The organism is Pandoraea sp. B-6, from assembly GCF_000282835.1.
Taxonomy (GTDB): domain Bacteria; phylum Pseudomonadota; class Gammaproteobacteria; order Burkholderiales; family Burkholderiaceae; genus Pandoraea; species Pandoraea cepalis.
In genome coordinates, this window is record NZ_KB290519.1 from 1 (window position 1) to 44806 (window position 44806).

Below are 44806 nucleotides of genomic sequence, written 5' to 3' on the forward strand. Positions count from 1 at the left end.
GCGGGAGGGTTCAGTCATGTATCGGTCGATCCTTCAGCCGGCACGACGTCACCTACGGGACGCCGCTCCCATGGCCTGTGGGCGAGTCAGAGCCTGTCAGGGCGATAGCTTACACCGCGATGCGTTACAGGTCTCGTCGGCGACGGCTCGGGAGCCGCCCCGGCCGCCCGACGTTGCCACCGTGCGATTGCGCGCCACTATGGGTGTTTGATCTCCATAAACGCAATTTAATGTAGAATTCAGCGTTTTTACTGGTTATTTGAACGAAGTTTTTCCTAAACTTCGATATCGAAGAGCGCCGCAAAGCGACACGTGCGCACCCCGAACCTTTCCGTCTCCGAAGAGAGTCGATTTGTGGTTCGAAGCATCGTGCGCGGGGGGAATAGAAAATGTACGTCGAACGGCACAGCCGTCCGGCAGGGGCACGTCTGACAATGCCGCGGGTATCGCGGCGCAACGAGCATGTCGTCGCTCTCGCGACGGGGCGACGGAGTGCCTCCGTGCGCCGCGCTGTCGTCGGTGTCCTGAGTGCCTTGCTGGGCACTGCCATGTTAATGACCGCGGGCCATGCGCTCGCCCAAACCGCGTCGACGGCCACGTCCACGTCGGCAGCGGCGTCGTCGCCCGTTGCCGCGAATACGAATCCGGTGGTCGTGGCGCTGCCGTCATCCGGCGCGCCCAAACCGATCCAACCGGCGGTGCCCATCGGTCAGGCGACGCTCACGCAGGGCGTGGCGCAGCTCAAGGAGCGCTACAACCTGTCGCATGTCTGGCTGCGCACGGAATCCGATGCTGGCGTGGGGCTCGAAGCGGCCACGTCGGGCGACAACGTCCGACAGTTGCTGCCCGTCGCCAGCCTGTCGAAGTCGGTGACGGCCATCGGCATCGCGCTGCTCGTGCAGGCGGGCAAACTCTCGCTCGACGCAACACTCGGCGATCTGCTCGACACTTATTCGAAACAGCACGGCAAGCCGCTCGACCCGTCGTTGCGCGAGCTGACCGTGCGACGCCTGCTCGCGCATCGCGCGGGGCTTGCCACGAACGGCTACAACGATCCCGTGAACGGCCTGTTCAGCGGACTGGCGATCCGGCGTGTGGGCGGCAGCGCGGACTTCTTCAACTATCTCGACGCCGGCGACGCCGGGCACTCGACTGGCAAGTCCGATTTCGTCTACTCGAACGTGTCGTACCTGTTGCTCGGCATGGTGATCGAAGCGGTTTCCGGCGACGATTACAAGCACTTCTGCGAAACGCACATCTTCGCGCCGCTTGGCATCTCCGGCGCCACCCTGCCCGACAACTGGCGTCTGCTGGCTCCGTTCGCCGGGTGGCAGATGTCGACGAGCGCGCTGCTCAAGGTGTGGCGCGTGTTCGACATTCGCCGGCCGAGCCTGCTCACGGAGAAGACGCTGCGCACATTGTTGCTTGACAAGCGGTCCGGCCCGGTCAGCGCGGATCGCGACGTTTACTACACGCTTGGCGTATTCATGGTGCCCGGCGCGGGCGAGCGAAACTATCGCATCAGCCACGACGGCATCGCCGACTTCTTCCGCACCCAGTCGACCTATTACACCGTGGTGGAGAAGACCGTACCCGGCGACAGTTGGGCGCTCGTGGTGTCGCCAATTCCGTCGCGCGGCCAGTTCGGCGCGATCCAGCGCGACGTGCGCCGGATCATTCGTCAGGCACGCCTGGTGCCTTGAGATCGCCGGCGGCGCGGACATCGCCGAGATCGCAAGGGAACGTACCGGCAATGAGCGCGCGCTTCTGCGACGCGCTCAGTTGCTTGACGCGGTACTCGGCCCGCGAGGCGGCCGAGCGATCGGCAAAGGTGAGCGAGAGCAGGATGCGCAATGGCGGATAGGCGCGCGTGAAGCGTGCGCCCTTGCCCGCGACGTGCGCCGCATATCGCGCCTCGACGTCGACGGCGATGCCCGTGTAGATGCGACCGCCCGCGCACTCCAGCAGGTAGAGGAACCAGGGCTTCGGTGGGACAGCCGTCATCGCGTCGCCCACGATTCGTGGCGGAAGTCGTGCGATCTGCGCGGTATGGCAAAGACGTTGGGGCAATGGGCAGGCACGAGTGCAGAGCGTGGCATGTTCGCGACGGAATTTGTCCTGATCGGGTGACGCTGTCGAAGTCGCTAGCATACGATATGCCCACGGCGATGCAAGCGCGCCCCCATCGCTGCCGGACCGCGTAACACGCCTGCCTGGCCCAACACCACAACGACAAGCGCCATGACCGAATCCGCCTCGCCGGACACCCCTGATCCCCGCCATCACCGCCCCTCGGCGGCCGACGCATTACGCCGCGAACGCCTGCGCTCACGGGTGCGCACCCTTGGCGGTTACGTCATTTACGCGATGTTCGCTGCCGCCTTGTGGGCCGCCAGCCATGGCAGTTCCGCCCTTGGCCTGTCGCCCACCGCCGCGCAGGCCGCCGTGCTCGTGCTGTTCACCATTGGGGCGTGGGCGTTCGGCCTGTTCCCGGAGCCGATCACCACGCTGACGTTCTTCCTGCTCGCCGTCCTGCTCCATGTCGCGAAGCCGGAAGTGATCTTCGCCGGGTTTCATTCGGCTGCGTGGTGGCTCGTCTTTGGGGGTGCGGTGACGGGTATCGCGGTGCGCACGACAGGACTCGGCGCGCGGCTGGCCGCGACGTTGTTCGCACTCAAGCGCCCAACGTATGCGCGTTATGTGGCGTCGGTGATGGTCGCCTGCGTGGGTCTGGCTTTCGTCATGCCCTCGACGACGGGACGTATTCTGCTGCTGATCCCCATCGTGCTCGCGCTCGCCGATCGCATCGGCCTCACCGAGGGTCGGCGCGGACGCACCGGTCTCGTGATGATGGTCGCCGCCGCGAGCTACATGCCGCCCACGACGATCCTGCCCGCCAACATTCCGAATAGTGTGCTCATGGGCGCGGCGGACTCGTTCTACGGCGTAAAGCTGCACTACGCGCCCTACCTGCTGCTGCACTTCCCTGTCCTCGGTGCGCTCAAGGCCGCCATTCTGGTGTGGGTGATCTGCCGCCTGTTCCCCGACGACGGCCCCCTCACCCAGGTGACCAACGGTGCCCCGCCACCGCTGTCAAACGATGCCCGACGCCTGTCGGTATTGCTGGCGTTGGCGCTCGCCGGATTCGCGACCGATGCCTGGCACGGCATCTCGCCCGCGTGGATTTCCGTTGCCGCGGCAATCCTCTGCCTGCTCCCCGCGATTCACATCATCACGCCCAAGACCTTCACCGAGCAGATGCACATCACGCCGCTTATTTACGTCGCGGGCTTTCTCGGTGTGGGCGCGGTCGTCGCGGATTCGGGGCTGGGCGAGAAGCTCGCACGGCTATGCCTGGATGCGGTGAGCATGACGCCGGGCACCCCCGCGATCAATGCCGCATGGCTCATCGCCATCGGCGCGGCCATCGGACTGGTCGCCACGCTTCCCGGTCTGCCGGCGGTGCTCACTCCGCTCGCGGGACAGCTCGCGAGCGCGAGCGGCCTGCCGCTCTACACCGTGCTGATGTTGCAAGTGCCGGTGTTCTCCACCGTCCTCCTGCCCTATCAGAGCCCGCCGATGATGATTGCGATGCATCTGGGCGGCGTCGGCATGCGCGATGGCACGCGGCTGACCGTCGTCATGACGCTCATCACCCTCGTCCTGCTCTTCCCGCTCGACTATCTCTGGTGGCACCTGCTCGGCATGTTGCCCTGAATGCCCCTATCGGCGGCTGGGTTCCCGACAGAAGACCAGCCATCGATCGCCGTCTTCCTCACGCCAGAACGCCCCCTCGCGTTCGAGAATCGCACCGAGGCGAAGACGTGTCGCACGAACGCGCGTGTCGCTCACGCCGGGCAGGATCATGCCGCGCACGTAGCCGACATGGGGCACCGTGCGCAACAGTGTCCGGATCAGTTGGCAGAAGCGCCTCACGGCATGCTCGCTTGCCTTCGCTTCGGCGTCGAGGCGGAAGTCGGTGATCGTCAGCACGACACCGGCAGGCACACGGTCGAGACGATGACAAAGGGACAGTTCGCCGTTCTCGACGCGCTGTCCCAGTTCGACGTGCGTGCGCTCGCAGATTTCAACGCGCGCCGTGAAACGGTGGGCTCTGAAGAATGCCGCAACGGCGCGCTCGCAAACGGTCATGGGCTTATCGGATGGTGTCGTACATCTTCGTGACTTGCTGGCCGATCATGCCGTACATCGCGCGCGACACTTCACGGATGTCCGCACTGGTCGCGTCAATGCGCTGACGCAGCCGATCGTTCGTGCGACGCGTCTCCTCGGTGAGCGACATCTCGAACTCGCCAAGCACATCGTTATCGCGTCCGGCAAGCGAATCGTCGTTGGACACGACATCGAACGGCGACTTCACGAACTGGCTGACGCCCTTGGTCGTTTCGCCGACCGCCGTGCCGACCACTCGCAACTTGCCCAACTCGCCCCCAAACCCTGCCGCGCCCGATCCCACACCGCCGGCCAATGAGAAGGTGCCGGAGACGATACCGCCAATGGCCGAATACAGCCCGGCGCGGTAATGCAAGTTGTTGGCGTTGTACTTCTCGCTGCGCGCGGTCTGGCCGCGCTCGAAGACCATTGCATCGTGACGCGTGCGATACGCCTGGTCGGTGTTGCGCTCTGCCACCCGCATGGCGAGAAACAGGGCGATGAGCGCCTGCGCGGATTGAAGGCCGTCGACCTGCTCGCGAATGCGCGGCAATACGCGCGCGCCCTCGTCGTCGGTCGCGGCGCGTTGCTGGGCGTCGGAGGCGGCAATACCGGCCTGACGCGGATTCGCCGACGTCGAACTCAATGCATAAGTCATGTCATCACTCCGTAGGTAGACGACGCGGCGGAAAACCGCGTCCGAAAGATCCGCGCGGGCTCACGCCCGGGACAACGAGGCCGCGATACGAATGCGCATCTCGCCCGTTTTCTGCACTTGCTCGCCCGTGGACACTGCGATGTCGCTCTGCTGACCCACGAGCGTTTCCATCCGCTTGGCGGCACGTTTCTTGTCGTCGCCATTCATTTGCATGAGCATCTGCAGCCACATCATGTCGACGCCGAGATCGCGCGCTTCGAGTTGCAGCTTCGCGCGCTGTGCGCCGACGATCCCCTGCCCAAGGGCGTTGGCGCCGGTGAACGTGCCGCGCAGTGCGCCCGAGAGCGACCATGAGCCACGCGCCACGGCAAAATAGCCCTGAATATTCATGCTCGACGTGAAGGACTTGGTCAGTTCCTTCGATGTCACCGCCTTGCTCTTGGCGACTTGCTTCGCGGCGTTCTTTGCGACTTTGTCGAAAGCGCGCGAGGCCATCTGTTCGACCATCTGCTGCGTGAACTGCTCGGCCATGCGATTGAAGCCCGCTTTCGCCAGTCGGCGACCGCTCTGCGTGCCGCTTTGCAACAGCGACTTGCCCACGCGCTTTCCGACCTCGTTGCCGACGACGAAACCGATCTCGGAGACCACGCGAGACTTGATCGCCGCGACGGCAGCCTTGTCGCCCGACTTGACCGCCTGCTCCAGCGCCTCGCCCGCGCCCGCCTTGAACACACGGCTCGCGGCTTTGGTCGTCGCGCGCTTGGCAATGAAGCCCCTGATCGACGTGCCGAAGCCGATGACCATGCCGAGCATCTGGAACGCCAGTTGGGCGTGTCCCCACTTGGTCGCTTCTTTCTCGTGATAGGCCGCGTTCTTCGGGTCGACGAGCGCCATCGTCTTGTGGAACGCCACGCCGAGCCCGGCAATGCCTGCGCCAACATCGGCCACACCGCCCGCGATCATCAGCGGATTCATGCTGAGGACGCCCGTCACGACCTTGACCGCGCCGACCACCACGTCGACCGCCGCGATGAGCCAGTCGAACACCACGCCAAAGATGCCGCCTTTGCGGGCCTTGTTGGCATCCTCTGTCTTCGCGTCCATCTGCTCGCGATACTTCTTGATGTCCTCCTGACGCAGCTTTTCCTGACGCTCGCCCATCAACGTCAGCGCCCGCTGCGTGGACTTCGCGGTGTCGCCCAGCGCGTCCATCGCGATCATCGACGCCATCATCGCCAGCGTGGACGGATCGACGTTCTCGAGCGCAGAGAGCGTTGAGGCGTTCGCAGCGTTCGAAGTGCCGTCGGCGCTGGACGCCCCCAGCGCGTTCGCCGCCAGTCCGCTGCCGACGGCAAAGAGGCGATTCAGCAGGCGGGCGAACGCGTCGTCGGCGTCTTGCCAGTCGACGCCGGTCGACGGGTCTGGCGCAAAGTCCTCGGTGCGCAGCCAGTCCAAGCGTTCGCGTCGTTGACGAGCGGCATCCGGCGACTCGATGACGTCGTTCGCAACGGCGACGGCAGCTGCGGGCGCGTTGCCGACGTTGCCGGTCCAGGCAGGCGCGTACGCGGCTCGTGGGGAATAAATGGCGGTCATGTTGATTTAGGATCCGAAGTGGCATTCAGCGCGTCGCGCCGCGCCCGTGCCGAGCGGGCGAGCTTGTCGTGCTGAGGCAGTTGTCCGCAGATGCGCAGCGTTGCGTCAAACGATTTGCGAGCGAATTCCCGGTTGCCTGCGTGCTCGTAGCTCATCCCGGCGAGATACGGCGGGCGCGGGTCCGACGCGTGAATCAGGCCGGCTTTCGCGAAGCACGGCAGCGCCTGTTCGTGCTGCCCGAGTCGCTGGTAGCACAGGCCGAGCCCGAACCAATCGTCAAACGACCATTGGTCGAGCGTGGCGAGTACGAAGTACACCCGTTGCGCCGCCGCGATCTGGCCTTGGGCGAACCGCTGGCAGGCATGGGCGCGCACACGCGCGAGGTCCGCCTCGTCCAGATCGGCCAGCATGCGCAGCGCGCCCCCGCGTTCGAAGAATCGCGAAAGGATCGCTGGCGCGTCGTCCGCGCCCGGGGCCGGCGGCGCGGTGTCCAGGGACGTTGCCGCCATCATGTGCGCATCGACCCGTTGATCTGGTTGAGCTGCGAGCCCTGCGAACTGTAGATCGTGTTCACCAGCGTGGAGGCGCCGTTGTACTCCTGCAGCTTCTTGTTGATCTTGATCTGGTCAACCGTGCGGCTGTCAGAGGCCTGCTCGGTGAAGCCCTCGGCGGCAGCCTTCAGTGTGCGCAGATCGGACGCGTTGTATTGCGCGTTGCCTCCCGTCGGTGTGGTGTAGCCTGGCTCGCCGACCCGCTTGGTGCGCGACTCCCACTCCATCATGGTCTTCTTCGTCCCGTCGCCGTACACGGTGATCTGGATGTTGTGCTTGTCGAAGAACGCCCGGATGCCGTCACCGACGGTTTTCTTCTTCGACGTGTCCGAGCCGATGTCGTTGATCAGCGATTCGATCAGGTTCCCGACCTCGCGCGCCTCTTGTCCCTCTTTCTGACGTCGCTGCATTTCCTGGATCATGTGCTGCGCCTCGCCGTTGTTCATCTCCATCATCAACATGGCGTATTGCGCGAGCGTTCCGTGAAAATCTAGCGACTTCGTGACGCCACCGACATTGATGTCGCGCGTGAGTCCGGTTTGCGAGGGTACGAGGCGGGAAGAGGCGTACTGGATAGGCGTCATGACACTTGATTCCTGAAGTCGGTGAAATCGGGGCGGGCAAACGCGCGTCAATATCGACGCGCGACGGCAGACCTGCGCGGCCCTTTGGATCTTTGGATGCGGGTTAGATGCTGGTCACGATCTTCTTCATGATTTCGCCAAGTTTGGCGATCACCGCGTTGTAGAGCGTGAGGGTGTTGTCGTAGCGGGTAACGAAACGTTTGAGCTGGATCTGCTCGCTAGTGCTTGACGCCCCGTCGGTCAGGGCCAGCGACTGAAGCCGGGATTCCAGCGCCTTCAGAGCGTCCGCATCTAACGGCGTGTCGGCGACCTGAGTCGACAGCAACTCGTGCCGAATCGCGAAGTCTCGCAGCGCTGGCGGCAACCCTTCGGGAGTCGTGCCCAGGGAAGCCCGCTGCGCCATGTCCCCCACTACCGTTGCAAAATCGCGGGCGTCGCGAGCGACGTTGATGCGCGTTTGCGCCTGCGCCAGCCACGCGTCGGCCATCGATTGCAGGGTAGTCAACTGATCGCTGGCGACGGCGATCGTCGAGAGCAGCGGATTTTGGGAATCGGTGGGCTTGGCGCGAAGCTGGCCAGCGACATCGGTGTACGCGCGCGATGGGGATGGGGTGCCGGAGATTCGATCGATCATGCCGAATCTCGTCTCAGGCGCAGACGCGGCGCACGGCGGGCGCACGCTTCGCGGGAACGGTTGACGCCGCGGCGAGCGGCACGGGCGCATCGGCGCGCATCCGGTCGAGCGTGTGCGCAAGGGCCGCCGTCATGCGACGAATTTCACGTTCGTCACGTTGAAATGCCTCGCTCCGCACGAGTGCCTCAAGACGCTTGAGCTTCTCGCGGGCGTCGGGGGTGCCGGCCGCTTCGAGACGCGCCACTTCGTCGAGCACCGCGTGGTAGTCCTGCATCTGGCGGTGCAACTTGCGCCCGGCCAGCTGCATGTCGGCGCATGCGCGTTCGTACTGAACGAGAAGATCGTCCGCCGCGTCCTGCACTGGAGCGACGGACGCGGGGGGCGTGAGGGTGGGATGTTGCAACGGGTCAGACATGGAAGCGCCTCCGTATGTTGCGGTCAGTCGAAAGACATAACGCATCGTACAAAGACACTCGACGCTCGCCTTTGCAAAGGCAGCATTCCCTTCCGGTATCACGCCGCGCTTCAGTGATTTCCCATTCGCGCGGCGTGTTTATCGCTCACGATTCACTCACGCGACGCCGAACCCGCCCCCTCCCGGCGTCTCGACGACAAAGATGTCGCCCGGCTGCATTTGCGTGCGTCCGATGTGCGCCAGTGTCTCGCGCGTGCCATCCACGCGCTCCACGTAGTTCGCCCCGAGCGCCCCCACCGCCCCGCCTTGCGCCCCGAACGGCGCATGCACGCGGTTGTTGGAGAGAATCGACGCGGTCATCGGGGTAAGGAAGCGAATACGTCGCACGGCCCCGTTACCGCCATGCCAGCGCCCCGCGCCGCCCGACCCGACGCGAATCCGGTGGCTCTCCAGGCGCACCGGATAGCGCCACTCCAGTACTTCGGGATCGGTCAGTCGCGAGTTGGTCATGTGCGTCTGTACCGCGTCGGCGCCATGGAATCCCTCACCCGCACCGCTACCGCCCGCGATGGTCTCGTAGTACTGATACGTCTCGTTGCCGAATGTGAAGTTGTTCATCGTGCCCTGGCTCGACGCCACGCGTCCGAGCGCACCATAGAGCGCGTTGGTGATGGCGGACGACGTCTCCACATTGCCGGACACCACCGCCGCCGGGTACACCGGATTGAGCATCGAGCCCTGCGGCACGATCACCGTCAACGGCTTCAGGCAGCCCGCGTTGAGCGGAATATCGTCGTCGACCAACGTGCGGAAGACGTACAGCACGGCGGCCATGCACACGGCCCGCGGCGCATTGAAGTTGTTCGGCAACTGCGCCGACGTGCCGGTGAAGTCGATGGTCGCGCCTTGCGTGGCGTGATCGACGCGAATTGCCACCTCGATCACCGCACCGTTATCCAGCGCGTAGCGATAGTGCCCGTCGGCCAACGCGCCGATCACGCGGCGCACGGCGGCTTCGGCGTTGTCCTGCACGTGCCCCATATAGGCGAGCACCACGTCGCGCCCGAACTCGCTCACCATGCGACGCAGTTCATCGACCCCCTTCTGGTTCGCCGCGACCTGCGCCCGCAGATCGGCCATGTTCTGGTCGATGTTGCGTGCCGGGTAGCGCGCACCGGCCAGCAGCCCGCGCGTCTCGCGATCGCGCAGTTCGCCCGCCGCGACCAGTTGCCAGTTATCGATGAGCACCCCCTCCTCCTCGACGTGCGTCGAATCCGGCGGCATCGATCCCGGCGTGATCCCGCCGATATCCGCGTGATGGCCGCGCGAGCCGACGTAGAAGAGCGGCTCGGCGTTCGCGGCACCGTCCGCGCCCACGAACACCGGCGTGATGACCGTGACGTCCGGCAAATGCGTACCCCCGTGATACGGGTCGTTGAGCATGAAGACGTCGCCGTCGCGCATCTCGCCGCGATTGCGCTCGATCACCGTCTTGATGCTCTCGCCCATCGAGCCCAGATGCACCGGCATATGCGGCGCGTTGGCGATGAGGTTGCCGTCACGGTCGAACAGTGCGCACGAGAAATCCAGACGCTCCTTGATGTTCACCGAATACGCCGTGTTCTGCAGACGCAGCCCCATCTGTTCGGCAATCGACATGAAGAGATTGTTGAAGATCTCCAGACGCACCGGATCGGCTTGCGTGTCCCGGTCAGCGGCATCGCGTTGCGTGGCGCGCGGCACCACGCGCGCCAGCACGAGGTTGCCCTGCGCGCTCATCTGCGCCTGCCAGCCGGGCTCGATTACCGTCGTGCCGCTCTTCTCGGCAACGATGGCGGGCCCATCGATGGTGTCACCCGCGAGCAGCGTATCGCGGGCAAACAGCGCTGCCTCGTGCCAAGCGCCACCGGCGTAGAGCTTCACGCGATCGCCCGCCTGCGGTGCGCCCGACGTGCGGGCATCGAGCGAAGCGATGTCGACGGGGGCGTCCGAGCGGCCGATGGCTTCGACCGACGCCACCTCGACGATCAGCGCCGCGCCGTCCATTAGGAACGAATAGCGCTGACGATAGGCCGCCTCGAAGGCAGCGCGCATTTGTGCGACGTTACCGAACGGCACCGCCAGCGCCGAATCGGTGCCCGCGTAACGCACATGAACCCGACGCACCGTGTCGATGCGCGACGGCGGCACGCCCTGCGAGAGCAGGACATTCACTGCGTCGTCGGCGAGCGCGCCAAGCGCGTCGTCCAGCGCCGCCAGACCGTCGTCTGACAGCGGCGCTTCGATCATGCGCTCGCGCATCGCCGTCTGATCCGCGAGGCCCATGCCGTAGGCCGACAGTACGCCGGCGAGCGGATGCGCGAAGACCTTCGTCATGCCGAGCGCATCGGCAACGCCGCAGGCGTGCTGACCGCCCGCCCCGCCGAACGTCGTCAGCACGTAGCGGCTCACGTCGTGACCGCGCTGCACCGAGATCTTCTTGATGGCGTTGGCCATGCTGCCGATTGCGATTTCGAGGAAGCCTTCGGCGAGCGCTTCGGGCGTCTGATGGCGGCCGGTCGCCTGTTCGATCTCCGCGGCCAATGCGGTGAACTTCGCCACCACGACATCGCGGTCGAGCGGCTCGTTGGCGTGCGGGCCGAACACCTTCGGGAAATGCGCGGGCTGAATCTTGCCGAGCATGACGTTGCAGTCGGTGACCGTGAGCGGGCCGCCGCGTCGATACGCCGCCGGGCCCGGATTGGCGCCGGCCGAATCCGGCCCCACGCGCAGACGCGTGCCGTCGAACGACAACACCGACCCGCCACCCGCGGCCACCGTGTGGATGCTCATCATCGGCGCGCGCATGCGCACCCCGGCGACTTGCGTTTCGAACACACGCTCGAACTCGCCGTGGTAATGCGAGACGTCGGTCGACGTGCCGCCCATGTCGAAACCGATCACCCGCTCGAAGCCTGCCGCGCTCGACGCGCGCACCATCCCGACGATGCCACCGGCCGGGCCGGACAGAATGGCGTCCTTGCCCTGGAAGTTGTCGGCACGGGTGAGGCCGCCGCTACTCTGCATGAACTGCAGATTGACGCCCGGCATTTCCTGCGCGACTTGCTCGACGTAGCGTCGCAGGATCGGCGACAGATACGCGTCGACGACGGTCGTGTCGCCGCGCGAGACGAGCTTCATGAGCGGCGAGACTTCGTGCGACACGGACACTTGCGAGAAGCCCAGCTCGCGCGCCATCGTCGCCAGCGCCTTTTCGTGGGCCTGATAACGATAGCCATGCATCAGCACGATGGCGAGTGCGCGGATCCCCTTGGCGTAGACCGCTTCCAGTGCGCGGCGCGTCGCCTCGGCATCGAGTTCGCGCACGATTTCACCATGCGCACCGACACGTTCGTCGATCTCGACGACCTCCGCATACAGCGCCTCCGGCAATGCGATATCGAGATCGAACAGGCGCGGGCGGTTCTGATAGGCGATGCGCAGCGCGTCGCGAAACCCTTGCGTCGTCACGAGCGCGAGCGGCTCGCCCTTGCGTTCGAGCAGCGCGTTGGTGGCCACGGTGGTTCCCATTTTCACCATCTCGACCCGCTCGGGCGTGATCGGCTCGCCCGGCGCGAGGTCCAGCAGGTGACGAATGCCGGCCACGGCGGCGTCGCGATATTGCTCGGGGTTCTCGGAGAGCAGCTTGTGCGTGACGAGCGTGCCGTCCGGGCGGCGCGCCACGATGTCGGTGAAGGTGCCGCCGCGGTCGATCCAGAACTGCCAGCGTGAAGCGGTCTGGTGCGCAGGCGCGCGGTTTTGAGCGGAGGGCGTGAGGGCGTTCGTCATGGGGTCACTCGCAAAGCAATGGTCAAACGTGAATCGACGGGGTGACGGTGCCGGGGCACCGTCGTCATGCTGTGTTGGCGCGGGGCGCGCGTGTCCCGGCGTGTGGCGCGGCCGATGTCGTCCGCCGCGCCACACACTCGCAAATCTCGCTACCGGGAGAATTAAAGAGAAGTCATCGGACGCGGCAGCGACGGCTGCCGCGGTATTTCATTGGCACAGGGTGTCGCGTGTCACTGCGTGTGCGCCTCGAGCGAATCGAGATCACGGCCACGCGTCTCGGGCAGCGTGAGCGCCGCGAGAATCAGCACGCCGTAGGCCACGCCGGCGAAGATCCCGATGGTCGTGCCCAGGCCGTATTGCTTCGAGAGCATGCCGATCAGGAACGGGAACAGGGCGCCCACGGCACGGCCGACGTTGTAGCAGAAGCCCTGGCCGGAACCGCGCACGCGGGTCGGGAACAACTCGGTCAGGAATGCGCCCATGCCGCTGAAGATGCCCGAGGCGAAGAAACCGAGGGGGAAGCCGAGCCAGAACATGGCGCTATCGGTCAGCGGCAGCGACGTGTACGAGAACGCGATCACCATCGAGCCCACGGCGAACAGAATGAAGTTCGGCTTGCGGCCGAGTCGGTCCGTCAGATACGAGCTGACCAGATAGCCGACCCACGAGCCGAAGATGATCATGGCGAGGTAGCCGCCGGTGCCCATCACCGTGAGATGGCGCTCCGTCTTCAGGTACGTGGGCAGCCACGTCGTGATGGCGTAGTAGCCGCCTTGTGCGCCGGTGGTCAACAGGGCGGCGCGAATCGTCGTCGAGAGCAATGCCGGGCTGAAGATGGCCGCCAGGCCGGGCGCGTCGTCCGACGTCTGCTTGGCCTTCTCCTTCTGATAGACCTCCGGCTCCTGCACGTAGCGACGAATGAAAAGCACGAGCAGCGCGGGCAGCAGGCCGATCAGGAACAGTCCGCGCCAGGCCATTTCGGCGGGGAACAGCGAGAACAGCACCGAGTAGAGAATGGCCGTCAGGCCCCAGCCGATGGCCCAGCCGGACTGCACGAGCCCCACGGCCTTGCCACGGTCGCGGGCGCGCATCACTTCACCGATGAGCACGGCGCCGGCCGTCCATTCGCCGCCGAAACCGAAGCCCATGAGCGCACGCGCGGCGAGCAGTTGATGGTAGTTCTGCGCGAGTCCGCACAGCCCGGTGAAGACGGCGAACCACAGCACGGTGAGCTGCAGTGTGCGCACACGACCGATGCGATCCGACAGAATGCCGGCCGCCCAGCCGCCAAGCGCCGAGGCGAGCAGCGTGAGCGTGCCGATGAAGCCCGCGTCGGCAAGGCTGATGCCCCACGTCGCGACCAGCGTCGGAATGACGAAGCTCAGCATCTGGGTGTCCATGCCGTCGAGCATGTAACCGACCTTGCAGCTCCAGAAGGCACGCTTTTGGCGCGGGGTGGCGTCGCCGTACCAGCCGAACAGGCTGCCGCCTTTGTCAGACGTATCGGCCGTGCCGGCGGAGACTGCTGCCGCCGGGGGCGCGAGAGGGGTTTTGCTTTCCATGAGAAAAAAAGGCTCCGGTGATGTCGTGACTTGCCGTGTGATGTGCCCTCGGGCCGCGCTCTCCGATGGGCGTGTGCGGTCACCGGCAGGCGATCCTTCCCCTGCCGCCTCCCGTCATGGCGCGGTGTTTCTGTCGTGCTTGGTGCTCGGGTAAAGCTTCAGTGATGCGTGCTGCTTGCGTGAAATTTGCGGGGTGCTTCAGGTCATGCGTCGCTGGCCGGTATTGCCGTGATGCCAGGGTGCCGTGCAACGCACGTCGCGCGCGATCAGAAAACGGCGAGCGACGCGTTCGGGATATCCGTCATCAGCATGTAGCCCGGCCGGTGTGCGATGGCGATCGGCAGCCTGGCCTCCATGATTGCGGTCTGCGGCGTCACGCCACAGGCCCAGTAGACAGGCAGCTCGCCGTCGCGAATGGTGACGGCGTCGCCAAACTCCGGCTTATTCAAATCCGCGATGCCGAGCGCCGCCGGGTCACCGATATGGATCGGCGCGCCGTGCACGCCGGGGAACCGGCTCGTGATCTGCACAGCGCGAATGGCATCGCCCCCCTTCATCGGGCGCATCGACACGACCAGCTCGCCACCGAACTTTCCGGCGCGCTGATTGGCGATATTGGTTCGATACATCGGCACGTTGCGTCCCTCTTCCACGTGACGCAACCCAATGCCCGCCTGCGCCAGCATGCCCTCAAAGGAGAACGAGCAGCCGATGGCGAAGACGACGAAGTCGTCCTGCCAGACTTCGGCCAGGTGATCGACCTGTTCGGCGAGCTTGCCGTCGCGGTAAACGTTGTAACCCGGCACGTCGGTGCGGATATCCACCTCGCGACCCAGCGCCGGCACGTGCCATTGCCCTGGCTCGCCCACGCCGAGCAGCGGGCACGCCTTCGGATTGCTTTGGCAGAAGCGCAGGAAGTCGTGTGCGTAAGCCTCCGGCAGAATCGCGAGGTTGGCTTGTGCGAAGTCGCCGCAGTACCCGGCGGTCGGCTTGCGGAACTGACCGCTGCGCACGGCCTGACGGAAGGCGAAGGGCGTGATGGCGTCGCGTTGCGAGGCGAGGTCGTCGAGCACGGCGGGATGGTTCATGACAGCTCCGGCATTGAGGGGGATGCATCGGTGGCATCGGATGGCTGAAGCATAGAAAGAAAAAAAAGTTGTCGCTAACGAGTTTTTCTACGCGCTGCCGTATAGAATTTCTTAACAACGTCACGGGTTTTCCCGAGGTTCGTTGTTTTTTTCTTCTCCGATCCGAGGTCAAATTTTGGGCACGCTCCCGACCCGCCGAGTCCCATGAACACGCGATTTCTCGAAACGTTCGTCACGCTGGCCAAGCTGCGCAACTTCCGTGCGACGGCCGCGGCACTGCACGCCACGCCGGCGGCGATCTCACAGCGGCTCAAGGCGCTCGAGGAGGAGCTGAAAACCGTGCTGGTCGATCGCGACAGTCGCGAATTTCGTCTCACACCCAACGGCGAATACCTGCTGGGCTATGCCAAGGCGGTGGTGGAGGCGGCGCGCCGTCTGCAGACGGCGGCATCGGGCGAAAGCACCTTGCGCGGACGGTTGCGTCTCGGCGTGATCGAGACCGTCGTGCATAGCTGGCTGCCGCACTATCTGCGACGCCTGGCGGCCGACTATCCCTCGCTGGAAGTCGAGTTGACGGTGGACGTCTCGGTGCAGTTGCAGCGCCGCCTGATCGCGGACGAGCTCGATCTCATCATCCGCGTGGAGGGCAGCGACGACAGCAGCGTGGTGTGCGATGCGCTCGCCAACTATCCGGTGCACTGGATCGCGCGCACGGGCATGTTTCCGAACACGCGCAGCGGGCTCGCGAAGCAGGTGCTGCAGCATCCGATCCTGACCTACGGGCGCGGCACGGCGCCGCACCGGGCGCTGGAGGACATCGTGGCGAAACTGGCGGGCGTGCACGGCGTGCCGCTCTCGGAGACGCGCATCACCGGGTCGCCGTCGATTGCCGTGATCGTGCAGCTGGTGAGAGACGGCTTTGGTGTCGCGGCGATTCCGCGGCTGTTCGTCGACGATCTGATTGCGAGCGGTGAAGTCGCGGAGCTGCCGTTGCAGCCGGCGCCGCCGTCCATCGTGGTGTCGATGTCGCGACGTGCCGACGCCCCGCTCTTCGTGCATGGGGCGGCCACGGCCGCGCGCACGGCGTGCTCGGAATACTGCCGCAAGAGCGACCGGCGGCTGGTGGAATTGTTGTGAGGCGTCGCGGCGGGCGCTCGGTGCGATCTACCGAAAATGCGCCAGCCGCGTGAGGAACGTGTAGTCGGCTTCCGCGGCCATGAGGGCCATCAGCACAAGCAACGCGAGCGGCGGAATCAGGATCGCGTAGACGAGTGCGAGCCGCTCCCAGCGCATGTGCATGAACACCGCCACGATCAGGCCGGCCTTGGCCACCATCAGCGCGAGAATCAGCCCCCATCGCAAGTAGCCCTGCAGATCGGCGTAGTCGACGAGGTACGACAGCGTCGAGAGCACGAACAACAGCCCCCACACCTTGAGATAGAGGCTGACCGAATGCTGTTGGCCCGAGTGTTCGCCGCTGGCGCCAGACGCTTGCGTTGCGGATGTCGCAGAGGATTCCATCGCTCCTCCTACCAGAGATAAAACAGCGCAAAGATGAACACCCAGACGAGATCGACGAAGTGCCAGTAAAGGCCCGCGATCTCGACGAGCTGGTAGTTGCCGCGCCGTTCGAGTGTGCCGTTGAGCACCTTGCGCATCACCGTGAGCAGATAGATGACGCCCGCACTCACGTGCAGCCCGTGAAAGCCCGTGATCATGAAGAAGCACGCACCGAACTGCGCTGCGCCCATCGCATTGCCCCAGGGCCGGATGCCTTCGTGCACGATCAGGTTGGTCCACTCGAATGCTTGCATGCCGACGAACGCCATGCCGAAATAGGCCGTGGCGAGAATGCAGGCGGCCGTCTTGTCGCGATCGCGCCGGTAGGCGTAGTTCACCGCCATCGCCATGGTGCCGCTGCTGGTGATGAGCGTGAACGTCATGATGGCGATGAGCAGCAGCGGCACCGGATGGCCGTTCACATTGAGCGCGAATATCTCCGCCGGATTTGGCCAGGGGGCGGTCGTCGAGATGCGCACCGTCATGTAGCCGATGAGGAAGCTGCTGAACACGAACGTGTCCGAGAGCAGGAAGATCCACATCATCGCCTTGCCCCATGGCACGTGGAACGCGGCGCGATCTCCCGACCAATCGGTGACGACGCCGCGCCAGCCGGCGGGTAATTCGGTCGACGGGGACGATGCAGACGAAGGCGTATTCACGATGTCGCTCCTCGACGCGTTACGAACCGACGGCGGCAGTGCCGCACAGTCGCTGCGCGATCTCCGGCGTGAGATTGACGATGGCCGCGAACAGCACGATCCAGAGCACGAAAAGGAAGTGCCAGTACTGCGCGGTCAACGACAGGCGTCGTGCGCGCGCGGCATGGGTAAGCCGACGCGACGCGAGGCACGCCCACGCCACGCCGCCCCCGAGCAGATGCAGCGCGTGTAACCCCGTGAGCAGGTAGAAGAAGCTATTGGCGGGATTGCCGGCCACGCCGAAGTGGCGCAGGGTCAGGTCATGCCACACCCAAAGTTGCCCGATGACGAACGCGAGCGCGAACCCACCCGCCAGCGCCCAGTCCCGACGTGAGCGTCGCAACTCTCCGTGTCGAGCTTGCCAGACCGACGACTGCATTACGAGGCATGCGGCGGCCAGCATCCCCGTGTTGATCCACAGTGCGTTGATCGACGGTAGCGGACGCCAGTCTCCGAGACTCATGCGCATCACATACGCCACGAGCATCAGCGCGAACAGCATGCCGATCACACCCATGAGCCACCAGAGCGCGACCTGCGACGCCGCGCGACGCTGCGGCTGAGCGATGGGCACGCCCCCCGATGGCGGGGACGGCCATGACGGAGCGGGCTTCATGGTGCGGCTCCCTTGGGTGACTTGGGTGACTTGGTCGGTGGGGGCGGCGGCGTGTCGCGACGGTGCAGCGCCGCCGAGTCGCCCTGTACGAGCGTGGCGGGGCGTCGTGGATCTGGGGCGAGGTTCTGCGGCACGACGTCGTCGATGTCGCCCGGTACGCTGTATTCATAAGGCCAGCGATAGACCACGGGCGCAATCGGCCCCCAGTTACCATGCTCAGGCGGCACGTCGGGCGTTTGCCATTCGAGCGACGCCGCACGCCACGGGTTCGCGCCGGCCGGCTTGCCGTGCCGCACGCTCCAGGCGAGGTTGAACAGGAACAGCAATTGCCCGGCGGCCACGATGAACGCCGCTATCGAGATGTAGGCGTTCATCGTGTGCGCCGACTCGGGGATGAAACTGTAGCCCTTGAACTCGTAGTAGCGGCGCGGCATGCCGAGAATGCCGAGGTAGTGCATCGGGAAGAAGATCGCATAGGTGCCGAGGAACGTGATCCAGAAATGCCATTGGCCGAGGCGGTCGTTCATCCGTCTGCCGGTGATGAGCGGATACCAGTGGTAGATGCCGCCGAAGATCACGAGCAGCGGCGACACGCCCATCACCATGTGGAAGTGCGCGACCACGAAGTAGGTATTCGACAGCGGCATGTCGACGCTGACGTTGCCGAGGAAGAGTCCGGTGAGGCCGCCGATCACGAAGGTGCTGATGAAGCCGATGGCGAACAGCATCGGCACGGTCAGATGGATGTCACCGCGCCACAGCGTGAGCACCCAGTTGTAGACCTTGATCGCGGTAGGGATGGCGATGATGAGGGTGGTCGTGGCGAAGAAGAATCCGAAGTACGGATTCATGCCGCTGATGAACATGTGGTGCGCCCAGACGACGACCGAGAGCGCGCCGATGGCGAGGATCGCCCAGACCATCATGCGGTAGCCGAAGATGTTCTTGCGTGCGTGCACGCTGATGAGATCCGAGACGATGCCGAAGGCGGGCAGCGCGACGATGTACACCTCGGGGTGACCGAAGAACCAGAACAGGTGCTGAAACAGGAGGGGGCTGCCGCCGCGATAGTCGAGCGGTTGGCCCATCGACACGATGGCCGGCATGAAGAAGCTCGTGTGCAGGGTCTTGTCGAGCAGCATCATGACGGCGGAGACAAACAATGCCGGGAAGGCCAGCAACGCGAGCACCGTGGCCATCACGATGCCCCAGACCGTGAGCGGCATGCGCAGCAATGTCATGCCTTCGGCGCGGGCTTGCAGCACGGTGGTGACGTAATTGAGGCCGCCCATCGTGGCGGCCACGATGAAGATGGCCAGCGAGACGAGCATCAGCACGATGCCCCACTCGGTGCCCGGCGTGCCGGGGAGAATCGCTTGCGGAGGGTAGAGTGTCCAGCCCGCGCCGGTCGGGCCGCCGGGCACGAAGAAGCTCACCATCAGCACGATGACGGCGAGCAGGTAGACCCAGTAACTGAGCATGTTCAGGAACGGGAAGACCATGTCGCGCGCCCCGACCATCAGCGGGATGAGGTAGTTACCGAAGCCGCCGAGGAACAGTGCCGTGAGCAGGTAGATCACCATGATCATGCCGTGCATGGTGACGTACTGGTAGTAGTGGTTGGCGTCGATGAAGGAGAACTTGCCCGGGAACCCCAGTTGCATGCGCATGAGGTTCGAGAGGACGAGCCCGACGAGTCCCACGGCGATGGCCGTGCACGCGTATTGCACTGCAATGACCTTGTGGTCCTGGCTCCAGACATATTTCGTCCAGAAGCTGTGCGGAGCGCCGTGGTACCCACCGGCGTGGGCTGCACTGTCGGAACTGTCGGAGTCGCCGGTCATGACTTGTCTCCCTGTGGGATCTGTCGCTGATTCGAGTTGTGTTGTCTCGTGTTGTGTTGTCTTGTGGCGTCTCGCGCTATGTCGTTCTGCGTGGTGCTATGTCGCACGGTGCCGCACCATGTCTAGGTATGTCGTGTCGTCTCGTGCTGTCTCGTGCGATCTCGTGCTGTCTCGTGTCGTGTTGTCCCCTGCTGTCCCGTCTTGCGTCGCGGCGCTGACCTTGCGGTGCATTCTTCCGATGTTTCCGTGGTGATGCGTCTGCGAGGATGCGTCTACAAAATCCGAGGTCGCGCTAAGGCGCGGGGCGAATCATCGGCACGCGCGGCTGCGCGGGCCCCGACGGCGGATTGACGGGCTGTGCCGGCGGGATAGCCAGTGGCGGCAACGTCGTGTTCGGGTCGTTCTGCAACGGTAGCCCCGGCGCTTGCCCCGGCCGGCGTGCCGGCTGAGACGGCGGCTGCGAGCTTGAGCTTGACGGACCGGATGGCGTCAGCGGCGCGTACTGTGCGGGCGGACGCGGTGTCAGCAGTGAGTTTTGGGCGAGTTGTACGGCGGGCTGAGCGCGAGCCGATTGGGTCGTCAGGCCCAACGCTACCGGTTGGAGAGGCGCGTACATGGCAGCGGCGGGCGCAGGCGTTGCCGGCTGTGAAGGGGCGGCCTCCGGGGGCGGCGCGGAACCCAGCGTCCGGATGTACGTGATGAGCGCCTTTAGCTCGTCGTCAGTGAGATCGAGCTTGGGCATGATTGGCGCGAAACCCTTGGGCACTCGTGCGGTCGGATTGCGGATGAAGGTCGCCAGGTACGCGTCGTCGACGTGCGCCGAACTGCCATCCTGAAACGTCTGCGTCGTGCCGTACAGACCTTTCCAGGTCGGCCCGACGCCGGGCGAGCCGTCGACCGTGTGGCACGCGGCACAGCCCTTCGCCTGCGCCAGCAATTTGCCTTTCGCCGCGAGCGGGTCAGACGTCGCCGCCCCGGCATGTTGCGCTTGCAGTGCAGCAAAGGTGGGGAGTGTGGCCACCCAGGCGTCGTAGGCGGGCTTGTCGTCGACCACAACAACGCCGCGCATGTTGGCGTGGCCGACGCCACAAAGCTGTGCGCAGAGGATGTCGAAGCGCCCGATTCGCGTGGGAGTGAGCCACATCTGCGTGACCATGCCCGGCACCATGTTCATGCGCGTGCGGAAGGGCGGGACGTAGAAGTCATGAAGGACATCTTTGGCGCGCAGCAGCAATTTCACTGGCTGGCCGACGAGCAAATGCAGTTCGGGGGCGTCGACGATACGGTTGTCCTGATTCGCGGGATCCTTGGGATTCAGGCCGAGCGGGTTGTCCGCGGTGACATAGCTCGGGTCGGAACTGCCGAGCCGCCCGTCGGGGCCCGGCAGGCGGAAACGCCATTGCCACTGCTGGCCGACGACTTCGACGACATGAGCATTGGCGGGGGGATTGATGAGTTTGGCATAGACGAATAGGCCCGGTGCGAGCATGGCGGCTATGCCAACGGTTGTGATACCGATGAGCCAAGCTTCGAGACGCCGGTTGTGGGGCTCGTAGGCCGCGCGGTGCCCGTCGCGATGGCGGTAACGGTAGATCGCCCAGGCAACGAAGAGATTGACGGCGGCAAAGGCCACGCCGGTGATCACCAGCGTGATCGTGAGGGTGTCGTCCATCTGGCGCCAGTTAGACGCCAGCGGCGTCTGCCACCACGGGCTCCAGAAATGGAAGGCCAGGGCGGCGGCGACCAAGGCGGTTAGGAGGACGGGGAGGGCCATGGCGCGCCGTGCTACCGGGCTGTGCGAGCGCCCGGATGCGCGCTCGCGCCACAATCGCCGTACAAGATTATCTGCACGTTGCCGTCCTCCCCATCCGATTTTCTGCCGACCGCTCGTATCACGTCTGCAGGTGCAGCCTTTGACCCGGCAGCTGGATCGAATGCTGAACACCGCTTGGCAGCCTGCCGGGACACCTGTGCGCACGAAGGCCTGATGGCTCCACCTTTCTTAGGCTAGTTGGTCGATGTGAGGAGTCAAGGCCCGTAGGATGGCGCGGGCTGCAGAGCGAAGATGGATCGGACCAAGATCTGATCCATCCCGGAGATTTGATAGATTTAGGTGGATGGACGGTTGTGTGTCAAGCAAGACTTATTGGCGTTGCGCGCCAACGTTGCCGCCGGAGAATGTGGCACGAGCCAACGCGACCAACAGGCTCAACAACAGGCCCAGAGCGAAACCACCCGCCACATAAAGCGACTTGACGGGTGAACTTGGTTTGAGCGGCGTGTAGACTTCCCCAACAAGACGCGTCGGATAAGAGCGCAGTGGGTCCAGCGCACTCTCAAGGCCAAGCTCGCGCTCTTGCAACGCCACAAGCTGTCCCGTCGACAACGAGGCAATATTGCCAAGCAGCAAGCCACGGGTGCTCATGTCACCCTGCGCCGCTCCAGTATCGAGCGCCTGATTGCCTTCGGCGAGACGCTTCTTGATCGCCGCAATGTCCGACTGCGTGTCCGCAAGCGCTGTCTTGAGACGCGCCATCGTCGTATCGAACAACGCCTGATCGCGCATCGAATACTCTTGCCACACCGCATTGAGGGTTTTCTCGGCCTCTTCCGGCGAGCGCCGCGAAACCTGCACATTGATCATGTCGAGCGCCTTCGCCGGCGATGCGCGCAACGAAGAGAATGCAAGTTGCGATTCCGGTCGGGCGTCTTCCGCGAGTTTAATCCCCAGACGCTTGAGCACAGCCAGCTTGAAGCTCGGCTCGCTCAGACGCTCCACCCCCGACAGCGCCGTTCCAATCGGGATTGCCGGCCCCTTTCCTTCTGCCGCCTGAATCTGACCCACCTGGATCGTCATTCGCGCAGTCCAGTTCGGCTGAACGATCAGGGAAACCACGAGGCCAATCACAGCACCGGCCATGCAACTTCCAACAATGAGCCACAAATAGGACCTGAAGAACTGCGCGAGCGACATTTCGTCACTCGATGAAACCTTTACCGTGGGCATAAGATTGTGATATCAGAGGGGAAATCGAATAACTAGCGCGCAATTATATAGGAGTGAATCTTCCCAAGATTCATCAAAATCACAAGTTTCGGTTTTGTCTACCACAACGAAATCTCGATTCGTGCATCTTCCCGTTGCGACCCCATGGCCTCTGCCTAGATTCCTCTGAAAATGACCATGAAGTCTGACATCGTGGATTCTTTTCGAGAATGCAAGGGCTCGAAAGGCGGAGAAAGGTGTGTATTCCGGTACAATGCAGGCCGCGCGGTTTCGGGCACGCACTCGGAGTTACCTGACGCCGCGGTTCTCGTGGCACCAAGATAACAAATCAGCAGATCCACGCCCCTCGGGCCAGATCGGTCAAGGCCGGCGAAGGTTCGTTTCATTGTTAGATGAGAACAACACTCGTTGCATCAAAACGTAAGCGTTGTAGCCCGACGGGTGGGGGCTCTGCCACAATTGGTATTTGTAGCGCACCCGTTTAATGCAAATAAGAATCATTACTGCCGACACGAGCGATGTCGGTCTCATGACCCGCATTCATCTCGCAAGACTGGGCGATCGGGCAGCGTGCCCTGCCATAGGCTTGATGCGCTACCGACGCGATGTTAATCGCGTGGATTTCCCTGTCGAAATGCTCCGGCCCTTTAAGGGCACAGATAGAACATGTGCCGCCCGGCATCTACCAGGATCGACGGACCGGGTGTCAGGCCCGAGCGATCGGGATCGGCTCGCATCGTGCCGAATTCCGAAAAATGTCCGGGGGCTGTCCCGGACGGACAAGACGTTTTCGTCCCCCGCGGGTATTACGGTGCGGGGGTTTGAGTATTACGGCATCGGCCGCTCCTGAAGCAACTGGTTATGCGCAACTACAACTCTCGCCAGCGTATCTTGGTGACCGGCGGCGCCGGCTTTCTCGGCTCGCATCTCTGTGAACGACTGCTCGGTCAGGGGCATGAAGTCCTGTGCGTCGACAATCTGTTTACCGGCGCTAAGCAAAACATCGAACATCTGCTCGCTAACCCCCGGTTCGAGTTCATTCGTCATGACGTGACGTTCCCGCTCTACCTCGAAGTCGATCAGATTTACAACATGGCGTGCCCGGCATCGCCGGTGCACTACCAGCACGATCCGGTGCAGACGACCAAGACGTCCGTGCATGGTGCGATCAATATGCTTGGTCTGGCCAAGCGCGTCGGCGCCCGCATCTTCCAGGCATCGACCAGCGAAGTCTATGGCGACCCGGTGGTGCATCCGCAGCCGGAGAGCTACTGGGGCAATGTGAACCCGATCGGTATCCGCTCGTGCTACGACGAAGGCAAGCGCTGCGCCGAAACCCTGTTCTTCGACTACCACCGTCAGCACGCGTTGGATATCAAGGTCGCGCGCATTTTCAACACGTACGGCCCGCGCATGCATCAGAACGACGGACGTGTCGTGTCGAACTTCATCATGCAAGCGCTGTGCGGCGAGCCGATCACCATCTTCGGCGAAGGCCGTCAGACCCGGTCATTCTGCTACGTTGACGATCTGATCAGCGGTATCATCGCGCTGATGGAGACCCCAAAGGGCTTCACCGGACCGATGAATCTCGGCAATCCCCATGAGATAACCATGCTTGAGTTGGCATCGACCATCATCGAACTCACGGGATCAAAGTCCGAAATCGCATTCAAGCCGTTACCCGCCGATGACCCGACGCAACGCCAACCGGATACGCGACTTGCCGAGTCGGTTATCGGGTGGAAACCGACCGTGGCATTGCGTGAAGGTCTGCAGCAGACCGTTCAGTACTTTCGCGCATTCGTCTAACGCCCAGTAATCGCACTTAGTGCACTTCTCGCAGTTCGGAATAGATTCGCAATGTTCAACGATAAATCGATTTTGATCACGGGCGGCACCGGGTCGTTCGGCAAAAAATACGTCCGCACCATCCTCGCTCGCTACAAGCCAAAGCGCTTGGTGATTTACTCGCGCGACGAACTCAAGCAGTTCGAAATGGCGCAGGAGTTCAACGATCCGTGCATGCGCTACTTCATCGGCGACGTTCGCGATGGCGAACGACTATCGCAAGCCATGCGCGGCGTTGACTACGTCATTCACGCAGCTGCGCTCAAGCAAGTGCCTGCGGCAGAATACAATCCGCTCGAATGCATCAAGACGAATATTCACGGCGCGGAAAACGTCATCAACGCCTCCATCGCGAATAACGTCCACAAGGTCATCGCGCTGTCGACGGACAAGGCCGCCAATCCGATCAACCTTTACGGCGCAACCAAGCTCGCTTCGGACAAGCTGTTCGTCGCAGCCAACAACATGGTCGGCGCGAATCAAACGTCGTTCGCCGTTGTGCGCTATGGCAACGTGGTCGGCTCGCGTGGCTCGGTGGTTCCGTTCTTCCAGAAGCTGCTCGACGAAGGCAACAAGAAGCTGCCGGTCACGCATCGCGAAATGACGCGCTTCTGGATCAGCTTGCAAGACGGCGTGGATTTCGTGCTGAAGAATTTCGAGCGCATGCACGGCGGCGAAATTTTCGTGCCGAAGATTCCTTCGATCCGTATTACGGATCTCGTGGAAGCCATGGCCCCCGGCATCGACATGGACGAAGTTGGTATCCGCCCGGGCGAGAAGCTTCATGAAATCATGTGCCCGGCCGACGACTCGCACCTGACGCTCGAATTCGGCGATCACTACGTGCTGCGCCCGACGATCAAGTTCAATCATGCCGACTTCGACTACCCGACGAACATGCTCAGCGAGCAAAGTACGCCGGTCAAGCAAGGCTTCGAATACAACTCGGGCAACAACCCGCACTTCCTTTCGCCAGCCGAAATCCGCGAATTCAATGTGAAGGCGATGGCATGATTCCGTACGGCCGGCAGGATATTTCTCAGGAAGACATTGACGCCGTCACCGCGGTACTCCAGTCGGATTTTCTGACGCAGGGTCCGGCCGTGCCAGCCTTCGAGCAAGCCGTCGCCACCTATGTCGGCGCACCTCACGGTGTGGCGGTCAACAGCGCGACGTCTGCCCTTCACATCGCGTGCATGGCGCTTGGCGTGGGTCCGGGTGACACCGTCTGGACCAGCCCGAACACGTTCGTCGCTTCAGCGAACTGCGCGCGATACTGCGGTGCCGATGTCGATTTCGTCGACATCGATGTGCGCACGTATTCGATGTGCGCCGAGCAACTGGAGCGCAAGCTCAAGGAAGCGTCGACTTGCGGCAAGCTGCCCAAGGTCGTCATTCCCGTCGCCTTCGCCGGTCAGTCCAATGACATGCGTCGTATGCGCGAGTTGGCGAACGAATATGGCTTCGCGATCATCGAAGACGCATCGCATGCGATCGGCGGACTTTATCTTGATCACCCGATCGGCGGCAGCGAATTTGCGGACATCACCGTTTTCAGCTTCCACCCTGTCAAGATTGTCACGACAGCCGAAGGCGGCCTTTGTATTACGCACTCGGCCGCACTGGCCGACGCGATGCGCCGTGCGCGCTCGCACGGCATCACGCGAGATCCGGCGCAGATGACAGCGAAGTCCGAAGGTGACTGGTATTACCAGCAACTTGATCTGGGCTACAACTATCGGATGACCGAGATGCAGGCTGCGTTGGGCGTGAGTCAGATGACGCGCATCGATTCGTTTGTCGCGCGCCGTCACGCGCTGGCCAAGCGCTACGACGCGTTGTTGGCCGACCTGCCGCTGACCACGCCATTCCAGTCGCCCGACGGCTATTCCGGACTCCACCTGTATCCGATCATGGTCGACGATGCGAGCCGTCGCCGCGAGACGTTCGACCGGATGCGTGCGGCCGGTGTGCATGTCAACGTGCACTATATTCCGGTGCACCTCCAGCCGTACTACGCACAGATGGGCTTCAAGGCAGGCGACTTCCCGACGGCGGAAGGCTATTACGCCCGCGCGATCAGTCTGCCGATGTTCCCGACGCTCACGGAAGCGCAACAGGACTACGTCGCAAAGACCCTCGGAGAGTCGCTGCAATGAAACTGGCGCTGGGAACGGTCCAGTTCGGACTGGCTTACGGCATCACCAACGCCAGCGGTCAGGTCTCCGAAAGCACGGCGCGCGACATTCTTCTACGCGCAAAGGACGCCGGTGTCGAGGTCCTCGACACCGCCGCAGCCTACGGTGAAAGTGAAATAGTACTCGGCCGCGCGCACAGCGAAACGCGCGGCTTTCGCATTATCAGCAAGACGCTCCCGCTGGCATCCGCCGGCGAAAGCGATCCGGTGGGTCAGGTCGTCGCACGTGTCGGCGAATCGCTCGCGCGCCTGCGCGTTACGCAGCTCGACGGGCTCCTCGTCCATCACGCGAGCGACCTTCTCGGTTCGCACGGCAAGGCACTGTACAGTGCCCTTCAAAGGCTGCGCGGCAACGGCGCAATTGCCCAGCTCGGCACGTCGGTTTACACACCGGAAGAAGCCCGCGCGATTGCGCAGGACTTCGCGATCGACCTGATTCAGGTGCCGATCAACGTGCTCGATCAATCGTTTGCCACATCGGGAACGTTGGCGTGGCTGCGCGAACGCAATATCGAAGTCCACACACGATCGGCATTCCTGCAAGGATTGTTGATGGCCGACGTACTGCCATCCTTCCTCAAATCGCTGACGCCAGGGTTCGAACGCTTTCGGGACATCTGCCGGGAAGCAGGCCTGAGCCCGCTGGAAGGCGCACTGTCTTTCCTGCGCACCTTGCCGATCGACCACATCGTCACGGGCGTGCAGAACGTGGCGCAACTCGACGAAATCGTTGCCGCCTGGCAGCGAGTCCAGACACTGAATGTCGATGGCTTTGCCGCCTGCAACATGGCAACCTCGCCTGCCGTCAATCCGGCGAACTGGGCGCGAATGCTCAAGGAGTCGACATGACCATCATCGCGTTGCTTCAAGCACGTTGCAGTTCGAGCCGTCTGCCGGGAAAAGTGCTAAAGCCTTTGCTCGGTCAACCGATGATCCTGAGGCAGATCGAGCGGCTGCGTCGGGTGCGCCGTATCGATGAACTGGTGGTGGTGACCAGCGAAGAATCGTCCGACGACGAACTTGCCGGGGTTTGCCACAACGCCGGTGTGCCTGTGTTTCGCGGCAGTCTGAACGATGTGCTCGATCGCTTCTATCGCGCGATCGAATCGAAGACGGTCGACCACGTGGTCCGCCTAACCGCCGATTGCCCGTTGACCGACCCGGCAACTGTCGACGCCGTCATCGATCTCTATCTCAAGGGCGGATTCGATTACGCCAGCAACACGCTACCGCCGACGTATCCCGATGGTCTGGACGCCGAGATTTTCCAGGCCGAAGTGCTGCGCACGATCTGGCGCGAAGCGTCGCAGCCGTCTGAGCGCGAGCACGTCACCTCGTTCATCTACAAGCACCCGGAACGCTTCCGACTCGGCAATCTGACCAACGATCGCGACCTGTCCTCGCTGCGCTGGACCGTGGATACCCCCGCAGATTTCCTTTTCGCCGAGGCGGTGTACGAAGCGCTATACGCCGAGAATCCGGCGTTCGATTATGCCGACGTGCTGGCGCTGCTCGCCCGTAGCCCTGAATTGCAGTTGCTCAATACCGAACAGGCCCGGAACGCGGGCTATTTGGCGTCCCTTTCCCAAGACGCGCTCACTACCCCCAAGGGGTGATCTATGTCCCAACGCTATCAACAGTCCGAAACGCTGCTTGAGCGAGCCTTGAACACGATTCCACTCGGCTCGCAAACCTTCAGCAAGAGTCGCACGCAGTATCCGTTCGGCGTCTCCCCATACTTCATCGAGCGCGGTCAGGGCTCGCACCTGTGGGATGTGGACGGTAACGAATACGTCGACATGATCGGTAGCCTCGCTGCCGTCACGCTCGGACATCGCGACCCCGATGTGGATGCTGCCGTGCGCGCGCAGCTAGACAGCGGTGTGATTTTCTCGCTACCTCACCGTCTCGAGATGGAAGTGGCCGAGCAGATTGTGAAGATGGTCCCTTGCGCGGAACGCGTGCGCTTCGGCAAGAACGGCTCCGACGCAACGGCCGGCGCGGTTCGCGTTGCGCGCGCTTTCACGGGACGCGATCATGTCGCCGTGTGCGGCTACCACGGCTGGCAGGACTGGTACATCGGCACCACGCTGCGTAATCGCGGCGTACCCGAAGCGACACGCGCCCTTTCGCACTCGTGGGCGTACAACGACATCGATAGCCTCGAAGCGATTTTCAAAGCGCATCCGGATCAGGTCGCCGCCGTCATCATGGAGCCGATGAATGTCGTCGAGCCGATGCCCGGCTTCCTCGCTGCGGTCAAGGCCCTGGCGCACAAGCACGGTGCACTGCTCGTGTTCGATGAAACGATCACGGGCTTCCGCTACGCCAACGGCGGCGCGCAGGAATTGTTCGATGTCACACCCGATCTGGCGACCTTCGGCAAAGGCCTTGCAAACGGATACCCGGTCTCGGCCGTCGCTGGTCGTGCCGACGTCATGCAACTGATGGAAGAAGTCTTCTTCTCCTTCACGTTCGGTGGCGAAACGCTCTCGCTGGCTGCCGCACTTGCGACCATGCGCAAGCTCGAGCGCGAGCCGGTTACGGCAACGCTCACATCGCAAGGCCTGAAGATCATCGACGGTCTGCGCAGCCGCATTGCAGCGCTCGGTGCCGAGGACTTCCTGTCGGTCTCGGGCCACCCGACGTGGAGCTTCCTGCTGATCAAGGATACGGACCGTTATTCGACGTGGTATCTGAAGACCCTGTTCATGCAGGAAATGCTTGAGAATGGCATTCTCACGTTCGGCACACACAACCTGAGCTACAGCCACTCAGACGCCGACATTGATGCGCTCTTCCGGGCGTACGATCACACTCTGCCGATGCTGGTGAGGGCGGTGCGCGAGGGCGGCATCGAGTCCATGCTCAAGTGCAAGCCGCTCGAACCGCTGTTCAAAGTCCGGTAAGTCGATGAAGGTCGTCATTCGCGCGGACGCGTCGATCCAAATCGGCTCCGGCCACGTCATGCGATGCCTGACACTGGCGGATCGTTTGCGCACGCGTGGCGCGGATGTGACCTTCGTCGGCCGCCCTCACCCGGGGCACGCCGGCGATGTGATTGCCGCGCGCGGATATGCTTGGCTTGCGTTAACGGCATCGTCCGCGACGACAGCAGCCCCCGTCGTGCAAGACTCGCCGGACACGCCGCTCGCCCATGCTCGCTGGCTGGGTGTGCCCTGGCAAACCGACCTGATCGAGACGCAGCAGGTGCTTGCGCTAGTGAAGCCCGACTGGCTCGTCGTCGACCACTATGCCCTCGACGAGCGCTGGGAACGCCTTGCCCGGACGTCGGCACCGCGCATCATGGTGATCGACGATCTCGCCGATCGCGGTCACGACTGCGACATCCTGCTCGACCAGAATTTTCATTTGGATCCGCGCCGTCGATACGAAGGACGCGTGCCGGTCGACTGCGTCAAGCTTCTGGGGCCTGCCAACGCGTTGCTGCGGCCGGCGTTTCTCGGACCCCACCCGCCACGCACGATCCCGGATAAAATACGGCGACTGCTCGTGTTCATGGGTGGCGTGGATGCCGACAACGTGACGGGCAAGGTGCTCGACGCACTCGAGCTCTCGCCGCTACGCGACGTCCCGACTGACGTGGTGCTCGGCGCGAACGCTCCGCATCTGGCAAACGTGCGCGAACATTGTGCTGCGATGCCGCAGATCCGCCTGCATGTCCAGATCGACAATATGGCGGAACTCATGGCGGGCGCCGATCTGGCGATCGGCGCTTGCGGATCCGCGACCTGGGAACGATGCGCACTAGGCCTGCCGACGGTGGTCATCGTGCTCGCGGACAATCAACGCCCCTCTGCCAACGATCTGGCTACCGCCGGGTTCGTCTGCAATCTGGGAGACGCTACCGATCTCGCGCCGGACGTCATCGCACGCGAAGTCGTGGCACTCGCACACGACAGCACGCGCCGGGACAAGCTCTCGCGCGCGTCAATGGCGCTGATGCATGACGACCGACAAGACCCCGCATCGCTGATTTTTGAATGGTCCGGGCATGCTCAACACTGACACAACTCACGATTTTGGCATCAGTGATCGGAATGTCGCCCGAATGCACGCAGAAGATACCTGCGCTGCCAAACACCACAACTTGCCTCATTGCGGCAAGACGGCGCGGCCTGTGCCCGCCGGTTCGTTGCACGGAGTAGCACTATGACGATCAATATCGGTGGCCGCCTCGTCGGTCAGGAACACGAGCCGTTCATTATCGCGGAGATGTCCGGGAACCATAACCAGTCGCTCGATCGCGCGTTGGAAATTGTCGATGCAGCGGCTTCATCGGGGGCCCACGCGCTGAAGATCCAGACGTATACCGCCGACACAATGACGCTCGATATCCGCGAGCGCGAGTTCTTCATCTCGGATCCGAAGAGTCTCTGGCACGGCAAATCGCTCTACGAGCTGTACCACGAGGCCCATACCCCATGGGAATGGCACATGGCGATCTTCGAGCGCGCGCGCAGCCACGGCATGATTCCGTTCAGCACGCCGTTCGACGACACGGCAGTGGACTTTCTGGAGAAACTGGATGTCGCGCTTTACAAGATCGCGTCGTTCGAGAACACGGACATTCCGCTGATTCAGAAGGTCGCACGCACCGGCAAGCCGATGATTATATCGATCGGGATGGCAACGGTGGCCGAACTGGACCTGTCGGTGCGCGCCGCGCGTGAAGCCGGCTGCCGCGATCTGATTCTGCTCAAGTGCACCAGCACCTATCCTGCCACGCCTGAGAACACGAACATCCGCACCATTCCGCACATGCGGGATCTGTTCGATTGCGAAGTCGGCCTCTCTGATCACACGATGGGGGTGGGTGTTTCCGTCGCGAGCGTAGCGCTGGGTGCGACCGTCATCGAAAAACATTTCACGCTCGACCGCGCCGATGGGGGGGTCGACTCCACTTTCTCGCTCGAGCCACATGAGCTCGCGTCGCTGGTCGTTGAAACCAAGCGCGCCTGGCAAGGCCTGGGCAAGGTCGCTTACGGCCCGACAGCCGCCGAGAAGAAGTCGCTGGTGTTCCGTCGTTCCTTATACATCACGCGTGATCTGCGTGCCGGCGAAACGCTCGACGGCACAAGCGTGCGTGCGATTCGACCGGGATTCGGTCTGGCACCGCGCCACCTGCACGACATCTTGGGCCGCACCGTCAAGCAGGACATTCCACGCGGTACGCCGCTGTCCTGGGATTTGCTGGCCTGAGCAGCAAGCCTACCTTCACATCTGGAAGTTATGCGCATCGGTTTCGCAAGTATTTACGCCTATAGGCCCCATGTCGAACACATCTACTGGTTAGGTGAAATGATGCGTGGGCGCGGGCACGACGTCTCCTACCTGAGCTGCGACGGCGCGCTCACGCACTGCTACACGCGAGCGCTGCGCGATCAGGACCAGGGCTTGCGAGAGTGCTTCAAATGCACGCTGGGCGGTATTCGCTCGTTTACGGGCAAGTCGGTCGACTCGATGCGCAACCTCCGAAATCCCGTCGGCGCAGCCGCCGTCGCCGAGGGCGCAAAGCGCTGGGGTTTCTCCGGCGCTTGCACCATCCTGCGCACGGAAAGTCCTGAAGATAAGCTGACCGACACGTTCAAGCAGTTGCACGCACGCCTGACCATCGGCGCGGCGGAGGCATTCGCAGCGGCCACACGTTGGATCGAATCGCGCAATCTCGACGCAATCGTCTGCTTCAATGGCCGTATGGAAGGTCCGCGTGGCCTGATGGAAGCTGCGCGCGCCAAGGGCATTCCGTTCATTTCCGTCGAACGAACATGGTTCGGCGACGGACTCCTCCTGATTCCCGACCAGAACTGCCTGGGTCTCGATGCCGTGGGCAAAGTCGTCGCGGAGTACAGCAACAAGCCACTCACCGAGCAGCAGGCACGCGTCGTGGCCAGTCTGCTGGCCGGCCGATTCCTGCGAGACAATACGCTCGAATGGCGCGCCTACAACCGCAACGCAGAAGATCGGGAATGGCCCGCCGCCAGCAATGGCATGCGACTGTTGATCACGCCCAGCAGCCTGAACGAGTTTGACGGCCATCCTGACTGGAAGACACAGTGGCCGAATCAGATTGCGGCGCTCGACAGCCTGCTAACGCAACTCGAGGTGAACCCGGCCAGTTGTATCCTGCGCTGCCACCCGAACTGGGGGGAGACTATCGGCCTGCGCGACGGCGGACTGGCTGAGCGCATGTACACAGAATGGGCGCAGAGACGCGGCGTGCACGTCATCGGCAGCAAAGACCGCACCAGCACGCTTGGATTGATCGCGCAAACCGATGCCATCGTCGTGAATGGCGGTAGCGCCGCCTTCGAAGGCGGCGCCCTAGGCAAACAGATCATCGCGCTCGGCACCTCGATCTATCAGCGCGCCGGGTTCCAGATTCAGTACTACGGTCCGGACGACGCTCCGAATCTGGCGCAAATCGGAAAGCAGTCGCCAGACGAAATCGCCCGTAAAGTACTGCGCTTTGCGTATGCGTTCAACTTTCGTTTTAACCAGTACGTCTCCGCCGTTCGCGCGAAAACGACCACGCATTACCTTTACGATCCGAACGTCGACGGTGAACGGCTCGAACGCCTCATTCAAAATCGTCGCGTGAGCGCTGACGACGACGTTGTCGCCAACGACACTGTCGGTGAAGATCGTGTGCTCGCGTTGTTGACCGCGCGCAACTGGGCCGAACTCCGCGAAGCTCAGCGTCCGATCCCGACAAATTATCATCCCGTCAATCGTCGTGGCGTATTTCGCTGGATCGACGAGGTTCGCGATCGCATGCCGATCGGCGACCGTTAGAACGTGTCAGCCCGTTACGTTCATTCAAGTTATCTCTGGGGAGTTTGCCAACATGAGCCGTGTTCGAAATTTGACGCGCAGTCTGATGACGCAACCTGGCTACACGCTCATGCGCGTGCCGGCCCGGTTCCGTCTCGCGCGTAATGCTGTCAGCCGTTCACGCAGCCTGTTGCAGAACGCCCGCCTCCAGCAGTTTCTCGCAGAATGCGAAGCACGCATGCACAAGAGCGTCTTCGCCGGTGTGAGCGGTCCGGAATTCGTCCAGACGCTTGAGACCGACGGACTGGCCTTCGGTCTCAAGATTCCCGTTCACATGGTCGAGGAAATCAAGGCGTACGCCGCTCAGGCCAATTGCTATGCCGATCGCGAGCCGGCGTACGGATTTCGCCCTGATCAACGCGAGGCTGCAGAAAAGGTGCTCGGCAAGCCGATTTTGCTGGCACAGTACTTCAATACGCAACGCAACTGTCCAACCATCGACAAGCTTCGACACGATCCGTTGATCGAATGGATCGCCGCTCGCTACATCGGTTCGGTGCCGTCGTTCGTCGGCGCCAACCTGTGGTGGACGTATGCCGTAAAGGCGCGCGAAGAGGATCGTTTCAAGCACGCCCACCTCTACCATCGCGACGTCGATTGCTTCCGGTTCTTCAAGTTCTTCTTCTACCTGACCGATGTCCTGCCGGGTGACGGCGCTCACGTGGCCGTCGCGGGCTCCCACCATCGTCCGCCAACCTTGCAGCGTTTTGATGCGATCAAGGTTCGCCGTTACGCCGACGAAGAAATCGATAGCGCCTATGCCCCGGACGATATCCGGGAAATCTGTGGCCCGGCCGGCACCGGCTTCGCTGAAAATACGCTATGCATCCACAAGGGTCGCACGCCAGTGCGTCAGGCTCGCCTGCTACTTCAACTGCAATTTGCGTTATTCGACTACGGTGTCATGCATGACAACCGTGACGAAAGTGATCTGCATCTGATCGTCTAACGTGATGATGTTCGTATCAACGTTTTATCTCTGCGGGTGCATCACAGGCGTCCGCATTTTCGTCGGTCATGGTGCCTGATGAGCTACAAACGCAACTTTGGCACCATTTTCCTGAACGGGTGTGCCGCCGTCGTGATGATGGCGCGCATGCTTGCGTATGCGAAAACCCTGCCGATCGGTGAGTTCGGTACGCTGAGCGTCGGCATCCTGATTTCCGCATCGCTGACGATGATCAGCGCGTTTGGCTTCTTCCTGCTCATGCAACGCGACCTGCCGCAGTTGTTCGCGTCCGGACGCGTCACGCGCGGCATGATAATGATGATCGAGGTCACGATCGCGACCGTCGCCTGCGCGATACCGATGTTGTTGATGGGCATGACCGGCATCACGCTCGCAAGCGCAGGCGGCGGGTTGCTGGCGCTGGCCACGATCCACGGGTTGAGCAATCAATTGTTCGGCATCGTCTCGACGGAAAGCAAGAGCCGCCTGTTGCAGACGGAATTCTCCGGCACCCTGTTTCTGCGAAGCATCGCCGTCTCGGTGGCGGGTATTCTGGCGGCCTGGTGGACCGACCGGGCGGAAGCCATTCTGATGGCGGAGATCTGTGCGACGCTGTTGATGGTCGTGGTAGCGGCCGTGCGTGCCAGTACCCGATATGGCCGGCCGGTGCTCGGACTTTGCCGGCTGGCAATTCGGCATCTGCCGAAAGTGGAATGGCGCACGGCAGCCGCGCTGTTCACCACGACTTTACTGGCGTTCCTTGTCCAGAATGCCGATCGCTGGACAGCGTCCTCGCTGCTCGACAAGCATGACTTTGCGGCGTTCGCATTCATATGGACGCTCCTGGCTATGGCTTCGACGCTGCAAACGACGATCAACGCCAATCTGTTCCCCAGTCTCGCGGCTCAGCTGTATCATGACGGCCCTCAAGCCGTGGCGCGTCGAACGCGCCAAATTTCCGTCGCGTTTTTCGCGGTGCTGGCAGTGCTCGCCATCCCCGGCTACTGGATTCTCAAGTGGGGCATTTCGACCTACTTCTCCCGGTACGCGAGCGTTACCGCTTATCTGCCATTGTTCCTCGCTGCCGCCGCGTTCAGATCCTCGGATTTTTGGAGTAACTTTTTCGTGATCGCGGGCAAGACCCGTGTACTGTTCCTGTGCCAGGCAGCGGTGCTTGCCATTACGGCGCTAATCTCGGTGACCGCGTGGTTGCTCCCCGGCATTCCGATGCTGATGCGGCTTTCGATTTTGCCGCTCTCGCTATCCGGCCTTTCCTTCGTGTTCGGATTCGGTGCCACACGGCTCGCACAAAAATAACTTATGTCGAGATTATTCAAACTGACGTTCCTTTGGCGATGGTGGGTCACCCTTCGTCATTTGCCACTCGGGGTGCGCATCCATCCGCGGGCATTCGTACGCGCCAGCCTGTCGCAAGTACGATTTGCGCGCGGCACTCGGATCGCCCGCGAAGTGCTGATCAACCTGCCGGACGGTGGGCAATTCTCGGCCGGGGTCGGCGTATGGTTGTCCCATGGCATCGAAATCGAATCGACGACGCGTGTCGACATTGGCGAAGGCACGACCATTCAACGCCGCGGTTCGTTCAACGGCACCGTCTCGATCGGACGCGGGTGCCTCTTCGCGCCGAACGTCTTCATTTCCTCCGGCTCGCACATATTTTCTGCCTGGCCCGAGTTGCCCATTCGCGAACAGGAAGCTCGTTACGCAGCCCTAGCCCCCGACCAGCGTCCCGCCGGCTTCGAGGATAAGCCTGTCACGATCGGCGACGATTGCTGGATCGGCGTGAACGTCGCCATCATGCCCGGCGTCACCATCGGCACCGGCTGTGTCATCGGTGCCAACTCGGTCGTCACGAAGTCACTGCCCCCGTATTCCATCGCGGTCGGTTCGCCGGCCGTTGTCAAGGCAAAGAGGGGCGCATGAACACAGCATTGCTCAGACGGCTGGCTGACCTGATTCGCACCGGTGCGGTCACCGGGATTTTCTCGATTTACTACCTTTATTACCTGACCGACTTCAAAGATGGCGAAGTGACGCAGTTACCGCCATACATCGCGCTGGCCAAGTATGCGGTCTTCGCCGTGTTTCTGGTCAGCCTGCTGCCGTTCCGGATTTCAACGCGCTACCGCGATGACATTCTGTACGTCCCTCTCTTCGCGATGTGCGGTCTGAGCTACATTGGGGCAATCGCGATGGGATTGGAGAATCCGACCGCGCTGTTCCTCAATACACTCATTTTCCTGCCGGTCTTATTCTCGGCGCGCATGACGGAAACGGGGCTTAATGATACGTTCCGTCTCGTCAAGAACATCATTCTCGTGCAGTGTGTGCTGGGGTTTGCGCTGCGCGCAGTCGGCATCGATCTCTGGACGGGGGGAGCCGTCTCCGGCGGCGTGGGCAACCCGAGTTCGTTCGGGCTGCTGTGCTGCGTGTCCTATCTGTATGTGGATACGTTCAGCACCAAGGCGCGTTTCGAGTTGCCGCAGAAGGCCATTCTGGCACTTGGCGCCGTGGCGACGAACTCAGTGTTTTCGCTGCTCACGATTGGCGCCATCGTGCTTCTGGTCGAGGCACGCAACCGCCGGCTGTTCTTCATCCTGCTCGCCTTTATCCCGGCAATCGTCGTTGCCTCATGGCTGATAATGCGCGCAGAGGCGTCGGGGGCGCCATCGTTCCTGGTACACAAGATCCTCGCGGTGCTCAATTTCGTCGGACTGGTCGATTATGAGGTGACCGCTGGCATCACGGGCGGCCGGATTGCCGATCACATCAATCTCGTGCTGGGCTACATCGATAATCCCAGGACGATGCTCTGGGGTCACATCGACTCCACGGCATATCTGCCCGCGGACAGTCAATACGTCAGCTACCTGGCGTCGTTCGGTATTCCGCTGAGCGTATTGTTCGTCTTCGTGAATTTGCGGATCTATCTGCGTGCGGGCTCCGCCCGAGTACTGCAAACACCCCAACTCCAGTTCTTGCGTAACGCGTTGGTCATCTTCATGATCAACTTCTTCGTGAACCGAATCCTGGATTATTTCCCGATGATGTTCATCTTTCTGATGATCGTGATCGGTCTCGCCCGCAGCCCATCGCTCGCCGAAGTCAACTCAGCAGAAGCAACATGAAAGTCTGGATCGTCAATCCCTACGGTAGCCTTCCCGGAGAAGCATGGCGCGAGTATCGCAGCGCAATGCTGGCGGACGCGTTTGCCCGTGCAGGGCACGAAGTCACTTGGTGGATTTCGAACTTCGAACACCGCTCCAAGAAGTTCCGCTGCGAAGGTTATAGCGAGCGAGCGCTCGACTCCGGTGTAAAAGTCCGCATTGTGCCGACGACCACCTACCGCAGCCATGTGTCTGTCGACAGAATTCGCAGCGAGCGCACGTTCGCATGCAACGTCGCCAAGATCGCCGCACAAACTCCGGAAAACAAGCCCGACATCGTAGTGCTCGCCGAGCCGTCGGTCTTTTATGGCAAGCCCATCGTCAAGATGGCAAAGCAGTTCGGTGCCAAGCTCGTCGCCGACATCATCGACATCTGGCCGGAAGTCTTCGCGATGATTCTGCCGAAGGCCGTGCGACCGCTCGAGCGCCTCCTGCTAGCACCGCTCTACCGTCGGCGCGCATCGATCCTAAAGGCATGCGACGGGATCGTCGGCGTTTCCGAGGACTACCGCCTCGTCGGTCATCGTGCAGCGCCATCGATGCCGTCTGACGTTTCATACTGGGGTGTCGATGTCGCGATGATGCGCGAAGCGATGCAGCGCGAAAACGGTGAAGTCCACGAGAAACTCGGACTGCCGCCGAAAGCACCGGGCGAAGTCTGGGTGATCTACGCGGGCACGCTGGGTGCCGGGTACGATATGGCGTCGATTCTGGCCGCGGCCGAATCGCCGCGACTGGCGGGCAAGCCCGTCAAGTTCCTGTTCGCGGGTGACGGCCCGCAACGCCCGCTGCTCGAAGCCGCGGGTGCCAAGACAGGCACCAATGTCGTCTATCTGGGACGTCTTGACCCCAACGATCTCAACCTTTTGTACAAGTATTGCGACATCGGCCTGAGCACGTATCTGGCGCACTCGACGGTCTCTATGCCAATCAAGTTCTACGACTACCTGGCCGCCGGCGTCGCCACAATAAACTCGCTCGACCGCGAAATCAAACGTCTGATTGCGGATCACGAACTCGGCATGCAGTACACGCCCGGCGACGGCGATTCGCTCGCAAAGGCGATCGCCACACTGGCCTCGGACCCCGAGCGTCTGGCGCGCTGCAAAGCGAATGCCGCTAGACTCGGCCCGCGCTTCGACCAGTACCTCCAGCACGACGCGTTCGTACGCTTCGCCGAAGGTCTGAAATAGGTTCCAACCATGTTCCGCAAACTCTACCTCTCACCGCTCGGCTATCTGATCTCGCTGGTGCTGAACGTGCTCGGCGCGGTTTCTCGGCCGTTCATGGTCTACGGCTATGTATCGCGCAAAGATGGGCGATTTCTGCGTTTCACGCGCGTGAGCTCGAATGCCAAGATTCTGGACGCCGCAAATCTCAAGATCGGCGATCACTGCTGGGTCGGCCCGCACTGCCTGATCGACGCGAGCGGTGGGGTGGAGATCGGCGAAGGCGTACAGATCAGTTCGCTCAACGCCGTGCTCTCGCACAGCAGTCACGTGTCGGTGCGCCTTCTGGGCAAGCAATTCATCACGACGCCGACGCCGCAACGGCTGGGATTCATCAAATCGCCTGTAGTGATCGGCGACTTTACATTCGTCGGGAGCGGCGCGATCATCTTGCCCGGAACGCAGATTGGCAAGGGTTGTGTCATCGGCGCCGGCAGCCTGATCCGTGGACATATTCCGGATCATTCGGTTGTCGTCGGCAATCCTGGCCGCATCATCGGCACGACGGACAAATACGACGCTGAATTCGTGCGCAGCGGCGCCGTCGACGCCACATTCTTCGATTCGGCGCGATTGGCAGAGTTGAAGGCTGGTACGACCGATACGGCCAACGCAGCACCCACGCAAAGTCACTAAGACAAGACCCCCGGTCATCCGGGCACTCAGACACCTTCTCGCAAAACAAGGACTTCGCTCATGACGGCCAAATTCCTTCCCTTCGCCCAGCCGGAAATCGGAGAGGCGGAAATCGCCGAAGTCGTGGACACGCTGCGTTCCGGCTGGGTCACTACCGGCCCCAAGACCAAGCAATTCGAAGCGGATTTTGCTGCCTTCCTGGGCGGCGGCGTGGAAGCCATTGCGGTGAACTCGGCAACGGCCGGACTGCATCTGGCGCTCGAGGCGGTTGGCGTCGGTCCCGGCGATCAGGTCATTACCACGACGCACACGTTTACGGCGACCGCGGAAGTCATCCGTTACCTGGGCGCCGATCCCGTCTTCGTTGACGTCGACCCGAACACGCTCTGCATTGATATCGATGGCATGGAGCGCGCGATCACGCCGGCGACCAAAGCAATCCTGCCCGTGCACTTCGGTGGCCGTGCCGCCGACATGCAACGTATTATTGCGATTGCCAAGCACCACAACCTGCGCGTTGTCGACGATGCCGCTCATGCGCTGCCCGCCACGAGCAACGGCGAACTGATCGGCGCGATGGATACCGACGCAACCGTGTTCAGTTTCTACGCGAACAAGACCATTACCACCGGCGAAGGCGGCATGGTCGTTACGCGTCATCCGGAAGTGGCCAAGCGTGCGAAGATAATGCGTTTGCACGGCATTAGCCGAGACGCTTTCGACCGCTTCACGTCGACCGCACCGAGCTGGTACTACGAGATCGTGGCCCCGGGCTTCAAGTACAACATGACGGACGTGGCCTCAGCCATCGGCCTGCATCAATTGAAGAAAGCGCATGCGTTCCACGAACGCCGCGAAGCGATCGCGACCCGTTACAACGAGGCATTCGCCGATCTGCCGATGGTGCTTCCTCCGCTTGCGGCCAAGGGCGATGTTCACTCGTGGCACCTTTATGTCGTCCGTCTGACGGATGCTTCGCCGTTGAACCGCGACGCGCTCATCGAGCATCTGTTCAAGCAAGGCATCGGGTGCAGCGTGCACTATATCCCGCTGCACCTCCAACCATACTGGCGTGACCAGTACCGTCTCTCGCCTGAAATGTTCCCTGTCAGTCATGACATCTATACGCGCACCCTCACACTGCCGCTGTACACGAAGATGACCGATGAAGACGTCGAGCGCGTGGTGAGCGTTGTACGAGGCGCGCTGAGCTGATGTTTGCTAAACGCGTCTTCGATGTGCTCGCGAGTGCGGTGGGGCTGATCGTGCTATCCCCCGTGTTCCTCGTGATTGCCATCGCCATCAAGAGAGAGTCGCCGGGACCGGTGTTTTTCCGCCAGGAACGCGTGGGCCTTCACGGCTGCCCGTTTCTGATTCACAAGTTCCGGACGATGCGCCTGTCCAGCGACGGCCCGCTGATTACGATCGGTGCCGACCGTCGCATCACGCGCAGCGGTGCTTTGCTGCGGCGGCTGAAGCTCGACGAACTGGCGCAATTGATCGACGTGTTTCGCGGCACCATGAGTCTCGTGGGGCCGCGTCCGGAAGTGCCTAAGTACGTGGCACTTTATCCGGAGGACATCAAACGTATTGTGCTGAGTGTTCGACCGGGCATCACGGATCTCGCGTCGATCGAGTATCGAGACGAAAACGCACTCTTGGGGAAGAGTGACGATGCCGAGCGAACCTACATCGAAGAAGTCATGCCCGCGAAACTGGCGTTTTGCGTCAAATATGTGCGAAATCGCTCTTTTATGCTGGACTTACGCATTATTTTCCGGACTTTCGCTGCCGTTTTCGGGTGAAAGGCAACAGCGTCCGGTTGCGCATTTGCCCCGGCTACAATAACCACAAAACCACCGGGTTCAAGAGAGTGTAACGATGCGACGTATCACCCAATGGCCGCGCTCGACGAAGAGCGCCGTAGTGCTATCGGCAGATGCCATTCTTCTTCCGCTGTCCTTCTGGACGGCCATCGGTTTGCGCCTCGATGTCTGGTCGCTGCCGCAAATCCACGCTTGGTGGGTCTATCTGCTGCCTCCGGCAACCGCGATCCCGATTTTCATTCGTCTTGGATTGTATCGTGCCGTCGTTCGGTACATGGAAGGCCGAGCCATGCTCACCATCGGGCTCGGCGTCACCATCTCGGTGTGGTTGTTGGCCGGGTTGTTATCGCTGCTCTCGCAACCACCGGTACCACGCGGCGCATTGCTCATCTATTGGCTAATCGCCATTCTTTACATCGGGTGCAGCCGCTTCCTCGCCCGCGCGGCATTGCGTCGCTTGCTACAGGAAGACATCTTCCCCCGTCGCGGGGTCATTATTTACGGCGCTGGTAGCGCCGGGTGTCAGTTAGCCGGCGCACTACGTACCGGCCGAGAGTATCGTCCAGTCGCGTTCGTCGACGACAACCGCGAGCTTCAGGGGCTCGTCATGATGGGCCTGCACGTATACTCTCCCAAAGAACTGCCTCGCGTTATTTCGCGATTCAACGTCCGTCAGGTGCTTCTCGCCTTGCCCTCGGCCAGCCGTAGCCGTCGCCTCGAAATCATCAACGGGCTGGAATCGCTGCGAGTCGAAGTCCGCGCAATTCCCGGCATGGCCAATCTGGTCAATGGTGAGGTCGATGTGGCCGATATTCGCGAAATCGACATCGACGAACTGCTCGGCCGCGAAACCGTTCCGCCCAGTGAGCAACTGCTCAGTGCCAACATCCGCGGCAAGAGCGTGATGGTCAGTGGCGCCGGCGGGTCGATCGGCTCGGAGCTATGCCGTCAAATATTGCTGCAAAAGCCGAAGTCCCTGATTCTTTACGAGATCTCCGAATTCGCGCTGTACTCCATCGAGCAGGAACTCTCGCAGATGGCGCGCCGTCACCGGCTTGACGTGCCGATCCTGCCTGCGCTCGGCTCCGTACGTGACGGCGAGCGGGTACGAGAAGTCATGACGCGCTATCAGGTGCAGACGGTCTACCATGCGGCGGCATACAAGCATGTGCCTCTGGTTGAACTGAATGTCGTTGAAGGAGTGCTCAACAACACCTTTGGCACTTGGGAGACGGCGAAAGCCGCCATTGCATCCGGTGTCGAAACCTTCGTTCTGATCTCAACCGACAAGGCTGTGCGGCCGACCAATGTCATGGGCGCCAGCAAGCGTTTTGCAGAGTTGGTGTTACAGGGACTCGCGCACAGCAAGACGAGTTGTACGCGATTCTGCATGGTGCGGTTCGGTAATGTGCTGGGCTCGTCAGGTTCGGTCGTACCGCTGTTCCGGCGTCAGATCGATGTCGGCGGCCCGGTCACGGTGACGCACCCGGATATCATTCGCTACTTCATGACAATTCCCGAAGCTGCACAGCTCGTGATTTCCGCTGGTGCATTGGGCGGAAATGGCGAAGTGTTCGTCCTGGATATGGGGCAGCCGGTCAAGATCGTGGATCTCGCCCGCCGGATGGTTCACCTGAGCGGCTTCTCGGTTCGCGACGCACAAAATCCCGACGGCGACATCGAGATTTCGTTCTCGGGGCTGCGTCCCGGTGAAAAGCTCTATGAAGAGCTGCTGATCGGCGGCGACGTGCTGAGCACGGTGCATCCGAAGATCATGATGGCCAACGAGCACCTCCTGCCATTGCCCGAGCTCGAAGCTGCGCTCGGTCGACTCCGTTCGGCATGTGAGCGTGGTGATCACCAGACGATTCTCAACGTACTGCGCCAATGTGTGTCGGGTTTCCGTCCGGACAGCGAAATTCGCGACCTGCTCTTCACTACGCCTTCCGCCGCAACGGCTGCGGCTGCGGCTACAGCAACTGAACTGAGACAGGCGAAGGTAATTTCCGTCCATCGCGTCAACGACAAGTAATTCGCAGGTGGCTGGCGGCGTGCGGAAGCACTACGGGTAGCCGCCGCCAGGCACGCTTCGCTCAGGTCGCCCCGACTTCAGGCTTCGTAGCGATAAGGCGGGGTATTGGCTATGTGATACTCGCTACGTAACAGGCCGAAGCAAATCAGATCATGGTAAAACCCGTTCTTGAGATGCTGGTCGCGCAGCACACCTTCGCGGGTGAAACCCAGACTCAAGTGCATGCGAATGGACTTTTCATTGAAGTCAAGCGCCTGGCCACAAATTTTGTGCAACTTGAGCGACTCGAAAGCGAATGCAATCGCGACCGCACCTAAACGCTTGCCGGAGCCGCGCGGCGCGTCGGCTGCTGCATAGAAGCCCCAATCGGAAATCGCACCGGGCGTAACGTTCGAATAATTCACGAAGCCTAGCGGTACCTCCCTGTCCTCCACTATCAGTAGACGGCGCGACGCATCGTTCGACATTTTCGAGAACCATTTCGTGTGTTCTTCGAGGCTGATCTCGTGATCGGTGAACATGCAGTGGCGCACTTCCGGACGATTTCGCCAGGCGAGCACGGCACCGAGATCCGCCGAACGCATCGGACGAATGGTGAGCGATTCAGACGTACTCATGAGAATTCCGGCGGGCGCCGACAAGAAAGAGAATCGTTGGTGGAGCGGAGGAGGATCGAACTCCCGACCTTCGCATTGCGAACGCGACGCTCTCCCAGCTGAGCTACCGCCCCACACGAAGCCACAATTATAGCGATTTTTCTCTGCGCGGCGAGGAACCGACCAAATTGCTCGGGAATTGGAAAATTTTCCACATTTCCATCGGGATACGCGCATCTACAGCAGCGCCCTGCCCCCTTAATTCGCCCCCAAATTCCCCTTCATCCCCTTGATGGACGGCACTTTCGGCGCTTTCGCGACCACCGTCTTCTGTGCGCGCAGATACCGCGCCACCACATCCCATACCGCCTCGCCCTGCACTCCCTCGGCCACCGGCGCCCAGCCCGCCACCTTGTATGTCTTGCCCGCCTCGATCAGTTTGCCGTTCAGACGCATCTCCGTGATGCGCTGCCCCATCGGCGCCATCGGGTCGATCGTGTAGTCCATCCCGCCCACGCGCACCATGTCTCCGCCCTGCTGGTAGTACGGATCGGGGTTGAACAGGTTGTCGGCCACATCCTCGAGCACCGTCTTGATCGTCTCGCCGGTCATCGGTGTCAGCGTCGTGTAGGG

41 protein-coding genes, 1 tRNA gene and 1 pseudogene are annotated in these 44806 nt (G+C 62.2%); 22 read left to right on the forward strand and 21 right to left on the reverse strand.

Annotated features, from left to right (window positions below):
* Positions 1–500 precede the first annotated feature (500 nt).
* Entirely contained in the window at positions 501–1703 is a 1203-nt protein-coding gene (locus A985_RS0111410) for a serine hydrolase (RefSeq protein ID WP_198288689.1), read from the forward strand.
* Here the strand turns inward: A985_RS0111410 and A985_RS0111415 are convergent.
* A complete protein-coding gene (locus A985_RS0111415) occupies positions 1675–2004 on the reverse strand; it encodes a GIY-YIG nuclease family protein (RefSeq protein WP_039830231.1) in 330 nt (109 codons plus the stop codon). The two genes, A985_RS0111410 and A985_RS0111415, sit on opposite strands and share 29 nt — an antisense overlap.
* Positions 2005–2241: 237 nt before the next feature.
* Here A985_RS0111415 and A985_RS0111420 point away from each other — a divergent pair, with 237 nt between their 5' ends.
* Positions 2242–3717, forward strand: coding sequence for an SLC13 family permease (locus A985_RS0111420; protein ID WP_017233534.1), 1476 nt, complete (start codon positions 2242–2244; stop codon positions 3715–3717).
* A gap of 6 nt (positions 3718–3723) precedes the next feature.
* On the opposite strand, the gene A985_RS0111425 is transcribed toward A985_RS0111420, so the two are convergent.
* The 10 genes from A985_RS0111425 to A985_RS0111470 form a co-directional block, all read right to left on the reverse strand.
* Positions 3724–4152, reverse strand: a complete 429-nt coding sequence (locus tag A985_RS0111425) for a hypothetical protein (RefSeq protein ID WP_017233535.1) — start codon at positions 4150–4152, stop codon at positions 3724–3726.
* 4 nt (positions 4153–4156) lie between these two features.
* Entirely contained in the window at positions 4157–4831 is a 675-nt protein-coding gene (locus A985_RS0111430) for a hypothetical protein (protein WP_017233536.1), read from the reverse strand.
* A 60-nt stretch (positions 4832–4891) separates the two neighbouring features.
* On the reverse strand, positions 4892–6424 hold the full coding sequence (sctE, locus tag A985_RS0111435; RefSeq protein ID WP_017233537.1) for a type III secretion system translocon subunit SctE: 1533 nt from the start codon (positions 6422–6424) through the stop codon (positions 4892–4894).
* A complete protein-coding gene (locus tag A985_RS25150; protein ID WP_017233538.1) occupies positions 6421–6936 on the reverse strand; it encodes a tetratricopeptide repeat protein in 516 nt (171 codons plus the stop codon). Before A985_RS25150 ends, sctE begins: the two co-directional genes overlap by 4 nt.
* Complete coding sequence (locus A985_RS0111445; RefSeq protein ID WP_017233539.1) at positions 6933–7559, reverse strand: hypothetical protein; 627 nt, start codon at positions 7557–7559, stop codon at positions 6933–6935. Before A985_RS0111445 ends, A985_RS25150 begins: the two co-directional genes overlap by 4 nt.
* Positions 7560–7662: 103 nt before the next feature.
* Complete coding sequence (locus A985_RS0111450) at positions 7663–8193, reverse strand: hypothetical protein (RefSeq protein WP_017233540.1); 531 nt, start codon at positions 8191–8193, stop codon at positions 7663–7665.
* A 13-nt stretch (positions 8194–8206) separates the two neighbouring features.
* Positions 8207–8608 (reverse strand): hypothetical protein, encoded by a 402-nt coding sequence (locus tag A985_RS0111455; RefSeq protein ID WP_150564587.1) that lies wholly within the window; start codon positions 8606–8608, stop codon positions 8207–8209.
* Positions 8609–8764: 156 nt separating this feature from the next.
* Positions 8765–12436 carry a hydantoinase B/oxoprolinase family protein gene (locus A985_RS0111460; protein WP_017233542.1) on the reverse strand — a complete coding sequence of 1224 codons (3672 nt, stop codon included), beginning with the start codon at positions 12434–12436 and terminating at the stop codon, positions 8765–8767.
* Positions 12437–12666: 230 nt separating this feature from the next.
* Positions 12667–13998: an MFS transporter gene (locus A985_RS0111465; protein ID WP_017233543.1), complete on the reverse strand. Its 1332-nt coding sequence runs from the start codon at positions 13996–13998 to the stop codon at positions 12667–12669.
* Between the two features lie 266 nt (positions 13999–14264).
* On the reverse strand, positions 14265–15038 hold the full coding sequence (locus A985_RS0111470) for a putative hydro-lyase (protein ID WP_026131871.1): 774 nt from the start codon (positions 15036–15038) through the stop codon (positions 14265–14267).
* Positions 15039–15290: 252 nt separating this feature from the next.
* On the opposite strand from A985_RS0111470, the gene A985_RS0111475 reads away from it, so the two are divergent.
* Positions 15291–16223: a LysR family transcriptional regulator gene (locus A985_RS0111475; RefSeq protein WP_017233545.1), complete on the forward strand. Its 933-nt coding sequence runs from the start codon at positions 15291–15293 to the stop codon at positions 16221–16223.
* Between the two features lie 27 nt (positions 16224–16250).
* On the opposite strand, the gene A985_RS0111480 is transcribed toward A985_RS0111475, so the two are convergent.
* The 6 genes and pseudogenes from A985_RS0111480 to A985_RS0111505 form a co-directional block, all read right to left on the reverse strand.
* Complete coding sequence (locus A985_RS0111480; protein ID WP_017233546.1) at positions 16251–16607, reverse strand: cytochrome C oxidase subunit IV family protein; 357 nt, start codon at positions 16605–16607, stop codon at positions 16251–16253.
* An 8-nt stretch (positions 16608–16615) separates the two neighbouring features.
* On the reverse strand, positions 16616–17308 hold the full coding sequence (locus A985_RS0111485; RefSeq protein ID WP_017233547.1) for a heme-copper oxidase subunit III family protein: 693 nt from the start codon (positions 17306–17308) through the stop codon (positions 16616–16618).
* Positions 17309–17327: 19 nt separating this feature from the next.
* Positions 17328–17963 (reverse strand): cytochrome c oxidase subunit 3, encoded by a 636-nt coding sequence (locus A985_RS0111490; RefSeq protein WP_017233548.1) that lies wholly within the window; start codon positions 17961–17963, stop codon positions 17328–17330.
* Positions 17960–19807 carry a cytochrome c oxidase subunit I gene (gene ctaD, locus A985_RS0111495; RefSeq protein WP_017233549.1) on the reverse strand — a complete coding sequence of 616 codons (1848 nt, stop codon included), beginning with the start codon at positions 19805–19807 and terminating at the stop codon, positions 17960–17962. The genes A985_RS0111490 and ctaD overlap by 4 nt, the downstream gene beginning before the upstream one ends.
* A 652-nt stretch (positions 19808–20459) precedes the next feature.
* Positions 20460–21581 (reverse strand): annotated as a pseudogene (locus A985_RS25155) (c-type cytochrome); the annotation flags it as partial.
* 369 nt (positions 21582–21950) lie between these two features.
* Positions 21951–22727, reverse strand: a complete 777-nt coding sequence (locus tag A985_RS0111505) for a hypothetical protein (protein WP_157211434.1) — start codon at positions 22725–22727, stop codon at positions 21951–21953.
* A 948-nt stretch (positions 22728–23675) separates the two neighbouring features.
* Here A985_RS0111505 and A985_RS0111510 point away from each other — a divergent pair.
* From A985_RS0111510 to A985_RS0111555, 10 genes are all read left to right on the forward strand, one after another.
* Positions 23676–24626 (forward strand): UDP-glucuronic acid decarboxylase family protein, encoded by a 951-nt coding sequence (locus tag A985_RS0111510; protein WP_017233552.1) that lies wholly within the window; start codon positions 23676–23678, stop codon positions 24624–24626.
* A gap of 51 nt (positions 24627–24677) precedes the next feature.
* On the forward strand, positions 24678–25679 hold the full coding sequence (gene pseB, locus A985_RS0111515) for a UDP-N-acetylglucosamine 4,6-dehydratase (inverting) (protein ID WP_017233553.1): 1002 nt from the start codon (positions 24678–24680) through the stop codon (positions 25677–25679).
* Positions 25676–26824 carry a UDP-4-amino-4,6-dideoxy-N-acetyl-beta-L-altrosamine transaminase gene (gene pseC / locus A985_RS0111520; RefSeq protein WP_017233554.1) on the forward strand — a complete coding sequence of 383 codons (1149 nt, stop codon included), beginning with the start codon at positions 25676–25678 and terminating at the stop codon, positions 26822–26824. Before pseB ends, pseC begins: the two co-directional genes overlap by 4 nt.
* Complete coding sequence (locus A985_RS0111525; RefSeq protein WP_017233555.1) at positions 26821–27711, forward strand: aldo/keto reductase; 891 nt, start codon at positions 26821–26823, stop codon at positions 27709–27711. Before pseC ends, A985_RS0111525 begins: the two co-directional genes overlap by 4 nt.
* A complete protein-coding gene (locus A985_RS0111530; protein WP_017233556.1) occupies positions 27708–28478 on the forward strand; it encodes a cytidylyltransferase domain-containing protein in 771 nt (256 codons plus the stop codon). The genes A985_RS0111525 and A985_RS0111530 overlap by 4 nt, the downstream gene beginning before the upstream one ends.
* Before the next feature lie 3 nt (positions 28479–28481).
* Entirely contained in the window at positions 28482–29771 is a 1290-nt protein-coding gene (locus A985_RS0111535; protein WP_017233557.1) for an aminotransferase class III-fold pyridoxal phosphate-dependent enzyme, read from the forward strand.
* Between the two features lie 4 nt (positions 29772–29775).
* Positions 29776–30891, forward strand: coding sequence for a UDP-2,4-diacetamido-2,4,6-trideoxy-beta-L-altropyranose hydrolase (pseG, locus tag A985_RS0111540; RefSeq protein WP_017233558.1), 1116 nt, complete (start codon positions 29776–29778; stop codon positions 30889–30891).
* Between the two features lie 144 nt (positions 30892–31035).
* Positions 31036–32085, forward strand: a complete 1050-nt coding sequence (gene pseI / locus A985_RS0111545) for a pseudaminic acid synthase (RefSeq protein WP_017233559.1) — start codon at positions 31036–31038, stop codon at positions 32083–32085.
* Positions 32086–32184: 99 nt separating this feature from the next.
* Positions 32185–33678, forward strand: coding sequence for a hypothetical protein (locus A985_RS0111550; protein WP_017233560.1), 1494 nt, complete (start codon positions 32185–32187; stop codon positions 33676–33678).
* 52 nt (positions 33679–33730) lie between these two features.
* Positions 33731–34666 carry a hypothetical protein gene (locus A985_RS0111555; RefSeq protein WP_026131872.1) on the forward strand — a complete coding sequence of 312 codons (936 nt, stop codon included), beginning with the start codon at positions 33731–33733 and terminating at the stop codon, positions 34664–34666.
* An 83-nt stretch (positions 34667–34749) separates the two neighbouring features.
* Here A985_RS0111555 and A985_RS29220 read toward each other — a convergent pair whose 3' ends face one another.
* Positions 34750–35043 carry a hypothetical protein gene (locus A985_RS29220; protein WP_232424599.1) on the reverse strand — a complete coding sequence of 98 codons (294 nt, stop codon included), beginning with the start codon at positions 35041–35043 and terminating at the stop codon, positions 34750–34752.
* Between A985_RS29220 and A985_RS0111560 the strand changes: the two genes are divergently transcribed.
* The 9 genes from A985_RS0111560 to A985_RS29815 all read left to right on the forward strand — a co-directional run bounded on the left by A985_RS0111560 (position 35042) and on the right by A985_RS29815 (position 43708).
* Positions 35042–35983: a lipopolysaccharide biosynthesis protein gene (locus A985_RS0111560; RefSeq protein WP_232424600.1), complete on the forward strand. Its 942-nt coding sequence runs from the start codon at positions 35042–35044 to the stop codon at positions 35981–35983. The genes A985_RS29220 and A985_RS0111560 overlap by 2 nt on opposite strands.
* Before the next feature lie 3 nt (positions 35984–35986).
* Positions 35987–36610, forward strand: coding sequence for an acyltransferase (locus tag A985_RS0111565; protein ID WP_026131873.1), 624 nt, complete (start codon positions 35987–35989; stop codon positions 36608–36610).
* Positions 36607–37815 carry a hypothetical protein gene (locus A985_RS0111570; protein WP_017233564.1) on the forward strand — a complete coding sequence of 403 codons (1209 nt, stop codon included), beginning with the start codon at positions 36607–36609 and terminating at the stop codon, positions 37813–37815. The genes A985_RS0111565 and A985_RS0111570 overlap by 4 nt, the downstream gene beginning before the upstream one ends.
* Positions 37812–39047 carry a glycosyltransferase family 4 protein gene (locus A985_RS0111575; RefSeq protein WP_026131874.1) on the forward strand — a complete coding sequence of 412 codons (1236 nt, stop codon included), beginning with the start codon at positions 37812–37814 and terminating at the stop codon, positions 39045–39047. Before A985_RS0111570 ends, A985_RS0111575 begins: the two co-directional genes overlap by 4 nt.
* A gap of 9 nt (positions 39048–39056) precedes the next feature.
* Complete coding sequence (locus tag A985_RS25160) at positions 39057–39719, forward strand: DapH/DapD/GlmU-related protein (RefSeq protein WP_017233566.1); 663 nt, start codon at positions 39057–39059, stop codon at positions 39717–39719.
* Positions 39720–39779: 60 nt separating this feature from the next.
* The gene (locus tag A985_RS0111585; protein WP_017233567.1) at positions 39780–40934 is read left to right on the forward strand and encodes a DegT/DnrJ/EryC1/StrS aminotransferase family protein; all 1155 of its coding nucleotides are present in this window, start codon (positions 39780–39782) and stop codon (positions 40932–40934) included.
* Entirely contained in the window at positions 40934–41524 is a 591-nt protein-coding gene (locus A985_RS0111590; RefSeq protein ID WP_017233568.1) for a sugar transferase, read from the forward strand. Before A985_RS0111585 ends, A985_RS0111590 begins: the two co-directional genes overlap by 1 nt.
* Before the next feature lie 175 nt (positions 41525–41699).
* Positions 41700–43577 (forward strand): nucleoside-diphosphate sugar epimerase/dehydratase, encoded by a 1878-nt coding sequence (locus A985_RS25165; protein ID WP_232424601.1) that lies wholly within the window; start codon positions 41700–41702, stop codon positions 43575–43577.
* A complete protein-coding gene (locus A985_RS29815) occupies positions 43577–43708 on the forward strand; it encodes a hypothetical protein (protein WP_157211439.1) in 132 nt (43 codons plus the stop codon). The genes A985_RS25165 and A985_RS29815 overlap by 1 nt, the downstream gene beginning before the upstream one ends.
* On the opposite strand, the gene pseH is transcribed toward A985_RS29815, so the two are convergent.
* From pseH to A985_RS29225, 3 genes are all read right to left on the reverse strand, one after another.
* On the reverse strand, positions 43655–44194 hold the full coding sequence (pseH, locus tag A985_RS0111600; protein ID WP_017233570.1) for a UDP-4-amino-4,6-dideoxy-N-acetyl-beta-L-altrosamine N-acetyltransferase: 540 nt from the start codon (positions 44192–44194) through the stop codon (positions 43655–43657). The genes A985_RS29815 and pseH overlap by 54 nt on opposite strands.
* Before the next feature lie 37 nt (positions 44195–44231).
* Positions 44232–44307: transfer RNA gene (locus A985_RS0111605), tRNA-Ala, on the reverse strand.
* Positions 44308–44431: 124 nt separating this feature from the next.
* The coding region (locus A985_RS29225; protein ID WP_232424602.1) for a 5'-nucleotidase C-terminal domain-containing protein at positions 44432–44806 on the reverse strand (375 nt) is incomplete at its 5' end.

Coding starts and splice junctions, on each gene's coding strand:
- A985_RS0111475 (WP_017233545.1), top strand. CDS start 15,291: ATGAACACGCGATTTCTCGAAACGTTCGTCACGCTGGCCAAGCTGCGC.
- A985_RS0111565 (WP_026131873.1), top strand. CDS start 35,987: ATGTCGAGATTATTCAAACTGACGTTCCTTTGGCGATGGTGGGTCACC.
- A985_RS0111560 (WP_232424600.1), top strand. CDS start 35,042: ATGACCGGCATCACGCTCGCAAGCGCAGGCGGCGGGTTGCTGGCGCTG.
- A985_RS0111550 (WP_017233560.1), top strand. CDS start 32,185: ATGATGCGTGGGCGCGGGCACGACGTCTCCTACCTGAGCTGCGACGGC.
- pseH (WP_017233570.1), bottom strand. CDS start 44,194: ATGAGTACGTCTGAATCGCTCACCATTCGTCCGATGCGTTCGGCGGAT.
- A985_RS0111505 (WP_157211434.1), bottom strand. CDS start 22,727: ATGGCCGGTGCTGTGATTGGCCTCGTGGTTTCCCTGATCGTTCAGCCG.
- ctaD (WP_017233549.1), bottom strand. CDS start 19,807: ATGACCGGCGACTCCGACAGTTCCGACAGTGCAGCCCACGCCGGTGGG.
- A985_RS0111445 (WP_017233539.1), bottom strand. CDS start 7,559: ATGACGCCTATCCAGTACGCCTCTTCCCGCCTCGTACCCTCGCAAACC.
- pseG (WP_017233558.1), top strand. CDS start 29,776: ATGAAGGTCGTCATTCGCGCGGACGCGTCGATCCAAATCGGCTCCGGC.
- A985_RS0111555 (WP_026131872.1), top strand. CDS start 33,731: ATGAGCCGTGTTCGAAATTTGACGCGCAGTCTGATGACGCAACCTGGC.
- A985_RS0111465 (WP_017233543.1), bottom strand. CDS start 13,998: ATGGAAAGCAAAACCCCTCTCGCGCCCCCGGCGGCAGCAGTCTCCGCC.
- A985_RS25160 (WP_017233566.1), top strand. CDS start 39,057: ATGTTCCGCAAACTCTACCTCTCACCGCTCGGCTATCTGATCTCGCTG.
- A985_RS0111415 (WP_039830231.1), bottom strand. CDS start 2,004: ATGACGGCTGTCCCACCGAAGCCCTGGTTCCTCTACCTGCTGGAGTGC.
- A985_RS0111430 (WP_017233536.1), bottom strand. CDS start 4,831: ATGACTTATGCATTGAGTTCGACGTCGGCGAATCCGCGTCAGGCCGGT.
- A985_RS0111480 (WP_017233546.1), bottom strand. CDS start 16,607: ATGGAATCCTCTGCGACATCCGCAACGCAAGCGTCTGGCGCCAGCGGC.
- A985_RS25150 (WP_017233538.1), bottom strand. CDS start 6,936: ATGATGGCGGCAACGTCCCTGGACACCGCGCCGCCGGCCCCGGGCGCG.
- pseB (WP_017233553.1), top strand. CDS start 24,678: ATGTTCAACGATAAATCGATTTTGATCACGGGCGGCACCGGGTCGTTC.
- A985_RS0111575 (WP_026131874.1), top strand. CDS start 37,812: ATGAAAGTCTGGATCGTCAATCCCTACGGTAGCCTTCCCGGAGAAGCA.
- A985_RS0111460 (WP_017233542.1), bottom strand. CDS start 12,436: ATGACGAACGCCCTCACGCCCTCCGCTCAAAACCGCGCGCCTGCGCAC.
- A985_RS0111510 (WP_017233552.1), top strand. CDS start 23,676: ATGCGCAACTACAACTCTCGCCAGCGTATCTTGGTGACCGGCGGCGCC.
- A985_RS29220 (WP_232424599.1), bottom strand. CDS start 35,043: ATGCCCATCAACAACATCGGTATCGCGCAGGCGACGGTCGCGATCGTG.
- A985_RS0111570 (WP_017233564.1), top strand. CDS start 36,607: ATGAACACAGCATTGCTCAGACGGCTGGCTGACCTGATTCGCACCGGT.
- A985_RS0111490 (WP_017233548.1), bottom strand. CDS start 17,963: ATGAAGCCCGCTCCGTCATGGCCGTCCCCGCCATCGGGGGGCGTGCCC.
- A985_RS0111525 (WP_017233555.1), top strand. CDS start 26,821: ATGAAACTGGCGCTGGGAACGGTCCAGTTCGGACTGGCTTACGGCATC.
- A985_RS0111535 (WP_017233557.1), top strand. CDS start 28,482: ATGTCCCAACGCTATCAACAGTCCGAAACGCTGCTTGAGCGAGCCTTG.
- A985_RS0111450 (WP_017233540.1), bottom strand. CDS start 8,193: ATGATCGATCGAATCTCCGGCACCCCATCCCCATCGCGCGCGTACACC.
- A985_RS0111420 (WP_017233534.1), top strand. CDS start 2,242: ATGACCGAATCCGCCTCGCCGGACACCCCTGATCCCCGCCATCACCGC.
- A985_RS0111590 (WP_017233568.1), top strand. CDS start 40,934: ATGTTTGCTAAACGCGTCTTCGATGTGCTCGCGAGTGCGGTGGGGCTG.
- A985_RS0111585 (WP_017233567.1), top strand. CDS start 39,780: ATGACGGCCAAATTCCTTCCCTTCGCCCAGCCGGAAATCGGAGAGGCG.
- pseC (WP_017233554.1), top strand. CDS start 25,676: ATGATTCCGTACGGCCGGCAGGATATTTCTCAGGAAGACATTGACGCC.
- sctE (WP_017233537.1), bottom strand. CDS start 6,424: ATGACCGCCATTTATTCCCCACGAGCCGCGTACGCGCCTGCCTGGACC.
- A985_RS0111530 (WP_017233556.1), top strand. CDS start 27,708: ATGACCATCATCGCGTTGCTTCAAGCACGTTGCAGTTCGAGCCGTCTG.
- A985_RS0111455 (WP_150564587.1), bottom strand. CDS start 8,608: ATGTCTGACCCGTTGCAACATCCCACCCTCACGCCCCCCGCGTCCGTC.
- A985_RS0111425 (WP_017233535.1), bottom strand. CDS start 4,152: ATGACCGTTTGCGAGCGCGCCGTTGCGGCATTCTTCAGAGCCCACCGT.
- pseI (WP_017233559.1), top strand. CDS start 31,036: ATGACGATCAATATCGGTGGCCGCCTCGTCGGTCAGGAACACGAGCCG.